Consider the following 57,671-nt stretch of genomic DNA (forward strand, 5'->3'; position numbering starts at 1 on the left):
TGTTGAGGCTCGCGATTGGCTTTATTCTTCAGCCCGACCAGGTCGAGCACTTCCATGACCCGCTTCTTCATAATCTTTCTCGGTGCTTCGATAACTTCCATGGCGAAGGCCACGTTCTCGTAAGCGGTCAGTTTCGGCAGCAGCCGGTAATCCTGGAAAATGACCCCGATATTGCGGCGAAGCAGCGGAATATTGCGCTGCTTCAGCTTGCCGAGGTTAAATCCGTTAACGGAAATCTGCCCTTTCGTCGGAACTTCTTCCCGATACATCAGCTTCATGAACGTCGACTTGCCCGCGCCCGACGGGCCGACGACGTATACGAACTCGCTACGGTCGATCTGGACCGTAACCCCTTTGAGCGCATGGGTTCCGTTCGGATATGTCTTCCACACATCCTGCATATCGATCACAGTATCACTTCCCGGTTTTTGATTTTGCAGCCAAGCGTATTCGCGTCCCCCGCACGCCTGTCGTTCCTCGGTACCGCCTGCATATCACGGCGTCTATATATTCATGCCCGGCCTTCATTCGTCAATCGGCCCGGACGCCTAAGCTCTTCTCTATGTATTCATTGTAACAAATTTGTTACTCCGTGAGTAGAGACCCGGATTTCTCATAATGCGTAGGGCCAAGGGGGAGGTTTTTCTTATTCTTCCCTCTTGCAAAAAAGCTCCGGGCACGCTAGCAAGCGGCTCCGAAGCTTACGGGGTGCTACCCCGGCACTGACATTATGATTCTATGCACTATTGATTCCCAGTATAACCGATGCCGAAGGCGGGCGTCCAGCGCCGCTTTTCCAGCGTTTAAGGAGTCGTCGCGCTTCCTGTGCCGTCGGCACTGCCGACCGAACCGTTCGTCGAATCTGCAGCCTGCGGCAGATAGCTCGCGGTAAACGTGACCGTCGCGTCCAGCAGCGAGCTTCCGAAATTGTAAGGCTTGTTGATCGTGAACTGTTCGACCGAAGTAAACCGTGGGAGATTTTGAAGTTCGGTCATCCATTTCTTGATCTGCGCGTAATTGCCTTGGATGTTCACGGTCACGTACATCGCATTGATTTGACCGGATGTCGCCGTATCCGTCGTTTGCGCGGTCGCGGTACCGGAATTCGGGTCCGTGCCGGCGAACGTGGCGTCGGACAATACGACGTCGCTTGCCAGGCCGACTTGGTACAAATCGGTTACGATTTGCTCCTGATTCGGATCGGCAGGCAGCTTCTTGGCAATTTCTTCTTCGCTCAGTTCGCTTGTTTCTCCGCTCTTGAGCTCATCGATTTTTCGTTGAAAAATATCGTTTTCCTGCTGCAACCGCGCGACTTCGCTTTGCTGCGTTTGAATCTTTTCCGTTTGCGGACGGATCATCAGCATGTAAGGCACCAGCAGCAGCAAAAACAGTACGGCCACGCCCAGTATGAGCGCCTGACGATTGTTATGGATTCGTTCCATCATTGACGCTCTCCTCCTGTGTCGAAAGATCCGACGATGCCGCACCCGGAGCGATCGCTTCGCCTACGGACTGCACCGATTGAGCCGCCGCATCGGACGACGGGGCCGCCGCTCCTTGCATCGAAACGCTGTACACGACCGCATACAGCCCTGTCGGCCCCTGCGCGTTTCCGTTACCGGTATCCGTTTCTTCGGCCATGCTCGCAATCGTGGCGTCCGAAGTGAACGACATGCTTTTGAGAACTGCCAAATAGCTTGCGGCATCATCGATTTTGCCCACGTCGACTTTCAGGTCGATCGTGCTGTTTTGCGAATAAGCGATATCCCGGATAACGGCGCGTTCCGGCAGCCCGCCGTCCAATTCTTCCAGCACGGCCACCGCGTCCATGCGGGACGCTTCGAGTCGGGCGACCAGCATGGCGGGCGAACCTCCGCTTCCCTGCAGTCCGGCAAGTTCAAGCTGCTTCACGCTGCTGTCCGCTTGGAGGCTTTCCGTTTGCCCTGTCAAAGCATCGAGTTCGCTTTGCTGCGTAACATACATCGTAGTCACGCCGGCAGCCGCTACGAGCCACACGACCATAAGCGCGGCTAACGCGTACGGCAGCACTTTCGCGTCCCTGTCTTCCTTGGGCAGCAGGTCGATCAGGCTGTTTTTGTCGTCGCGAAGCGCGGCTCCGATCGCGACCCGGTATATGTTCACGGAAACGTCTTCCGCTTTGCCTGGCGTCGCTTCCGGTCTGAGTTCTTCGATATCGATTTCCGCCAAAGCCAGCTTCAGTTCGCCGACGAGCTGACGACGGCTGACCTCCGGCCCGGTAACCACCAACTCCGTGATCCGCGCCGCTCCGTCATGAAGGCTGTACTGATAGAAATTGAGCATCCGAGAAATTTCAGCCGTGATCTCCAGCATTTGCTCCGACGACAAGCTTTCCTCGCCGAGCGCCGCTTTTTGGGCCAAATACGATTCGGATTGGAACAGCGGCGCTTCTTCCGCCAAATCCAATAAATTGATCGTCCGCATAAAGACCGGATGACCTTCGCGGAACATATAGACGTCAAGCTGCGAATGTTCCAGATGGACCAGCATCGTATCGGCGAAAGGTTTGCCCTGCGTAATTTCGGCAACGCGCGCCAGCGCCGTCGCCGACACTTCCACGCTGTCCGTTTTGATGCCGGCTTCGTCCAAAATCGCGATGTATTCGTTGATCAGGTTTCGCGGCGCGGCGAATACCAGAACGCGGGTCACTTCTTCTTCCGAACCGTCTTCCTGGAGCAGCTTTTCGCGGCCGACCGGGATGAAATCGTAAACGGGTTCTTCGAACGGAAGATGCAGCCCCGTCTCGACTTCGAGCGCGACCAACTGCTGCACCTGCTTCGGATTGACGGCGGAAATATTCATTTTGCGGATAATGACTTGCGAAGGCGGAACGGATAGGGCGACGCGACTGCCTTTTAGTCCTTCCTGCTCCACCCATTGACGAATGTGCGCACGAAGCTTTTCCGCGTCCGGAATCTGGTTTTCGATAATGGTTCCGGGTTCAAGCGGCAAAAAGGCCTGCTTTTCGATCTCCCACGTTTTGTTGTTTTTGAGTTGGATAAAGCGGACGCCGGTCTGTTCGATGGTCAATCCCGCTTTTTTGCTTCCGAGTCCCAGCATGCCTGGTGTGTCCTCCTAACCGATCAGCGAGAAATATCCGCCGATAATCTGCGTTCCGTAGAGATAAGCGATCATTGTGCCCAGCGCGAGCCACGGTCCGAACGGAACCGGCTGTTTGCGCTGCACGATTTTAAAAGCGATGAGCAGCATGCCGACGACGGTACCGAATGCGCAGGCCAGCATGAATGCGAGTACTGCGGGACCGATGCCGAGCACGATTCCGCACAGCGCGAACAATTTGACGTCCCCCATGCCCATGCCGCCTTTCGTAAGGAGAACGATGAGCAGAATCAATCCCCCGCCGAAAAGGCCGCCGAGCGCGTAATGCCACCACGGCGCCTCCATGAAAAGAAACCGGAGCGCGATTAGGATCGGCGCGAAAAACAGCAGCACTTTGTTCGGAATGAGCATATATTTCAAATCCGCGACCGTGACGATCACGCACAGGCTGGCTAGCACGATGCCGATTGCAGCCGCGCCCGTCAGGCCGAAACGGAGAAACATCCAAAGGAAAAGTAACCCGGTGGCCGCTTCGAACAGCGGGTATACAGGTGAAAACTTGACGCCGCAGTGCCGGCATCTGCCTTTTGAAAAAATGTAGCTGAATACGGGAACCATGTCTTTCGCGCCCAATCTCGCATTACAGCTTCCGCAGCGCGACGGCGGGTGAACGACCGATTCGCCTACAGGGACCCGGAGTCCGACGACGTTGAAGAAAGAGCCGAATAGAAGGCCGATGACGGTGATGTAGATGGCGATGAAAATAGTCATAGAGTGTGGAGGATCGGAATAATGCGCTTCAGTCTAAAAGGTTGTTCCAATCGCTGTTACCCTCCAATTTCTTGATTAGATTAGGCAAAAGGGGAAATTGGAGGGTAAAGGCGTCCGCTCCGCTTTTCCACAATCCTTTTAGCCGTTTACTGAGCTTCCAATCTTTGATTGGGGAAAGACAAAGATTAAAAAGAATGTGAAGATTAAGGGGTAAAGAGAAACCGGAAAAACGGGTGGGTTTTTCCGGTTTGTTTGTCAAAATGAGTTTTTTTACTCGGCCGTGCTACTGAGAATTTCCGCAGCAGTAAAGTTTTTAGTTCCATCTGTCGTGCCATCAGAGATAGTAACGGCTGTTCCAGAGGCTTTCAACTGCCCATTCTGATAAATTACACTGCCACTCGTAATTGCTTTCTTAGTACTTGGCAAATAAAGACCCTTTTCAAGGAACCCATCTGCTTGAAGAGAATTGGTAGTACTAGAAACATTGACAGTTACAGTAGGAGGTGTACCTGTACCTTGAAAATCACCGTTAAGTTTATCCGTTACGTAAAGACGGGATGCATCATATACTTGACGCGCTGTTGCCAAGTCTGCATTCGTACGAGAATTATTGATGATGTTACCAATCAACGGAATCGCGATAACCGCGATGATTGCGATAATAACCAATACTGCCAAGAGCTCGATCAGGGTGAAGCCTTTTTCGTCTTTACCCATTTTGGACCATACGCGCTGCATGAACGTCGACTTGCGGGATTCTTTCACTTCTACTTCATTGACTACTTCTGTTTCTTGATTCATGTGATATTCACTCCCGTGAGTTAATTTCCGGATTTCTCCGGTACTGCTATTCGACCTCTGAACAGAGATCAGATCGCGGCGCCGTACATATCCCGTTAATAAAACGGACACTTCATACAGAGCCACGTGCTTTTTAAGAAATACTACTGTACAACGAGAACATTGGAAGCATAATCGCCGCCATAATGATACCAACTACCGCTGCAAGAAACGTGATAAGGATTGGCTCCAACAGGGATTTCAAACGATCTACGGTGTTATCCACGTCCATTTCATAGAAGTCGGCAACTTTACCCAACATATCACCCAGCGCTCCGGTTTCTTCACCAATCGCGACCATCTGCGTGACTAAAGGCGGGAATACCCACGATTTCTCCAAAGGCTCCGACAACGAACGCCCTTGACGAAGCGACTCGCCCGCACTACGAATTACTTTGCCGATGACTTTATTTCCTGCTACATCTTCAACAATGTTCAACGACTGAAGAACCGGTACCGCACTTGCATACAATGAAGAAAAGGTGCGGGTAAACTGCGCGATCGAACTTTTCTGGTTCAGTTTGCCGAAGACTGGAACCTTTAACTTCATATAATCGATCCAGTAAGCTCCTCTCTCGGTTCTTTGAGCCAAGAAGAATCCCACGACTAGAATCAGAAGACCCAAGCCCCAAAAATACCAACCGTGTTGAATACTGTTACTGAGTGCCAACACCACTTTCGTAATCGCTGGCAATTCCGCGTCGAACGAATCGAACATCGTAATAAACTGCGGCACGATCGCCCAAAGCAGATACACCGTCGACACGATTGCCAGTACCGCCACCGTCGCCGGATAAGTCAGCGCCGACTTTACTTTCTCGCGCGTCGAGTGCTGCTTTTCGAAGAAAACGGCTAGACGGTCAAGCGTGCCTTCCAGATCTCCCGTCTCTTCCCCCGCCCGCACCATGCTCACGAACAGAGAAGGGAAAATCCGTTTGTGCTCCTGCACCGCTTGGGAGAAAGGAATCCCCTTCAGCAGGCTCGAAGCGACCTGCACCAGCGCGCCTTTCAACGCTTTGCTTTCCGTTTGCCCTGCCAGGATCGTCGTCGCGTCCACGATGGTTATGCCGGCGCGGATCAACGTGGCGAATTGACGGCAGTAGATAATGAAATGTATCGATTTAACGGGGTTGCCGATATAGATTTCTTTCGACAATACCGTGTTGTTTTTCTCGACCAACGAGAAGACTTTCAATCCGCGTTTGCGGAGTTCTTCCATCGCGGCGGCTTTGTCGCTGGCGTTCAGCTTGCCTTTGAGCTGCTTGCCGCTGCCGGTTCGCACCTGATATTCGAATTGCGCCATCAGGCGGTCACCTCCGTCATGTATTCTTTGGCCGCCGCCGGATCAACCTGTCCGCGCTGCAAGTGCTCGCGGATGTTCATCTCCAGCGTGTGCATGCCGTGAGCCCTGCCCGTCTGCATCACGCTGCGGATTTGGTGAATCTTCTCCGAACGGATCAAGTTGGCGACGGCCGGCGTGTTGATCAGCACTTCGGTCGCGCAGGTTCGTCCTTGACCGCCGCGGTTCGGGAGCAGCCTTTGCGAGATTACCGCGGTAAGCACCGACGCCAGCTGAGTACGGACTTGCGGCTGTTGATGGCCCGGGAAAGCGTCGATGATCCGGTCGATCGTTTTCGGAGCGTCCGTCGTATGCAGCGTCGCCAGTACAAGGTGACCGGTCTCCGCTGCGGTAATCGCCGCCGAGATCGTTTCCAGGTCCCGCATTTCCCCGACCAGAATGACGTCCGGGTCCTGCCGGAGCGCGGCTCGCAGACCGTCCGCGAAGCTTGCCGTATCCAACCCGACTTCGCGTTGATGAACCAGCGACTTGCGATGTTCGTGCATGAACTCGATCGGATCTTCCAGCGTCACGATATGCTTGCTCGTCTTGCTGTTGATGTCTTGAATCATTGCCGCCAGCGTGGACGACTTGCCGCTGCCTGTCGGCCCCGTGACCAGAATCAGTCCCTGCGGCCGATGCGCGAGCGTTGCCAGCGAATCCGGCAAACCCAGCTTATCCATCGTAGGGATCCGTTCCGGGATGGAACGGGCCGAGATCGCGGCGTAACCCTTCTGCCGGTATACGTTGATCCGGAAACGATCGGCTCCCGGCAGCGCGTAAGCGAAGTCCAATTCGCCCTCGGTACGGAATCGAATCGCCCGTTCCTCGCCAAGCAGCTCGTCGGCCATGCGCTCCGCTTCTATCGGGCTGACGATATCGCCGGCCAAAGCGGTCAGCGAACCGTGAATCCGCACGCTCGGCGGGGCACCGACCGCGATGTGCAGATCGGATGCGCCTTTGGCGTGCATCTCGCGCAGCAGCTCTTCGATTGTCCGTGTTTGTTCGTTCATCCTCAGCAGCTCCTCGCCGTTGTTCGAAGCCCTTCCGTTAATGGGCGACGGTTTCTTTCATGACTTCCTGCAAAGTCGTGATGCCCATCGCGACTTTGCGGAAGCCGTCTTCGAGCAGCGACTTCATGCCTTCATTCCTTGCTACGTCGCGCATGTCTTCGATACTTCCCGATTCGTTGACCAGACGGCGCATCGCGTCCGTCATCGGCAGTACTTCGTGGATCGCGACCCGGCCGCGGTATCCGGTACTGCTGCAATTGCCGCATCCTCTGCCTTTGTACAATTTATCGGCGAAAGCCCCGTTGCTTTGCATGAGAATTTTTTCCTGTTCGGACGGCGTGTACTCGCTTCTGCATTCCGGGCATATTTTCCTGACCAGACGTTGAGCCACGACCCCGATCAGAGAAGAAGCGATCAGATACGGTTCGATGCCCATGTCGCGCAGCCGCGTCACGCTGCTGACCGCGTCGTTCGTGTGCAGCGTCGACAGCACCAAGTGGCCCGTGAGCGAAGCGCGCACCGCAATCTCGGCCGTCTCCGTATCCCGAATTTCCCCGACCATCACGATATTCGGATCCTGACGGAGAATCGATCGCAGACCGGCCGCGAACGTTAAGCCGACCGCCGGATTCACGTGAACCTGGTTGATGCCTTCGATCTGGTACTCGACCGGATCTTCGACCGTGATGATATTGGCTTCTTCTGTATTCAAATGGTTGAGTGCCGAGTACAGCGTCGTCGTCTTGCCGCTGCCGGTAGGTCCCGTCAGCAGCATGATTCCGTAAGGACGTTCGATCATTTCCTTGAACACGGACGAATTGCGGTCATCGAAGCCCAGTTTGTCCATCGATTGCACGCCGGTCGTCAAGTCCAGCAGCCGGAGCACGATTTTCTCGCCGTGCACCGTCGGCAGCGAAGATACGCGGATATCGATCATGCGGTAATCCACCTGCATCTTGATGCGTCCGTCCTGCGGCAGGCGCCGCTCGGCGATGTTCAGCTTGGCCATGATTTTCAGGCGGGCCGTGATGAAGCCCTGCATCTGCTTCGGAATCATCCGTTCGGTCCGCAGCGATCCGTCGATCCGATAGCGAATCGCCAGATTGTTTTCGCCCGGATCGACATGAATATCGGACGCCCGCAGCTGAGCGGCCTGTTGGATCATCTGGTTGACCAGCTTCACGATCGGCGAGTCTTCGTCGGTGATCTCGGTTTCCTCGATCTCTTCCGCGCTCGGCAGCTCGCCCATCATCTGGTTCATCGAGTCGCGCAGGCCGTAATGGCGCGCGATCGCGCGTTGCAGTTCGTCGCGCGTACAGATCGCGGGTTCGATCCGGAACCCCGTGCTCATGCGCAGATCCTCGATCGCGAAGTAATCGAGCGGATCGGCCATGGCAACCATCAATTTACTTCCTTCTTTCATAAAAGGAAGCACCTGATAACGCTTGGCCATGCTTTCCGGGATGATCTGCGTAATCGCGGGATCAATCTGATATTTAAACAGGCTGACGTGAGGAATTCCGAGTTGGAACTCCAACACTTCGATCAGCTGCTGCTCCGTGATGGTGCCCTGCGCGATCAGATGGTCGCCGAGCTTACGCTTGGTCTCCCGCTGTTCGACGAGAGCTTGCTGCAGCTGTTCTTCGGAAATAATGCCGTTCTCGACGAGCAGGTCGCCGAGCCTTTTTTTAACAATTGCCATTCCCGCTTCATCTCCGCCTATATTTATTGAAATTTGAGATTCAAACTTTGCTCTTTACAACCGAAATAAAATAAGGATCGACAAGCGCCTGAGACGAAAGATACACCAAAATTGGGACCGACGACCCGAAGCGTCTTTTTATATATCGTAGAATCGGGAGGGTTTTTTTAGAGGGTTTGAGAAAAAAATATAAAAATCATTTACGTTCGCGATTCGGAGCAATTTATTTGAGCGGAATAAGTAATTAGTATTGAGAACCTAAGGCTTATGACCTAAAATGATTATATATCACAAGGTTTGATTTTTGACAATTATCTCGCGAAAACTTCTACTTCTTGGTTTTTATAGGTACAAGGAACTTGAAGTCGATCATTCGAAAATATTCAGCTTTCATAAAAACGGCAAACCGAGGAGGATTAGAAGTGAGGAAAAAACATGTGGGCATTTGGGCGGTCGTGCTGACTTTGATCGCGGTAAGCATTCCGTTCGGCGTTTGGAAAGCGATGGCCGATACCGAGCCTCCGTACCAGATTCGAATTTTGGAAGTCGTCGATAACGGCGCTTACGCGCTGAGCGATTCGTTGGCGGGAACGCCTAACGTTACCGTCGAAACGATGCGCATGAAAACGTTCATCGCGATGCGCGACGAACTTGACGGAAAGTACGACGCCGTTTATTTCGGAAAGGGCACGTACAGCAACGCGCAGCCGCAGGCTTTTACGTCCGGTCCTTCCGATACGCAGCGCGCAGCGCATAATACGACGGCCATTATGAACGACATCACCAGTCTTAAAGCCAAAGAAATCGAAAACAATTATATTCTTAAAGGTCTTCCGGTCATCTTCCACAGATCGATCGCTTCGCAAAATCCGCAAGGAAACCTGTACGCGCTTTACGACAAGTATTACAATTCCGCCACTCGTCCCGGCAATGTCCTGCTCGTCGGCGACAGCGGTTTGATCACTCGGGTTTCTCAAGCGATCAAAGACGGAAACGCGCTTTACAAGCAGCGTCCGCGCGTGGAAATCACGTCCAAACCGCAAGACTTTCTCGGCGGCTCTTCCACCGTGTACACGACGGGCAATACGCTGACTTTCACGTTCAACGCCAACAACGTAAAGGACTTCAACACGCCGGTCAACGCAAAACTCTATGCCAGCGTCGACAAAGTGCTGCCTTTGTCGGACGAAAACATCGTGGCCACCTCGACACTGACCGCCCGCCAAGGCAAATTGACCTACAAACTGCCGCAGACGTTTTCCGGACCGGTGTATTGGAAACTGGAGTTGACGGCGAACGGTTTGAGCGATTACGCGGAAGGCGCGTTCCGCGTCCGCGACAAACAAACGGTGATCCGCGTGCTTCAGGTCATGCCGAGCAATGACGCGAGCAGTTTGCTCAAAGACACCAACATGAACCCGACTTATCTCAAAACCAACGATTACGACATTCAGATCACTCCGGTGCTTTTCAGCGCGTTCAATACGGCAAGCAACGTCAATTCGTACGCCAACCTGAACGGCAGGTATGACATGATCATTTTCGGCTTTGTCGATAACTATAATTCCCAAACGTCCAGCGGTCTAAGCGACGCGGCAGCCGCTGGCGTGAATGCTTTTATCAAAACCGGGCAGGCCGTCATGTTTACGCACGACACGATGATCGGCGACAAGTGGAACCCTTGGATCAAAAACTTCCAGGCTACCACGGGACAAACCGGATTATATACCAACATGGGCCTCGGCGCGCCGAATCCATCCACGCGCACCAAGGTTGTCAACAACGGCATGCTGACGCAATTCCCGTTCGACCTTTCGCTCAAGCCCGGCAATACCAACGGTTACGTCGGCCAAATCGCACTGACGCACGACCAATACTACATGCTCGATCTCGAAGATCCGACGATCGTGCCGTGGTACAACATCGTCAGCGAAAGTAACGATAACGCGGCTTACAAACGCGACAGCGACGATAGTTACGACCATTACTATACGTACTCCAAAGGCAATGTCACCTATTCCGGCACGGGCCACACCAATACCCGATTCCCGGAATGGGAACAAAAGTTGTTCGTGAACACGATGTTCCGCGCGTTCATCGGCTCTAACCACGCGCCTAGCGTAACCGTCATTTCGCCGACCGCGGCCGAAACGACGAAGCCTTCTTACCTAAAGGATCTCGTGTTCAGCTACCAAGTGGACGATCTCGATTTGAACGATCTGAACGTGTATTCGTCAGTCAAATTCAAGGTCAACGGCCAGTACATGGACAATATGTCGATCGCGGAGAAAAACGTGCCGAAAGGCACGGTCATCACGCAAAAATTCGCGAACCCTCTTCTGCTGAAAGAAGGCACGATCCAGATCGAAATCACAGCTCGCGACAAACAAGGAGCGACGGCCGTCAAAACGATCGATCTGACCCTGCAAAAAGTATCGGCGAATCTGCTGACGGAACGTACGCTGGATACGATCCCGTCGAACTACGAGTTCTTGACCGGAAGCACGGTAGGCATGACTTATAAAGTAACGCCGCAGTCGATTCCGGCCGCCGATATCCGCACGGGCGAAAACGGCCTGCAAACGCTGGAAATCTCCAACGTGGCGTACGCGGAAAAACTTCCGGCAGGTCTCGAAATATCCGGAACGCTTCCGACGGGCATGACCAAAACGGGAACGCTGAGCACCGGTTACACGCTGAACAAAACGTTCGATAAAATCACGTATACGCTGAGCGGAAATTCGTACGTGCCGAATGCGGGCAGCGCGTTCTCGTTCCACTTGGATACGATTCCTACGCAGAAAGGAACGTATAACCTGAATCAGGCGCGATTGTCTTATGAAGACGTTCATGCCGCGCCGGATGCCGCCGCCGCTTCCTCGAATGCGATCACGCTGATGAACGGCTACAGTTTGATCACGCTCGGTCCTGACGCCACCACGATCACGGGCGGCTCGATCAAAGGCCGCGCCTTATTCAACGGTCCGGTTTCGTTAAGCAGTTTCGATATCGGCAACGGATTGTCGGCTTACGACGCTTCCTTCCCTAGCGTGTCCACGAACGGAAACCTGTCCATCAACGGGGGCTCCGTCAATAAAGGACCGATCTTGTCGGGAGGTTCCTTCACTTCGACCGCCTTCGGTATCGCCGATACCACGATCATGGCGGCCGGAGACATCAAATTGAACGGCAACAACGGGTTAAGCAATTCTTCCGTTTGGACGGCCGGAAATCTGATCATGGACAATTATTACGTGGATAACGGATTGAAGCTGCGTGCCGTCGGCAATTTCACCATGACGGGCAACAGCGGATTCAACGGCGGAAACGTGACGTACGGCGGCGCTTCCAACTTTACGAGTCCGTACGTGACTCCGGCGACGCCGGCCAGCATCAAATCTCAATTCGATACGACAAAAAGCGCGACCAACGCGAAAGGCGTTGCCGACTTCGCCGCGGTCAAGCAGCAGCTGATCAATCTTTCCAATTCGTACGGCGCCCTGACGACAAACGGAGCGCGGGATACAGCGGATACAAGCGGCATCGTATACAAAGGAACGGATCCCAAGATCAACGTGTTCAAAGTAGACGGCACCCAGCTTTCCAACTTGAACAATCTCAAGCTTCAAGCTCCTGCCGGATCTACGGTCGTGCTGAACGTCGCGGGCGGGAACGTCACCTTCTCGGGCGGCTTCGACCTGACGGGCGTATCCGCCGACAAAGTCATCGTCAACTATACGGGCACCGGTTCCGTGACGCTGACTTCGGTCGGCTTAAAAGGAACGCTGCTCGCGCCGCAAGCGACGGTGAACTTCAACGGCGGCGACATTTACGGCACCATCGTGGCAGGCAGCTATAAAACGACCGGTTGGACGTCTATCGGCAACGGCGCGTTCGGCGGTTCTTCTCCGTCGACCGCGACCGCAGCGCCGGGAGAAATCCGCACCATTCAATTCCCGGACGTCTACTTCAACGCGATCGTGAAAACGAAAAGTATCTCTTTGACGAATCAATCGCTGTGGGTAGGCGATTCCACGGTTCTCGTTCCGTCTGTTCTAATGACGGACGGAACAACGGACCTGACGCCGCTTCTCACCTGGACCAGCAGCGACCCTGCAGTGGCGAACATTGCTTATCCTCTCGGAACGACCGGAGGGAAGTCGGCCAGCGTCAGCGTGACCGGCGTGAAAGCCGGTACCGCCGTCATTACCGCCGTCGCTTCGGACGGAAGCGGAGTAAAAGGCACCGCGACCGTGACTGTCGAAGCTCCGGCACTGTCGATCGACGGCAGCACGTCCGTCAATGTCGGACAGACGATCAAAGATATCAAAGCGGTAGTCAACGCATCGAATCTTCGGATCGACAATGTGACCTGGACAATCGTTAATACGAACGCGGACAACCTGAAGTTGAGTCCGCAAACCGATCCGACTTCGCTTTATGTCACGGGAGCGAAAAGCGGAACCGTTACGGTAAAAGCAACCGCGACGATAACCAACACGAGAACCAACACCGTACGCACGTTGACCGCAACCAAAGACATCAGCATCGTCGACAACTTGAGCAGCGTCGTCGTTAACGGTCCGGACACCGTCAAAAAAGGCGGCAGCATCAATCTTAGCACCGTCATTCTGCCGGAGGCGGCCAATATCGGCAGCATCGGTTGGACGATAAAAGACGGTAACGGCAACGCGACATTGGTACCGGGAAGCCCGGCTCCCGCCAAAACGGCGACCCTGCAAGGCGTCGCACCGGGACCGGTCACGGTCAGCGTGACGGTCAAAACGGCCGGCGATAACCCGATTGAACGTACCGTAACCAAGACGGTCTGGGTCCTCGATTTCGATATGACGGGGCCGGACACGGTATATGTAGGCGATTCGATCAACTTCACGTCCGCCCTGCTGCCTGCTAATTATCCGGGTGCCCAAGGTACCGTGAAATGGACCGTGTCCGACATAAGCGGCACCGGCGTCTCGACCGGCAATTACGCGCAGCTCGGCACGGCGACCAATAACGGCAGCACGGTTGCTTTGACCGGTTCGCAACCCGGCCAAGTCAAAGTGACCGCGACTCTGAACACGCCGGCCGGCGATTTCGTCGTCGAACGCGTCGTAACGATCAAACCGGTGGTTACGGCTCTTCTTCTGCCTCCGACGGTCAAAGTCGAAAAAGGCGTTCCGTTCGATCTGATCGCCGGAGCTCCTTTGAGAGTAAACCCGATCTCGATTGTCGTACCGGACATTCAAAGCCAATTGGTATGGAGCAGCGCCGACGCTTCGGGCGTCAGCGTCACTCCGAACGGCGTGGTCACAGGTCTCAAAGAAGGCAGCGAAGTCGTCGTCACCGTTTCGTATCAACGAACGCCGACCTCGCCGGCGATTACCGCAAATACCCGGGTCATCGTTGCCAAAGCTGTTGATCCTCAAGCACCGACAGACGGCGATCGTTACTAAGGTTAATTTGTACGAGGAAGGCTTGAACTGCTTGTAGAGCACTCGTATTTTTGCGATTTGTCGATAAGCGAAAAAGCCGCTGCCCTCTCGGGCAGCGGCTTTTTATCGTTCCATGCAAGTTAATCCCACCCCAAGAGACCCAGTTGTCGAAATATTCGGAGTTCGAAGTTTATAATCGGAACGACAAAAAAGCTACCGGCTGTTCGGATCGCAGCCGGTAGCAGAAACAGGTTACGTAACGGAGGACTTGCGCAAGACTATCGGGATTGATCCCCTTGCCGCTGGTTTGCCTTACTTCATTTGGACGGGATTTGCGATTCCTGAATCAATTCGATCTTTTCCGCCTTGACACTGATTTGATCGACGCGAGGCAGCGCAAGCCCCTGATTGTTAAAGACCTGATCGTTATAATCGACTTTGAAACGGCTGGTTTTCGATATCGTCTGATCGTCGAACACGATGTTTTGCCGGCTTGCGTCTTCGACCGAATTGCCGACTACCGCATTGACGGTCAGGTTGCCTTTGGCGAAAAAGCCGCCCTGAAGATCGAAGTTGGAGCCTACGCCGTAAAGTTCGGCTGCCGCATCGGTGTAGAAAAACCCTCGCAGCGTCTGCGCGACGTTGGCTTGACTGAAAGCATCGACCCGGTTCAGCAGAATCGGACCTTTGGAAATCAGCACGATCTCTTTGACGCTGCCCGATTTCGAAACTCCGGTAATGGTCGCGTCTTGAATTTTGGTATTGCCGAGCGTCAGCAGCGTCGAATCTACCGTGATCTTGCCGCCCAAATTTACCGCTCCGGTCACGAGGATGCTGCTGTCTATATTGAGCGGCGTGTTGTCGAGCGTGTTGTTCACGGTCAGATTTCCGTTGACGATCAGCCATGAAGAGGCACTTTTGGCCGTCTGCATCAAGCCTTTGAGCCAATCTCCGTCCACGTTCAGATCTCCGTTGAATACGACGGTACTTTTCATTGTCGTAAGTGCGGTAGTCAGATCGCTCAATTCCTTTTGATATTTCGGAAGTTGGACTTGGATGTAATCCGTGTACGCTTTTTCATAAGCATCCAACTCTTTTTTATATTGATCCTGAATGGTCTTGTCCGTCGAAAGAGGATCGACGGGTCTTACCGGAGGAACCGGCTTGACCGGCATCTTCAAGGCGTTCGGATAGCCGTTCAAGTACGAAGCGTAATCCGCGATCTCGACGGATTCGCTCAGACCGAGGGCTTGGATGAACTTGTCGCGGAACGACTGATCGACGTCAACCTTCACGAACTGCTCGTTTTTGCGGATTCGCACTTGGCTCAAATCGATATCCAACGCTTTGCGAACGTTCGCGATCGTCAATTCTCCGCTCAGCGCGGCTCCGTCCGCTCCCCGATTCACCGCTCTGGGCGCATAACCGTTTTCCGAAAGCGTGAAATCCTCCAAAGATTGGATGAACGCCAACGGTTGCGAACCGTCCGCACGGTTTTGCATCCGCGGGAACAAGCTGGTTTTTTGCAAGTTTTGTCCTCTGTAGGCGTAATTGGCCACATTGTTTACGCGAAGCGTTTTGCCTGCGTAGATATTGCCTTTGATCGTCGGCGAACCGTTCAGGATCAAGTCCTGTTCCGAACCGAACGCGTAATTCAAAAAGTCCGGATACAAGCTGACTTTCACGTCCTGCTTCAGCGTGCGCTTCACGCCGTTGATTTCGCTTTGCGCGATCAAAGTTACGGTGTACGAAGATTCCTTTTTCAATGCATTTCCCGCAAAATCGTCGCTGGCCTTGGCCGACAGCAAACGGGTCGAAGCGAGAGCAAGTTCCGTTTTCACGCCTTCGCCCGTTGCGGCGTTGCTCGCTTGCAAAGCCGGAATCCCGGTCAATACATTTTGCAGCGTCGATCCCAAAACATTAGCTTTCAGCTTTTCCCCGTCCAGCTTCTCCGCGATGTAAGCGACGGATTCGTCCAGCGTTTTTTGCGTAAGCTGCAAGCTTTGAATATCGTTTTCTCTCGTTAGCGTCCGCCTTGCTCCTCCGACCGCTGCGCTCAGTACCGCAACGCCGAGCAGCGTGAGGATCAACATCATGAACATGACCATGACCAAGGCCGAGCCTTTCTCTTCGCGGAAACGTCTCATGCAAGCCTGTTCCCCTTTCCTTCTGTTATCGTTCAGAAACCGAATCGGCTTTCCAATTGAAGCTGCGACTGTCCGGAATCGGAGCCCAATCGCAAAGCCAGTTTGATATTGATCAATCCGGTCGTGTAGTAATCGAATCCTCCGGCCGTTTCGCCTTCGACGGTGATCGAGGATAATCCGCTTACGATACTGCCGTTGCTTATTCTCGTGGCTTGATACGGGTCGACGGGCGGATTTTCAGCGTTCAACACATTTGCTTTTTGAATTTCCAACTGGCCTTGCGGAGAGATCACGATCGTGACTTTGTCCCCAGCCTGTTGAGTACCCAGTTCATCGACATGGTACATTTCGAAACCTGTTCCGTTCGGCAGCGCATAGACCCGATCCGGAGCGAAAGCATACAGTTCCGTAATGATGGAAGACATCAACACATCGCCTTCTTCGCGAATCCGATTCTCGACCGCAACTTGGTCGTAACTGCGAAAGCCGAAAAAAATCGTGGTCGAAATGACGCCGAGAATGATGCCCATAAGCGACAATACCGCCAAAAGTTCGATCAGCGTGACGCCTTCCTCGCGTTTCCAACGTTTAACGAATCGATTGCGCATTCACGTATCCCTCCACTGTTACGCCGTCCACTCCCGGTCCGGCCGCTCCCGCCGACACCGTCGTTACGGTAGCGCTGATCGGCAGCAGCAAGTCGCCTCCCGTATCGCCTGAGCGATTCAAACTTTGCTGATATTCGATCACGACCCTGTACTGGATGCCGTTGACGGTCGGTTGAAGTACGGCCATTACCGGCTGAAGATTCCCGTTCTCGAACATGTTCCGGAACGCGCAAGCTCCCGTCGTCGCGTTTGTGCAGGTTCCGAAAGTCTCCGGCGTAATGCCCACGCGCTGCGCGTTTAATCCGTTGCCTGCCTTGACGACGGTCGCGCTGCCCGAGCCGAAATATTCTTTAAGCCGAACAAAATCCTGCTTTTGCATATACACAAGCGCATTACGAGCCAGGTTCGACATGATCGTCTGATTCTGATTAGACTTCGCGAACGTCAGCGCATTGCTAAAATAAGCCGTGAAAGCCAGCGCTACGATCGATACAATCAACATCGCCGCGAGCACTTCAATCAGCGTAAATCCTTCTTCCTTTTTAAAACGCTCCAGCAAAAAAACTCCTCCTTCCGGCGCGTCTGCGAAACTCCTGAAAATCACGTTCCGAAGAGACGGCATTCGCTTATATATCGGTCTTTTTTCCTTCTTTCATTATATGGTCGGGCTTGAAGCGGGGCAATGATTATTTAGGTCTTTCGGCCCTGATCCTAATGACTTGCGACAATCGCATGAAGGTCGACAAAAGTGGTATGATAAACAAGTCGAATAAAGCGTTTTCTTCAACTATCATCGATTGGATCTTGCATCTCGTATCATGCATTCAAGGGACTTATACTGAAGGAGGAAATTTACTTATGGCATTATTGTCCTGCAACTTTTATTCCGAATCGCTCGGTCTCAGCACGTCGATGAACGTCATTCTGCCCCAGCAGACCCGTTCGCAGATCGGCTTGGCAAACGTCAAACGTCCCGGGCCGCATAAAACGCTGTACTTGCTGCACGGATTGTCCGACGATGACACGATCTGGGTACGCCGGACGTCGATCGAACGATACGCCGCCGCTTACGGAATCGCGATCGTCATGCCGCAGGTACACCGGAGTTTCTATACGGATATGGCTTACGGGGAAAAATATTGGGAGTTTATCAGCGAAGAGCTGCCGGAGCTGGCCCGTTCCTTCTTCCCGCTGTCGGCCGAACGCGAAGACAACTTCGCGGCCGGGCTGTCGATGGGCGGATACGGAGCGTTCAAGCTGGCTTTGCGCAGACCTGATCTGTTCGCGGCAGGAGCCAGTCTCTCCGGAGCGCTGGATATCGCCTCCATGACCGAAAATCCCGACAATCCCCGCTCCGGCCTACTGCGTACCGTTTTCGGCGAGGAAAAAGTACGCGGCAGCGAAAACGATCTGCTGTACCTGTTGGACCGCGTATCGAAATCGAGCATGCCGCAGCCGAAGCTGTACCAGTGCTGCGGCACCGAAGATTTCCTGTACAAAGACAACCAGACTTTCAAAAAAGCGGCCGAAGGCAGCGGGCTGGACTTTACGTACGAAGAAGGTCCCGGCGAGCACGAATGGGGCTACTGGGATAAAATGATCCAAAACGTGCTGGAGTGGCTCCCTCTCGGCGAACCGGGCAAGTAAACAGCGTTCGTCGGCTTTGTTCGTATGCATTGCTGGCGCAAAAGACTGCGAAATAACGAACGGCTGCTGTTAAACGCGAATGCGAATAAGCCATGTCTCGATAACGATGAGACATGGCTTATTCGGCGTTGAAGCTCGGCTAACACTTTTTAAGAGACTATTTGGAGGTCGCATCGGTTCGCCCGGCGGACGATGCGGCTTCGTCGGAGCGCCCTAATTCGTTGCTCGCTTTGCAGATCCGATTGCGCCCGCTTTCCTTCGCGCGGTACAAAGCATCGTCAACGCGGCGGAACAAGGTTCTGGGGGCTCCCGCGTACGACAAGCCGTAACCGAGCGAGACCGTCAACTCCAGACGGGTTCCGTCATCCAATACGAAAGCATGCCCCTCTACGACCGATCGTATCCGTTCCGCGACGCGCACGACCGACTCTTCTTCGTGACGGTCGATCACGATCGCGAACTCTTCGCCTCCGTTACGGGCCGCATAACTGTCCACAGGCGAACACGAGGTCAGAATTTTGCCGAGCTGCCTGAGCACGATATCCCCGGCCGGATGTCCGTGCGTGTCGTTTACGCGCTTGAAGTGATCGATATCGAGCAGGATCAGGCCGAACTCTTCTCCGTGCTTCTGGGCACGCTTCACGCGTCGATCGTACAGCATATGAAAAGCTCTCGGATTATGCAGGCCTGTCAGGAAGTCGCGATGCGCGGCGTCTTCCATAAAAGCGAAAAGTTCGTTGGAATTTTTGAGATGGCGCAGCATGAGGAAGGTAAAGACGGCGGTTCCCGCGATGATCACGGAATAGACCGGGATGATGCTGACGAAACTCGGGCCGATCATGATATAAAAACTTGCCAGCAGCACAACGACTTGAACGGCGAAAGCCAAAGCCCATCTTTTAGGTTCCAGCTGCCCTTTTTTCAATACCAAAATGACGAGCAGGAACGTGACGAGCGCGTTGGACGCACCGACGTACGAAGACAAACCGAAATCGCCGAACAAGAAAAAGCGGAATACCGCGATGATCACGCTCGCCGCAAAACCGCCGGGAATTCCCGCGACGTAAACGCCGATAATGATCGCCGTTTGACGAAGGTCAATGACCGAATTTTCTCCGATCGGAAAAGAGAATTCCATCATGAGGATGCCCGCGACGCCCAAAGCGGCTCCGGTGAACCAGGGCAGCCAAGAACCGGAACGCGCAGCCAGCGAGGATTTACGAAAACGATTTAAAAAAACATTACCGAAAAACAACAACGTCGCCAGGATCGTAAAGTTGATAAATAACTCTTTGAACATAATTAAGATTGCGCCTCGCAGTCTGCAACAATGCGAATTAAGCGGCCGACAGATTAGCCGGCCGCTTTTTCTACATTTTACCCGATTCCCGAGTTTCTGCAAACAAACTTTGCTTTTTTCAAAATAAAGGAAAATGCAAAAAACGCCTTCGCGGAGGAAGACGTTTTTGCTTTCGCAAAGGCTCGATGAAGCGAAAGAGCATAAATACTGCCAAAAAAATCATTCCAGTACCTTGTCAACGCTATCGGAAACGTGCCGATTACGATAATTGCTTACAGTCGGGTGCTCAGCCACTCGGTCGTGTGCTCAAGCGTTGCCGTCGCGCGTTCGATAGCCGCTTCGACTTGAGGCTTGGCCGTGCCGCCGTAGACGTTGCGGGCATTGACCACGTTCTCCGGCTGAAGCACGTCGTAGATTTTGTCGTCGAACAGATCGGAGAAGGTCTTGAATTCTTCGAGCGTGAGGTCAAGCAGATACTTGCCGTTCTCGATACAGTACAGGACCGTTTTGCCGATGACTTCGTGCGCGTCGCGGAACGGAAGGCCTTTGCCGACCAAGAAATCCGCAATGTCGGTCGCGTTCGAGAAGTCTTTGTTGACCGCTTCGCGCATGCGGCCCGTGCGAACCTGCATCGTCGCGATCATCGGAGCGAACAAACGCAGCGCCCCGTCAAGCGTCGCTACCGTGTCGAACATACCTTCTTTGTCTTCCTGCATGTCTTTGTTGTAGGCGAGCGGAAGCGACTTCAGTACCGTCAGCAGACCCATCAGGTTGCCGTAGACGCGGCCCGTTTTGCCGCGAACCAGTTCGGCCACGTCCGGATTTTTCTTCTGCGGCATGATGCTGCTGCCCGTGCAGAATGCGTCATCCAGCTCGACGAAGCCGAATTCCGTACTGCTCCACAGCACCAGTTCTTCGCAAAGGCGGGACATATGCATCATGAGGATCGACGCGCCGGACAGGAACTCCAAAATGAAGTCGCGGTCGCTGACCGCGTCCAGGCTGTTCTCGTACACGCCGTCGAAGCCGAGCTGCTCGGCCACGAAATGGCGGTCGATCGGGAATGTCGTGCCCGCAAGCGCGCCCGCGCCCAGCGGCAGTACGTTGATGCGCTTATAGCTGTCCATCAGTCGCTCCGCATCGCGTTGGAACATGGAGACGTAAGCGAGCAGGTGATGCGCGAACAGGATCGGCTGCGCTCTTTGCAAATGCGTGTAGCCCGGGATGATCGTGTCGGTGTGCTGCTTGGCTTGGTCAATTAGCGCTTGTTGTACCGCTTGCACCAGACCTGTCAGTTCGACGACGCGGCTGCGCAGATACAAGTGCATGTCGGTCGCGACCTGGTCGTTGCGGCTGCGGCCGGTATGCAGCTTGCCACCGACCGGGCCGACTTCCTGGATCAGGTGCTTTTCGATATTCATGTGAATGTCTTCGTCGGAAACGGAAAATTCGACTTCGCCGGCTTCGATCTTGTGCAGGACTTTGATCAGGCCTTCGGCGATCGTGTCCGCGTCTTTTTGCGGAATGATCCCGCATTTGCCCAGCATGGCGACATGTGCCAGGCTGCCTTGAATGTCTTCTTCGGCCAGTGCTTTATCGAAATTGATGGAGGCGGTATATTCCTCGACCAGACGGTCGGTCGGCTTGGTAAAACGGCCTCCCCATAGTTTATTCATAAACGTTCCTCTTCCCCCTCATGGCGTCCCCTCCCAAACCCTCCCCGAGGGAGGGCCCCAAAGGGCGACTGCCCTCTGGACACCTGTAAAGGGCAGAGATTGCGGTCGGCTTCGGGCGTGAGGTTTGCTTTAGTGTAGTGGTGGTGCTGGCGGTACATGCCGCCGCGCTTGCCCTGCCTTCGGCGGGCCGCGGCTGAATGCGGGCGCGGGAGCGGGTTGCGGGCAGCGGTTTGCTGCCTGGTGCGACGCGCGCGTGGGACTTCAAGACGGGCCGGAGGCGGAGCGCTGCGCAGCTCCTGTCCGGCCAAGAGCGGGGTCGAAGGCGGGCCGCTTCGCGTGGCCCTGTTCGACCGGAAGAGCCGAAGCCGGAAGCGGGCAGCTAAGCTTGCCCTGTCCGGCTAAGACCCGGGGCTGGATGCAGGCGGCTGCGCCAGCCTTGTCCAGCCAAGGGCCGGGGCCGGAGGCGGAACACTTCGTGGTTCCTGTCCGGCCAGGTTCCCGTTCGGGGAACCTCTGCTTTTGGCTTCGCAAGGTCAAGATCAAGAGCTTGTCCGGCTTCTTATACAAGCCGGACGCCTTTTACTTTCCCTATAAAAAAGGCGAATAGCGTGGGTGGAGGGGGAGTTTCAGTGAAGAAGCGTCAGCGTTCGCCTTTGCAATTGGGAAGCCTCCTTGTTAATTCAATCCAGCTTCCCAATTGCAACACGCGATCTAAAGTCTTTCGAAGAAAGACACGTCGTAAGCATAAGCTACGAAACTCCCCCGGAACCCACTTTTTTCCCTCACTAACGATTACTTGCTTTGATTTTGCTCTACGCCTTTACCCACTTTCAATCTCAAAGCGTTGAGGCTGATAAAGCCCGTCGCGTCATTCTGGTCGTAAGCTTGGCTCGGGTCGGCTTCCATCGTCGCGATGTCCGGGTTGTACAGGCTGACCGGGCTTTTGACGCCGGCGCCGATGACGTTGCCTTTGTACAGCTTCACGCGTACCGTACCGCTCACGTTCTTCTGGCTTTCCGTGACCAGCGCTTGCAGCGCGAGGCGCTCCGGCGCGAACCAGAAGCCGTTGTACACGAGCGTGCTGTAACGAGTGAGCAGGGAATCGCGCAGGTTCATGACTTCGCGGTCCATGGTCAGCGATTCCATTTTGCGATGAGCGGTGAACAGGATGGTGCCGCCCGGAGTTTCGTACACGCCGCGGCTCTTCATGCCGACAAAGCGGTTTTCGACCATATCGACGCGACCGATGCCGTGTTTGCCGCCGAGTTCGTTCAGTTTGTCCATGACTTGCAGCGGGCTCAGCTTTTCGCCGTTCAGCGCGATCGCATTGCCTTTTTCGAATTCGATTTCCAGCATTTCCGGCTCGTCCGGCGCATCCTGAGGGTCGGCGCTGAGCAGGAACATTTCTTTGTTTTCCGGAGCGCTCGGGTCGAACCAAGGGTCTTCCAGCACGCCGCTTTCATAGCTGATATGCAGCAGGTTGCGGTCGGTGGAGTACGGTTTCGCGGCGGATGCCGTAACCGGGATCCCGTGTTTTTCGGCGTAAGCGATCATCTCGGCGCGGCCCGGGAACGTGTCGCGGAACGTGTCGAGTCTCCAAGGAGCGACGACTTTGATATCGGGAGCGAGCGCCGCGACGCCGAGTTCGAAACGAACCTGATCGTTGCCTTTGCCCGTCGCTCCGTGAGCGATCATCGTGGCGCCTTCGGCACGGGCGATTTCGACCATGCGTTTCGCGATCAGCGGGCGCGCGATGCTGGTACCCAGCAGGTATTGGCCTTCGTACAGCGCGCCGGATTGGAACATCGGGTAGATAAAGTCAGAAGCGAATTCGGCTTGCAGGTCGTCAATGTAGACTTTCGAAGCGCCCGTAGCCAGTGCTTTCTCTTCAAGTCCGTCCAATTCTTCTTTTTGACCGATATCCGCCGTAAAGGCGATGATTTCCGCGTCATACGTTTCTTTCAGCCATTTCAAAATGATCGAAGTATCCAGTCCGCCGGAATACGCGAGTACGATTTTTTCTTTTGCCATGATTTTTCATTCCTCCGCTCTGAACGCTGCCGTTCAATATCTGGTGTGATCGTCTTTCCTTTTTCGTCGCAAGAGCGGCGTTCTCCTGCTTGTTCAGGAGCGCCGCTCTTTTTCTATCCGGTAAAAAAACTTACGCCATCAATGTCGCCATGACCGCTTTTTGCGCGTGCAGGCGGTTTTCCGCTTCGTCGAAGATTACGCTGTTTTTGCCGTCGATCACGCCTGCGCTCACTTCTTCGCCGCGGTGTGCCGGGAGGCAGTGCAGGAACAGATAGTCGCTCTTTGCGTGCCGTACCAACTCTTCATTGACCTGATAATCTTTGAACGCCAGCTCGCGGACTTTCTGCTCTTCTTCAAAGCCCATGCTCGCCCATACGTCCGTGTACACGGCATCGGCGTTTTCGACCGCTTCGCGCGCGTCGCGCACGATGGCGATTTTCGAACCGGTTTGATTCGCGATCTCCTGTGCTTGACGCACGATATCCGAATCCGACTCATAGCCTTCCGGGCTCGCGATGCTCACGTCCATGCCCATCTTCGCGCCGCCGAGCAGCAGCGAATGCGCCATGTTGTTGCCGTCGCCGATATACGCCAGTTTTTTGCCGCGCAGCGATCCTTTGTGCTCCTGAATCGTTTGCAGATCGGCAAGTACCTGACACGGATGGCCGAGATCGCTCAGCGCGTTGATAACCGGGATATCCGCGTATTTCGCCAGCTCCGTCACGTTTTCGTGGCCGAAGGTGCGGATCATGATGCCGTCCAGGTAACGCGACAACACGCCTGCCGTATCGGGAATGGCTTCGCCGCGTCCGAGTTGGATATCGTTTTTGCTGAGGAAAAGGGCATGCCCGCCGAGTTGGAACATGCCGACTTCGAACGATACGCGGGTACGCGTCGAGGACTTTTCGAAAATCATGCCGAGCGTTTTGCCTTCGAGCGGACGGAACGTTTCTCCCGCTTTCTGCTTGCGTTTGAGTTCGATCGCCAGGTCCAGCAGGTATTGAATTTCTTCGGTCGTGTAATCGGTCAGTTCGACGAGATCGCGTCCTTTGAGGGCGATGCCGTGCGCTTGTTGGGTCAGGTCCATGAGGTTGCCTCCTTGAATTCGGTTATTTTAAAAAAAGAAGCGTCCGCGAGCCGGAAGTCACTGTCCGGTTCGCCGAACGCTCTATGGCCGCCTGAGACGACTCTTCCTTAAGATTTAAGCACTGGGTGTCGGTACTTTCTCTTCGATAATCGAAGCGACGATGTCGACAGCCTGGTTCACTTCTTCCTCGGTCACGTACAGGTTCGGCAGCAAACGGATTACGTTCGGGCCGGCGGAAACGAACAGCAGGCCGCGTTTTTGTCCGGCCGCGACCAGATCTGCCACCGGTTCCGCGCATTCGATGCCGATCAGCAAGCCGAGTCCGCGCACTTCCTTCACGAACGGATTGCCATTCAGACGCTCGCGCAGTTGGTTCATCAGCTTGTCGCCGATCTCTGCGGCTCTAGCCGGAAGATTGTCTTCCTGCATCGTCTCGATTGTGGCAATGATCGCGGACGATGCCAGCGGCGTGCCGCCGAACGTCGTGGCGTGGCTGCCTGCGGTGAACGCTTCTTTGAGATACTCGCGTCCGATCATGGCACCTGCCGGGAAGCCGGAAGCGATACCTTTGGCTACCGTGAAAATATCCGGCTTGATGCCGTAGCGATGATGCGCGAACCAAGCACCCGTGCGGCCCATGCCCGTTTGCACTTCGTCGACGATCAGCAGGATGCCTTTGTCGCGGCAAAGCTGCTCGATTTGCTGCGCGTATTCCTGCTCCAACGGATATACGCCGCCTTCGGCCTGCACCATCTCGATCATGACCGCGGCGGTGCGCTCGTTGATCGCGTCTTCGATGGCTTGGATATCATGCGGAGGCACGGTCACGAATCCGGCGGGAAGCGGCAGGAAGCCTTCTTTCACTTTATCCTGTCCGGTCGCGGTCAGCGTCGCCAACGTGCGGCCGTGGAACGATTTGCCGAGCGTGATGATCTCGTAGCGCTCTTCGCCTTTCACTTTTTGGAAATAACGGCGGGCCAGCTTGATCGCGGCTTCGTTCGACTCCGCTCCGCTGTTGCAGAAAAACACGGCGTCGGCCTGTGCGACTTCGGCGACTTTTTTGGCGGCTTCTTCCTGTTTCGGGATCACGAACAGGTTGGAGGTGTGCCATAGGGTGTCGATCTGTTCTTTGAGCTTCTCGGATACTTTCTTCGGCGCGTGGCCGAGGTTGGTGACGGCAAGTCCGCTCATGAAGTCGAGGTATTTGTTGCCCTGGTCGTCCCAGAGCCAGCTGCCTTCGCCTTTGACGAGGGCTAACGGGTTTCTGGCGTACGTTTGGAAAAGTGAACTCTCTTCTTGCGGCATGATGGGTATGCTCCTTCCTGGGGTGGGTGGGAGGCTGCGGGAGAAGTGCGTTTCGGTCGCTTGTTGAACTCGGGGAAATTGAATTAGATTTAAAAGGTAATTCCCCGAGTTCAAAGGCGAACGCTTACGCTCCTTCACTGCACTTCTCCCTCCGCTCGGTACGCTTGGTCGTTCACGGGCTTTTAGAGCAGGGATACAGAATCGATTTTGGATATCGATTCTTTCTTAGGTAAGACTTCAAGTGGATTCATGGATGTCGGGATAAATCAGACGGTATTCGAGAGTGTATCGAAGTCGAGTCTGTATCCGGATTACAGATTCGACGACGGTAAAACACTCGAGAACACGATGAATTGGAGCAGTTTTCGTTCGAATGCGAAACGGTCTTTCAATCATCATTTCAACACTCAGTCTTCGAAAACCGCCCGTCGAAACTCATCGTCGAATGACCGTTCCGATCTGCTCGCCGGACAGAAGGCGGGGCAGGACGCGGGGTTCGCTGCCGTCTACGATGACGACTTCCTGGACCTCGCCGTGAATGCATTTCATGGCGGCGCGGACTTTGGGGATCATGCCGCCGTAGATTTCGCCGCTTGCGATCATGTCTTCGATCTCCGCGAAGGAAACGGAAGGCAGAGGCGTTTTGACGCCGTCGATCGTTTTGAGAATGCCCGGCACGTCGGTGACGACGATCATGCGGGATGCGCCGATGAACGACGCGACGGCTCCGGCCGCGGTGTCGGCGTTGATGTTGTAGCGTTGTCCGCTGCCGTCGACGCCGAGAGGCGCGATCACGGGCATGTAGCCGAGATTGAGGATGCCGTCGACGATGCTCGCTTCAACATGGGTCACGTCGCCTACGAGGCCGACTTCGGCCGCGTTCGGGACAGGTTCGGCTTGGATCAGCGAACCGTCGGAACCGGAAAGGCCGAGAGCTTTGCCGCCTGCGGATTGGATGCGGCGAACGATCAGTTTGTTGATCGTGCCGGCCAAGACCATTTCCACGACGTCGAGCACGTCTTCGGTGGTGCGCCGCAGTCCGTTGACGAACTCCGTCGGAATGCCGAGCTTCTCCAAATTTTCGGAGATCGCCGGACCGCCGCCGTGTACGATGACGGGTTTAACGCCGCTTTTTTGCAGCTCGGCCAGATCCGTGAAAAAGGCTTCCGGCAGCGCACCCAAGGTACTGCCGCCGCATTTCATGACGAAAGATGCTTTGGCGCTTCCGGCTTGCGAAGCGGAAGATCCGCCGACTTCGTTTGTGCCTGCTTGAGTCATTCGTGTCTTCCCCTTTCGTTAAGTCCGGTATGCCGCGTTGATCCGTACATAGTCATAGGTCAGGTCGCAGCCCCACGCGGTTGCTTTTTCCGAACCCATATTCAACTCGACCGTAATCAACACGTCATCGCCTTTCAAATATTCCAAAGCGATATCTTCGTCGAATTTGACCGGCTGGGAAGCCGTCAGCACGACGATATCGCCGAGTTTGATATCCACGGTGTATGGATTAACAGGGACGCCCGCACGGCCTACCGCCGCGATGATCCGTCCCCAGTTGGCGTCCGCTCCGTACACGGCCGTTTTCACCAAGCTCGAACCGATGACGGTCTTCGCGATCGCGCGAGCGGAGTCCGTGCTGTCCGCGCCGGTAACGGTCACTTCGACCAGCTTCGTCGCGCCTTCGCCGTCGCGGGAGATCGCTTTGGCCAGATGTTCGCACACGGCGGCGAACGCCTCCGCAAACGCCGTCCAGTCCTTATGCTGCTCGTTCAGTTCTTTTTTCTGATCCGACAAACCGCTTGCCATCGCGACCAGCATATCGTTGGTGCTCGTATCGCCGTCGACGGTGATCATATTGAACGTGTCGTCGGTCGTCCGCCGAAGCAGCTTATGTAACGACTCGCTGCCGATCTTGGCATCCGTGGTCACGAAGGCCAGCATGGTTGCCATGTTCGGATGGATCATGCCCGATCCTTTGGCAGCGCCCGCGATCACGACCGGCTTGCCGTCGATCTGTACCGTGACGCATAGTTCTTTTTTCACCAGGTCGGTCGTGAGGATCGATTGGCTGAACTGCTCGCCGCCGTCGGCATCGCTGCGCAAAGCGCCGGACAGTCGGGCAATGCCGTCGCGCACCCGATCCATTTTCAGGTTTTCGCCGATAACGCCCGTCGAAGCCACGGCTACGTCGTCTGCGTCGACGCCGAAGCTCTCAGCCGCAAGCGCGCGCATCTCGTAAGCGTCGGCGTCGCCTTGTTTGCCCGTGCACGCGTTCGCGTTCCCGCTGTTGACAATAACTGCGCGCAGCACGCCGTTCGCCAAGCTTTCGCGCGTCGTTTGCAGCGGAGCCGCTTGGAAAATATTCGTCGTGTACACCGCGGCCGCAGCCGCAGGCACCTCGCACACAATAGCGCCGATATCGTTTCTTTCCGTTTTTTTCAGCCCGCAATGCAGACCTGCCGCTTGGAAACCGCGCGGGGTGATGATCGAACCGCCTTCGACGACGGTATAAGAAGGAACTGCCATGAGACGCTTCCGCCTTTCGCTATATAATCGCTATATTTTCGAATATCAAGGATACATCGGAATAAAGTTCAAACCGGTCGCCTCGTCCCAGCCCATCGCCAAGTTGAGGTTTTGAATCGCTTGTCCGGCTGCGCCTTTGACCATGTTATCGATTGCCGACACGACGGTTACGCGCCCCGTCCGCTCATCCGCGGAAAAACCGATATCGCAATAGTTCGAGCCCGAGACTTCTTTGGTCGCCGGCAGAATGCCGTTTTCCCGGATACGCACGAACGGTCTGTCTTTATAGAAGCTTCGATACAAATCGATAAAGTCCTGCGTGCTTTTCGATCCGTTTACCGATGCATACATCGTACTGAGGATGCCGCGCGTCATCGGGATCAAGTGGGTAGTAAACGTAACGACGACCTCGCTGCCTGCCGTTTCGCTCAGCACCTGCTCGATTTCCGGAATATGCTGATGCGCGTTCACTTTGTAAGCTTTCACGCTCTCGTTGACTTCGCTGTAATGCGTGCCGAGCCCGACTCCGCGTCCCGCGCCGGACACGCCGGTTTTGGCATCGATGATCAATGTTGCCGGATCGATCCACCCTTCCTTCACCGCCGGAATCAAGCCCAGCAGCGTCGCCGTCGGGAAGCAGCCCGGATTGGAGATGACCGACTGCCCGGCTACGGAATCCCCGTACACGTCGCTCAGTCCGTAAACGGCTTTTTCCAAAATGTCCGGCGACGCCGGGGCGCGCTTGTACCACTTCTCGTAAACGGCTCCGTCCTTCAGACGAAGATCGCCCGATAAGTCGATGACTTTCAAGCCCTGCTCCAGCAGCTTCGGTGTCAGTTCGGAGCTGACTCCGGCCGGGGTGGCGAGGAAGACGACATCGGCCTTCTCCTTGATTACCGCAGGTTCGATAGCCGTGAGCTCCAGTTCGATAATGTCCGTCAAATGAGGGAAACTTGCGCTCAAAGGCGTACCGCTATTCGATGAAGATAACACGCAGCTAACCTCCACTTGAGGATGCGCTTGAAGCAAACGAATCAGTTCTGCTCCTCCATAGCCGGTCGCGCCGACGATTGCTGCTTTGATTGTCCCGTTGTCCATGCTTCCTAACCTCCATCCGCACCGTTTTTTTCGTATGATTCCGTGCATGTTTTCAAAATAATATGTATTATTATACGTTCGACATCATATAAATACAACCTCTCCGGGAAAAGTTCACATTCTGTGTGATAGGTCCATTTAATCTTTAACCCCTCCGGGCAAAAAGATTAAATGAACCCGCGCTAAGCGACAATCTTTTCTCTATATTTTTGATTTTAAAACAGGAACAAACGTTCCTTTTTATATTCATAAAGCTTATACTACTTATATAAGGAAAAGACACGGCGCACATCCGACTTAGGCGCGATCTTCTATCGAACATCTAATTATAGAAAGGAAGATCGAGACATGCCACCAGATCGAAAAAATGAATTTCACCATCCCTACGATAAAGCTTACAAAACATTGCTATCTAATCGGGCAATGTTCGCAACTTTACTTCATCATTTTGTTCCGGGAGATTGGACGAAAAAATTGGGTACTGACGACTTAATCAGGGTCGACAAGTCCTATGTTTTGAGCGATTATAAAGAAAAAGAAGCTGACCTCGTTTATAAAGCGCAATTGAACGGACAAGAGTTTTACTTTTATGTACTGCTGGAGTTTCAATCCAGGGTCGATTTCCAAATGCCGCATCGGTTATTAACGTATATGACGGAGATTTGGCGGGATGTACAGAACAACACGCTACAGTCGGAGAAGCGCCGAAAAAACCATAAACTTCCTGCCGTTGTTCCGATCGTTTTATATAATGGCAACGCAAAATGGACAGCGGTTCGTTCTTTTCGGGAAATGATGGAGGGCGAACACCATTTTGGTGCAGAATTGCTCAATTTTCGTTATGTGCTCCTGGATGTGAAAAGACTGGATGCGCAACAGTTGGAGGAAATGGGCAATTTAATCGGGCTGATTTTTCTCGTTGAGCAAAACCCGGGAGCGGTGCCTTTTACCAATCGGTTGAGGAAGTCGAGCCAAATGTTGAAAAACCTGAACCCTGAACTATTTCAACTGTTCAAGTCCTGGTTCAAAATGACGAATCCCAAAGAAACAGAAAAAATCGGTCATATTCTCGACGAATACGAAGATCCGAAAGGAGTAGATACCATGATTTCGAATCTGACAAAAGCACTTCGCGATGAGTATTATGAAATGCGGCGAAAAGGTCTGGAAGACGGGATGGCGGAAGGGCTCGCTGAAGGACGTGTTGAAGGACGCCTTGAAGGAGAAGCTGCCGCTAGTTTGAAAATCGCGCGTAATCTGCTGAAAGAAGGTATGAGCACCGTGCAAATCGCGCGCTTAACGGGCTTGAGTCTGAGTGACGTGGAAGGATTACAGAACGAGAACCCGTCTTGATTGACGCTGCACTTTTTTCATGATCAAAAAAGCCGCTTTTCAGATCTAACGACCTGAAAAGCGGCTTTCTTTTTTTACGAAAGATCACATCTGAATCTTAAACCCTTTGCCCAACACTTCCTGCGCGTTGCTGATCACGACAAAAGCCTCGGGATCGACGGAGCGAACCAACGTTTTCAACCGACTCGTTTCGCTCTGCCCGATGACGACCATCAAGACAGGGCGAGATTCGCCCGTATAGCCGCCTTTGCCCGTCAACTCGGTCAGACCGCGGTCGAGATCTTTGAGAATGACCTGCGTGAGCTCTTCGCGCTTATCCGTAATGATATAGGCCACTTTCGTATAACCGAGACCCATTTCTACGGCGTCGATCACTTTTCCGGTAACATAAAGGCCGATCAACGCGTACAGCGCATTTTCTAGCGACAGGGTAAAGCCTGCCAGCATGATGACCGAACCGTCGACCAGCATAACGCAGAGCGATAAGCCAAGCCCGCTGAATTTTTGCAGCAGCTGCGCCACGATGGACAATCCTCCCGTTGATCCGCGCCCGCGAAAGACAAGTCCAAGACCCAATCCGACCCCGATACCGCCGTATAGCGCTCCGAGCAGCGGATTCGTGGTCGAGATCGGCCAATCGCGCGTGACGTAGATGAACAAAGGTAAACAAATGGTGCCGATCAATGTGCGCGCCCCGTATTTTTTGCCCAAAAAAATGACGCCTGCAACAAACAACGGAATATTGAATATCCATTGGGTAAAAGCCGGCTCGAAGCCGAACCATTCTTTGATAATGATCGACAAGCCCGACACGCCGCCCGACGCGATCTGGTTAGGCAATAGGAATAGATTAAACGCGATTGCCGTGATAAAAGCCCCTGCGATAATAAGCGCGGCATCCAACGCGTTGCGTTTGGCACCGTCGATCGGGACCAGCGGCTTTCTGCCGCCTTTACTTGTTTTCATGGTTCGCGTTTACTCCGTTTCGATCTTCAGTTGGCTGCGCAGATAAGCATCGACGAATCCGTCCAGATCGCCGTCCATCACCGCGCCGATATTGCCGGTTTCATGCGCTGTACGATGGTCTTTGACCATGTTGTACGGGTGGAACACGTACGAACGGATTTGGCTGCCCCAACCGATCTCGGACTGCTCGCCGCGAATCTCGGCCAGTTCCTGCTTTTGCTCTTCGATCTTGCGCTCATACAGCTTGGAACGCAGCATGGTCATGGCTTGCGCGCGGTTTTTGATCTGCGAGCGTTCGTTCTGACAGGTAACCACGATTCCGGTCGGAAGGTGGGTAATCCGGATCGCCGAGTCGGTCGTATTGATATGCTGACCGCCGGCGCCGCTTGCGCGGTACGTGTCGATCTTCAGGTCTTCCGTGCGAATATCGATCTCGATCGTATCGTCGATTTCCGGCACGACGTCGCAAGACACGAACGACGTATGCCGTCTGCCCGAAGAATCGAACGGCGAGATGCGAACCAGACGGTGTACGCCTTTTTCCGCTTTGAGATAGCCGTAGGCGTTGTATCCTTTGATCAGCAGCGTAACGCTTTTGATGCCCGCTTCGTCGCCCGGCAGATAATCGAGCGTTTCCACCTTGAAGCCGCGTTTTTCCGCCCACCGTCTATACATGCGAAACAGCATTTCTCCCCAGTCCTGCGACTCGGTACCGCCTGCGCCCGGGTGCAGCTCCAGGATCGCGTTAAGTTTATCGTAAGGTTCGCTGAGCAGCAGCTGCAGTTCGAATTCGCCGACCCGTTTAACGAGATCTTCGATGCTTCCCGCGACTTCGTTAGCCATATCCTGGTCTTCTTCCTCATCGGCCAGTTCGGCCATCAGCGCGGCATCGTCGTAATCCTGCTGCAGCTTCGCATATTGGTCGACCGATCCTTTGACGGCGTTCATCTCTGCGATCACGGCTTGCGCTTTATCGTTATCGTCCCAGAAATCCGGCGCGGACATTTTCTCTTCGAAGTTGGAGATCAGTTCTTGCTTCAGATCTAAGTCAAAGAGACCCCCTAAGGTTGGTTAATTTCTGCGCCATTTCGCGCAGATCCTGCTTCACTGACGGATCGATCATGTATCGTCACCTCTTCTATAGTATGGGAAAACGTAAATCGTCTTCCTTTTTAGCGTCTTAGACAGCCCTGCGGCCCGATCCCGGAAGTCGCCTCCTGGAACCGGGCCGTTGCTTGACTATCTTCGAAATCCGTTTACCGCAATGTTAACGTTGAGCGCGGCGCTCTTTGCGGGAAGCTTTTTTATCCGGCGTCGGGCTGTTCGTGCTGATCTTCTTCTCGTCGATAACCGCTTCGCGCTGCTGGTTGGATTCGACGCGTGCTTTCATGATATACGTCGCAACCTCTTCCTGAATGCTGGCGATCATCTGGTTGAACATTTCATAACCTTCGAATTGGTACTCGCGCAGAGGGTCCGTACCGCCGTAAGCGCGCAGGTGGATACCTTGACGCAGTTGATCCATCGCATCGATGTGGTCCATCCATTTGCGGTCAACCGCGCGCAGCGCGATAACTTTCTCGAATTCGCGAACCATGGCTTCGCCAAGCGAAGCTTCGCGCTCGTCGTAACGCTGTTGAACTTTATCGTACAGATATTCCGTGATTTCGGAAGCTTCTTTGCCCCACAGTTCGTCGCGGGTGATCTCGCCTTCTTCAAGCAGCTTGGCGTTAATGTAGTCCGCCACTTCTTGAAGCTCCCAGTTTTCCGGGATATCGTCGCCCGTATGCGCTTCGACGATCCGTTCGATGGTGCCGCGGATCATATCGAGCACGATCTGCTTCACGTTGTCGGCTTCAAGCAGCTCCATACGCTGTTTGTAGATGACGCCGCGCTGTTGGTTCATCACGTCATCGTATTGGAGAACAACTTTGCGCGTATCGAAGTTGTTGCCTTCGACGCGCTTTTGCGCCGATTCGACGGCACGCGTGATCATGCGGCTTTCGATCGGTTGGTCTTCTTCGAAGCCCAGACGCTCCATCATGTTCAGCACGTTGTCCGCGCCGAAACGCTTCATCAACTCGTCGCCGAGCGACAGGTAAAACTGCGTGGAACCCGGATCGCCTTGACGTCCGGCACGGCCGCGCAGCTGGTTATCGATCCGGCGCGATTCGTGACGCTCGGTACCGATGATATGCAGGCCGCCGACGTCATGCACGCCTTCGCCCAATACGATGTCGGTACCGCGTCCCGCCATGTTGGTCGCGATCGTGACGGAACCGGCTTGCCCGGCGCTCGAAATGATCTCGGCTTCTTCGGCGTGATACTTGGCGTTCAACACCTGGTGACGAATGCCTTTTTTCTTGAGCATTTCCGACAGCACTTCGGAGTTCTCGATCGATACCGTACCGACCAGGATCGGTTGGTTTTTGGCATGACGTTCTTCGATCTCGGCCACGACGGCGCGGAATTTGCTGGCTACGCTCTTATACACAACGTCCGGCGCATCGATGCGTTGGTTCGGACGGTTTGTCGGAACTTGAAGAACTTCAAGTCCGTAGATCTTTTTGAATTCTTCTTCCTCCGTCTTTGCCGTACCGGTCATGCCGGCCAGCTTGCGGTACATGCGGAAGTAGTTTTGGAACGTGATCGTCGCAAGCGTCATGCTTTCGTTTTGAACCGTGATGCCTTCCTTCGCTTCGATCGCTTGGTGCAGACCGTCGCTGTAGCGGCGTCCCGCCATCAGGCGGCCCGTGAATTCGTCGACGATGACGACTTCGTCTTCAACGACCACATAGTCGACGTCGCGGCGCATGATGACGTTGGCTTTCAGCGCTTGAACGATGTGGTGATTGAGCATGACATGCTTCTGGTCGTACAGGTTGTCGATGCCGAAATCGCGTTCCGCTTTCGCGGCGCCTTTATCGGACAGCGATACGGATTTGACCTTGATATCGACCGTGTAATCCTCTTCCGCCTGCAGACGCTTCACGAAGCGGTCCGCGAGGAAATACAGTTCCGTCGATTTTTGCGCTTGCCCGGAGATGATCAGCGGCGTACGCGCTTCGTCGACGAGAATGGAGTCTACTTCGTCGATGATGCAGAAATAGAGCGGACGTTGAACCATCTGCTCTTTGTACAACACCATGTTGTCGCGCAGATAGTCGAAGCCGTACTCGTTGTTCGTTCCGTACGTGATGTCGCAGCCGTAAGCTTCTTGCTTTTGCGCATGCTCCATGCCGCTCAGGTTCAGACCTACGGTCATCCCCAGGAAGTTATAGACTTGAGCCATCTCTTCGCTGTCGCGCTGAGCCAGGTAATCGTTGACGGTAACGACGTGCACGCCTTGGCCCGCGAGTGCATTCAAATAAACCGGAAGGGTTCCGACCAGCGTCTTGCCTTCGCCGGTTTTCATTTCCGCGATTCGGCCGTTATGCAGAGCGATGCCGCCGACCAACTGAACGTCGTAATGGCGTTTGCCGAGCGTTCGCTTGGACGCTTCGCGCGTCGTTGCGAAAGCTTCCGGCAACAGGCTGTCAATCGATTCTCCCTTGGCTAAACGCTCGCGGAATTCGACCGTTTTATTTTTAAGCTGCTCGTCCGTGAGTTTTTCGAAATCGGGTTCCATTTTATTGATGATGTCGACGGTACGCATGAACTTTTTGACGTCACGTTCGTTCATATCCCCGAAGATTTTTTTGACAAGTCCTAACATGTTGTGCCCCTTTCGTGCAAAACGGATGGTTTGCCTAAATTGTACCAGCTTGAGCGGACACGGGCAACCGCGTAAGAGCCCGCCCAGCAAGGATCCGTAAAACTTCTCAACATATTATATACGCAGAAAGAGCCTTATCCGGTGCGGATAAGACTCTTTTTCTTCAAAATTCATGATTTTTTTGTGAAAGCGAGTCCTTATTCCTGCTCGATCAGGCCGTATTTGCCGTCGTTGCGACGATATACGACGTTAACCGTTTCGGATTCGATGTTCGAAAATACGAAGAAGTTGTGGCCGATCATGTTCATTTGCAGGATCGCTTCTTCGACGTCCATCGGTTTCAGCAGGAAACGCTTGTTGCGCACGACTTGGAGTTCGTCCTCTTCCTCATCCGTGGATGGAGAAACGGAAGCATTGGCGCCTTCGTCCACGAAAAGTCCCTTAAGGCTTTCGTCTTGACGGAATCTGCGGTTCATTTTGGTTTTGTGCTTACGAATTTGGCGCTCCAGCTTCGAAAGTACCGAGTCGATCGACGTATACATATCGTCGCTCCGATCTTCCGCGCGAAGGAACACGCCTCCCGGAAGAGGGATCGTCACCTCGACCTTGTGAATACCTCGAGTCACGCTCAGCGTGACGTTACCCTCCGTAGCCGGGGGAATATCGAAATACTTTTCAAGTCGGCTGAGTCTCTTGTCGATATAATCTTTCAGAGCGTCAGTAACCTCAATGTGTTGTCCTCGAATCGCAAAATCCATAGGGCACTCCTCCTTATGTCACCATTATAACACAGCGTTAACGCCGAGTAAAAACGGTGTTAACGTTTTGTGTAAAACGATTTTTCCGGGCGCGGATCGCCTGGCCGAAAATCGTTGTTAGATTCAATTAACCGAAAAGGAAGAAGGGCAAACGCCTATTGTTAAATAACTGGCTTTCTTGAAGGGTCGATTACCCTCAAACGGTTCAAAACAAGCTTCGGGCTTCTGATTGTTCGTCAGGCTCCGATACGAACGGAATCGATTCGCGAACTTTCTTTTCCGTCAGGCCGGGCGGCGATGACGATTCGTGCGTTCCGACTTCGGCACAGCGTTTTGAAGGTGTTCGATAAAGAAAAAACCTTGCTTTCGATCCGGAATCGGAATCCAAAGCAAGGTCGGGAATTCATGAGGTTTTAACGATTTTTCATCGAAGCTCTGCGTCTGAGTACCAAACCGAACAAGATAAGTCCGATTCCGGCAAACAGATAAGGCAGTTTGCTTTCTTCGCCCGTCTGAGGCAGCATAGGAACGTCTTGCGGAACGTCGGCCTCGTTATTCGGCACTACCGTTCCCGGAACCACCGTTCCCGGCACGACGGGAGGCGTGCCTTGCGGAACGTCGCCGTCCGGCACGTAGAATTCCGGTTCGCCCGGAACGACGGGCGGAACGCCCTGCGGGATCGGATCGACCGGTACCGGCACTTCGGGATTTTCCGAAGGCGTCGCGGGCTGTTCCGGCGAAACCGGTTGAGCCGGCACTTCAGGCGGCCCCTGCGGCGTGTTTTCGTCCGGAACTTCGATTCCCGGTTCGGTCGGCTGAGGCTGCTGCGGCGTATTGTCCGTCGGCGGTACCGTCGGCGTAACAGGCTGAGTCGGCGGCTCGGTCGGTCCTTGCGGAATGTTTTCATCAGGCACTTGCACGACAGGCGGCTCCGTCGGCGGCGGCGTTAGCGTACCCGGCTCTGTCGGTGGTGTCGTTGGCGTACCTGGCTCCGTCGGCGGTGTCGTTGGCGTACCCGGTTCCGTCGGCGGTGTCGTCGGCGTACCCGGCTCTGTCGGCGGCGTTGTCGGAACGTTCGGAAGCTTTTCGTTCTCAACAGTCGTTTTTACGCGTCCGTTGTTTTCCGCAAGCGTCTTGGTTCCGATCACGATCGTCGCCGGACCTTCGTCGCCGAGTTTATACCCTTCCGGCGCTTTCGTTTCCGTCAAAGTGTACGAACCGTACAGCAGGTTACCGAATACGATTTGTCCTTTTTCGTCCGTCGTACGGGTGATCGGGGCTCTGCGGCCTGCCGAATCCTGCAGAACGAATACGGCTCCCGGAAGTTTGATTGCGGCGTCGGCCGCATCGGTTTTCGTCACTTCGAGCGCTCCCGTCACGCCGCCTCCCGTACCCGAACCGGAAGTGGTGCGCACGATGATTTCACGGGTGGAGTCGACGGTTCCTTTTTTCACGCCGTCTCCTTCGAAACGAACGCTGTTGGACAATTTTTCGCGGTCATTCGCGCGAATAACGGTCTGGTACTCCAGCTCGTAAGCCGATTCGATCGGCTTCGCGAATTTCAATTCGAATTGTTCGCTGTCGCCGGACATGATATCCAGCGTGTAATCGACATCGCGCTTCAGTTCTTCGCCCCGGGTCGATTTCCCGTCGGACGAAGAAACAAGGCGGTACAGACGGAACGTCTGATCGTCCAGGAACTGGCTGCCCGAATGCGTATCGACGATTCGCGCATTTTCCACGTACGATTGACCTTGATTCAATTTGATCGTCCAAAGAATGCGGTCGGCCTGCTGCACGCCTTCTTTGGCCGCGTAGGTGCCGCCGCCGGGAATGTTCACGCTGGCGTCCCACGTGTTCACGGTTTGACCGTTACCGGTCAATACCGCTTGGTTGGTCACGTTCGTCCCTTCGATCACGCTGCCTTTGAGCGTCGTTTTGAACGTGATCCAATAAGCGGATTCGATGCCGTTCGGGAACGCGATCTTCAACTCGTTCCCGTTGTCTGCGTCAGGATAAGAAGCAGAGTAACGCGAAGGATCGACGGAAGCACCTTTGCGGGCTCCCAACCATGTTCCGGTCAGGTTCATGTCGTTGACTTCCAACGAACCTTCCACGTAACGCTGGCCTTGCGTCAAGCGATCGACGATCGCGGCATCGTCGACGCGTTTTTGATTGTAGTTGGCTTTGATCGTCCACGTGATTTCTTTGGTGGACGGATCGTAAACGCCGCTTTTCGCGCCGTTCGCCACCGTCAGGTCATCCGGCCAAAAACGGGCGCTGGACGTTTTGACGCGCGGTTTGCCTTCATGCGTAAAGTCGAGCTGCGAGCTGTTCAAAAAACTTTTTTCTTTTTGATTCTTTTTCCAATCCACTTCGTAACGCGTGTCGTACGTGATCACGTAACGCTGCGTAACGGCGTTGGTGAACTTGATTTCGAATCCGGAACGGATTCCGTTATCGGTCGTCAGCGTGTAATCGACATCGCGCACAAGCGCGGATCCGTTTTCCCGTTTGATGACCAGCGTGCTTTCCTGGAATTCAAGGCCGCCTTCCGGGAACGTGTCTTTCATCATCACATCGCGCATATCGAAACGGTCGGTGTTGATCGCGATCTGCCACGAAGTCACGCGTTTTTTGAAATCGGCGCCTTTATTCGTTTTCACGAATAGATTGCGCTCCAGTACCTGCGAAGCCGACGCTTTGATCCCGCCGCTCGTCACGGTGTTGGTGATCCGGTCTTTCGCGTATACCGCAATAGCGGCCTTGGTGCTGTACTTGATATTATGCTCCGCGTTCACATCCTGCAGGAATTGAAGATTAAAGCCTCTCAGTCCGCCGGATTCCGGCACGATCTTCAGGGTATAATCCCGATCGCGAACAAGCAGTTCGGACCCTTTGTAGACTTGGAACGTGTTTTCGATCAGGCTTTGCCCGCTCGTGAAGCGGTCTTCGAGAAGAGCTTGATCGGCGGGAATCAAAATGGCATCGCCGTAGTTATAGCGAATTTCCCAATCGATCGTCTGATTTTTGTCATCGTAAGCGGCGACCTTTTTGTCCATCTGCAAGCCGCGCTGAACGGTGACCGTAGCGGAAGCGGAAGCATCCTGACGGCTTTGCGCGGACAATACGGCCGTGTTTTTGAACGACGTCGCCTTTCCGGCTTGAAGCTTGGTCGAATAGTCGACGCGGTAGGCTCCGGTCAGCTCGCCGGAACCGAAGTCAAGCTCTAGTTCGCCGGAAGCGGTATTGAGCGTGTAGCTTGCCGGATCGGCAGCCTCGCCTTTTTCGAACATTCCGTCCGCGGCTTTCGTCAATTTGGTTACCGTGATGGATTCCGCTTCGAGCGCAAGACCGTCGGGAATCGCGTCTTTCAATTTGACTCCGCGCAGCGTTTGTTCCGACGTATTGAGATCGACGGACCAACGAATGACGCCTGCGGCATTATCGGCGGTTCCTTTTTTGGAAAGGGTCAATCCCGCTTCCGGTTTGAGATATAGGACGAAAGCCTGTTCTCCGCTCGTGATCGGGAACGTCAGTTTGACCTGCGTGCTGTCTTGTACCACTTCGCGCGTCAATTCGGTACGAATCGTCAGCGTTCCGGCAACGTCGGAGTGCGATTCGATAAACTCGCTGAACGTGACCGTAACATGACCGTCGGTCGTGACCGAGAACGATCCGGCGGACTCCCCGCTGCCGTCTTCTCCGCTCACGATCAACGGCGCATCGGAAATCGGCGTATAAATGCGGAACTGCGACGGAACATCGAATTCGAACACGGAACCTGCCGTGTACGGATGGCCGTTTTCGAGCGCCCACGCGTAGTTCAGGCTGATCGCGTTTTCTCCGTTAAAGAAACGATCCGGGTCGTCCGAAACGATCGGCTGTCCGGCATCGTCGGTCAACGTGACCGCGTTTAAAATGTTTTCCGATACAGGCACGGGTGCTTGGGCCGCCTGTTCGGTTTCCTCGGCGTCGGCTTTCTCTGCTGCTTCAAGGTCGGCTTCCGAATCAACCGTTTCGGTTGCTTCGTCCGGCGAAGCCGACTCTTCCTGCGTTTGGACTTCGGTCGATTCGTCTGCCTGCTCTTGCGCCGGCTGCGTGTCTTCGGAAGCCGGAACCTCGTCAGACGAGCTTGGCGAAGGCACCGGATTTGCATTGCTTTCCGCATCGGCGTTTGTTACGGAAGGTTGGCCGGAATCGGCAGAAGCGGCTGAATCCGAGCTCGTAGACTCATTTTGGACGGGTGCATTATCGGACTGGGCTTGCGCGCCGTCCGACGATTGCCCACTAGACGCAGGCGTTGCTTCGGCCGCGTAAGTTGAAGCTATGAATCCCCCGAAAAAAGTATGTACCGTAAGCAAAATAGCCATGATAAGTATAAAGCCCTTACCCATTCTGTTGTTTCGCACTAGATGTTCCCCTCTCCGAATCATTCCTCAAAAAGCATATCTTGCAGACTGTCCGTCGATACACTGGGCTAAAAGGCTCATAAAATACACTACTTTGTGCTTAAACGTTTCGAAAACGAATGAACCTTGTATTTAATATAATATATTACTTTATATGGTTATAAAGGGTATGAGACTATTGTTCATGTACTACTTATTCAGCTTGACATCCATCTTTTGCGCATAGAAAAAGACCTCACTCAGAGTGAGGTCTTCCGGCTGAGGCATGTGTAGTCTCCAACCATCATAAATCATTAAAGCTAATCATCTATGTAGGTCAGGTATACGGCTGCGACGGCTTACAGAGGAGTAACGTTGGAAGCTTGCGGTCCGCGAGCGCCTTCAACGATATCAAACTCAACGGATTGTCCTTCTTCCAGCGTTTTGAATCCTTCGATTTGAATCGCCGAGAAGTGAACGAAAACGTCGCCGCCTTCTTCCGTTTCGATGAAACCGTAACCTTTTTCTGCGTTAAACCATTTTACTTTACCTTGCATGCACGAACATTCCCTTCATTATCAGATAAAAATGTGTGGTCCACTACTCGAATATACCGCCGTTTTTCTTCGATGTCAATTGGAATATAAAATGATTACATTCAATTATATTCCAAAATAATAACGAAAAAATTCAGGAACGGAATTAAGAGATTATAGACCTAAATTACATTTAACCGACTTTTGAAAAACCGAAACAATAAATTTCGGGCTTAAGGTTCAAGTGTTTTCGATGCTCTTTTTACAACCTATCTAAATACTCTTTCATGATTCCCAAAAATCTTTCCATATCTTTTTTAGTGATAGCTCCGATGTTCGCAATACGGAATGAAGCGGTTTTTCCTATCTTTCCAGGATAAATTGTGATGCCACGCTCATAAAGAAAATCGTGCATTTCTTCAAAATCATAATTTTCATGTTCAGGTTCTTTAATCGCCGTTATAATTTTGGAATGATATTCGAGCGGCACAAGACATTCCAAGTTCAACTCTTTCAAACCGTCGATCAAGGTTTGCCAAGACTCCGAGTATCGGCGATATCGTTGTTCGATTCCTTCGATCTGGGTTTCGATAATTGCTTGTTCCAGCGCATAAAGCGTTTGAACCGGCGGCGTGAAGCGAAGTTGATGCGTTCTTTTCAAATACTCGTATTGTTTGTACAGATCCAGGTAATACGATCTAGGTTTATGATTTTGAAGCGCCAGAAGCTTTTCTCGTTCGGCTATTACGAACCCGATCCCTGCCATTCCTTGCAGGTTCTTATTCGAACTTGCAATCACATAAGAAATGCCGCTTGCTTGCATATCGATCGGAATCGCGCCGTATGAGCTCATCGCATCGACGATTAGATCCACCTTATACGTTTCGCACAATTCGGCAACTGCTTGGATATCATTTAGGATTCCGCTTGTGGTCTCATTGTGCACGACGGCAACATGAGTGATTTTACTTTTACTGCTTCGAATGGCGTCTTCTATTGATTCTATAGATAAAGGACTTATGGGCGGACTTGTCAAAACTTCATGGTCGACTTCATATACATTTGCAATCTCTGCCATACGTTCTCCATAAGCCCCATTGCTAATGATTAAAAGCTTGCCTTCGCCAACAACAGAAGTAATGACAGATTCGACCGCGGCTGTACCTGATCCCCCGAACAGAACCGTCTCATACCGATCCTTTGGCGCCACAAAAAGCGTAAGCTGTTCCGAAATCCATTCCATCAATTTCCCGAACGAGCGCTCCCGTGGACAAATATCCGGGACGACCTGCGCCCATTTCACGCTATCCGTCGTCGTGGCAGGACCCGGATTCAGCAAAATATTGCGTTCAACAGAAAGTTTTGCTGTGATTTGCTTACCCTCGATACGGGGATAAATGTGTTCTTCCGCGCGTCGCAAATGCTCTTCGGTATCAATTTCGCACCAAGCAAGCCGTTCGATTTTTTTAACAGGAATAGCCTTTCGTTTTCCCGCTGCCACGATTGCGTATTCATAATCCCACTTCGGTGTGTTTTTCATTTCGGCTTCGGCCAAACTGCACATCATTTGATACGTATCTAACGAAATTTTGCAAATCCCGACTAATTCGGCATCCAAACTATGAAGTTCTTGCGCTTTCTTGGACATATTTTGCACAAAACCTTTATTGTTCGATTCGATATAAACCTCGTCGCCCGAATCGGTTTTTCCGCTGCCTAGAATGATATCCGGTCTCGGATCCGCGATTAAATTGCCCAAGCAAGCCGGATCATAAAGCAGGTCCGATTCTAATAGCAAAAAATCTTCTTTCAGCTCATGCTTAAGCCTATATAAAGTTTCCATGCTTCCGCTATCCGCGTAACGATCATTGAGAACGCAAACGAGCTCTTTATATCGTTTTGCCAGATCGTCATATGCCTCATGTCGATAACCGGTTCCGATCACGATACGTTCGACGCCGCTTTCTATAAGCTGCCGAACCGATCGTTCGACGATCGGAACTCCTCCGATTTCCACAAAGCCTTTAGGCTTGTCGACAGTGCGTTCTTTCAACCTGCTACCTAGCCCCGCCGCTAATATAACCGCTGTTTTCACCATTTTTCGATCACCACATTAAATCGGAATTTGTTGTTGCCATAATTTTCGATCTGTTGGTCGAATACCCGTATCGTTGCATTTTTGCCTTTCAACACATCGGAAACAAAATCCCGATCGTAAAAAAGATGATCCAGCCCTGAATACTTTTTTTCGTATTCTCCATCCGAAAGCGCCCCTTTTCGAATTCGCAAAGCTTCTTCGGCGTAACGGATATCGTTCAAGTCAAGCAAAGCTACGATTCGCTCCGATTTCCGATACATATCCAAAATTACTTCAGCCGCGTATTCGTACGAAGGAAAATATTGAAAAACGCTATTGGCCACAACGACATCAAAAGATGGTTCCGGTGTTAATCCGATCGCTTCTTGAACTTGAAAGTCCATGCCCGGCATAACGAAATCGGCTAATTCGATCAGAGAAGGCGAATAATCGATTCCTCCGACACGATGTCCTTTTCGATAGAAATCATACAGAAAAGCTCCGCTTCCGCTACCGACTTCGAATAAAGCATCTTTTGGACGGATGTCAGCAATTTCGGATATATGCGCCGTATAGTTCTTCCAAGCCGAGATCCCGATCTTGCCCGCGCCCGAGTTGAAGCCGTCCGCTTCAATCAGAAATTCAAGATCAGGTTTCTCTTCCGGAATCGTACGCTGGCGCGACCAAATTTCTTTCCAGTCAGCCATTAATAAAGACCATCAAGCGTTCTTTGACTTCGCGGGGTTTGACCTTTGGACGGCTCAGGTCTTCTTTGGCGCCTTTCAATATCGGCAGATAAACAAAGGTTAGCTTCGGATCAGAATGCCACTGCTTCAGAGCCTTCTTGAATTGCGCCGCGTCGAATACGCATTGAACGCGCTCGTATCCGCAAGCTGCGGCCACAGTCGCAAAATCAACGCCCGCAGAAACGGTTCCCTGCCCTCCTGTGGAATCATGTACATGATTATCTAAAAGGATATGAAGCAAATTCGTCGGACCGTACTGCCCCGTTGTTGCCAGATTCCCCATTCGCATCAAAAGCGCGCCGTCTCCGTCGATCGCAACGACTTTCTTTTCCGGACAGCTTAACGATACCCCCAGACCCAAAGGACTGATGCATCCCATTGATCCGACCATATAAAGATTTTGCTCCGAGTCTTCGACTTCATACAATTCTCTTCCGGTAAATCCGGTTGTCGCCAAATGAACCGTTCGCGAATCTTTGTTAGCGTTCAAAATACCTAACGCTTCATAGCGGGTAAGCCGCGATTGTTCGTTGTTTTCGTTGCGTTCTACTTCAACCCGGTTCGGACGTAACGGCACTTCGCTGCTTCGCAAAGCTTCTTTATTGAATGTTCCTTTTTTTACAACGAAAAAGAAAGGACGATCCGAGGCAATGACTTGATCGGCTTGTTCGAGTTGGATTTCGGCCTGCTCGATATCATCGGACAAAAAAGCCCATTCCACTTGCATCAACTCAAGCAATTGCGTCGTAATTTGCCCCATCAATTCATGCTGCGGCTCATCCGAAAGCCCGGGTTCTCCGCGTAAACTAACAAAGCCGAGCACAGGCAATTTGAAGCAATAATTCAAAGAAGTTAGCGGCGATACAGCGTTGGTCAATCCGGAATTCTGCATCAGCACGACAGATTTCCTGCCTCCAAGCTGAGCGCCTCCCGCGATGGCTACCGCATCTCCCTCATTAACTGCACCGACATAATCGCACTCGTTAATCGCGTAGTTGATTAAGTCTTTCAAAAAAGAACAAGGTACTCCCGTATAAAAATCAAACCCTCGTTCCTTCATCGCGTTACCGAAAGCTCGCGTATCGATCACAATAATTCACCCGCTTTTTGCAAATCGACGATGGAATCGACATCAAGCCAATCGCCTTTGACAAATTTGACCGCGATTGTTTCCGTTTTTGCCAACTCGTTGAACAGGTCAACGAGCGTAAACGTATCAAATCCGGCCTCCTGGGCCAATGTTTCCAAAGCCTTTTGCACCGAAACGGCTCCCTCTTGCGAAACTTTCCATAATCCAACGAATTCGCCATTGGCAGGTTGGCCGTCTTTGATATTTCTTGCGCTAAGGAGCTTGGCGGTATTGGAGTATAGGTTACGCGAATAAGGCTTGTCCGTAACCACGATATCGGGCGCAGCTTCGCTCATTTCGGAATCGGCATCCACAATGATCGTAATATTGTTATTATCGTTAAGAAGATCATTTAAAATATAGTTTTTGTAGACGATATCTCCGTAACTAATAACCGTCGTGCCTTTTCCCAATTGATCTTTGGCAAGATACAACGAACTTAGTTCTTTGGTGGAAGCGAAAAGCTCATTATCGATAGGCCGTATATTGCCAAGATCGATACGATCTTTCGCAAATCCTCGCACGACCGAAATATTTTTGATACCGACTTTATTCAAATCGTCCACTTGCATGCTTAAAAGCGGTTTGCCGTTGATTTTAAGCATGGTTTTAGGAATGTCCCGCGTGAGTTCGCCGAGGTTGCCTTGGCTGGCCGCTAAAATGATTGCGTTAACCTGTTTTCCCGAAGTCGGCAGATAACGCTTTTCCGCTTCTTTAAGTTCGTCCGCTCCTTGCAATCTAAAAATTTCGGACACAGTCGTTACTTTTCCTTCGACGTTGATCAACGATTGGTCTTTGTAAATCTGTTGAACCGTCTGCTGCATCGATTGAATCGCTGAGCGCATCGTATGATTCGCCCAAATGACCATGTTAATGCCCATTTCCCGGAAACGATCCGTGGGGGTGGAATAGTACTTAGTCGGCACAATCACTACCGGGTGCCGATTCCCCCATTCTTTCATGAATGCTTCAATATCCGAGCTGTCGGCTTTTTTGCTATGAACAAGAATGGCATCGGCGCCGGCTTTGCGGTAAGCTTCGCCTCGGCGAAGCGCTTCGTCTAAGCCCCAACCGGCGATGAACGATTCCAGCCTGGCGACTACGCAAAAATCTTCGTCGCTCTGCGTTTCTTTGGCCGCTTGGATTTTGCCGCAAAATTCGTCGATATCCGCTAACGGCTGCGTTTCGCCGGAGATGAACGAGTTTGTTTTCGGGAAAAGCTTATCCTCGATACAAACGCCCGCAACGCCGCGCTGTTCAAGCTTTTTCACCAATCTGCGCATGTTGTTGAAGTTTCCGTACCCGGTATCGCCGTCCAGCAAAATAGGAAGACTGCTGGCGTCGCTCATATATTCCATGACGTCCAACACCTGCGTCCACGAGGCTTCGTTGTTGTCGCGTACGCCGAGGGAGGCGGAGATGGTTAGACCGCTACCCCAAATCCCTTGAAAGCCCGTTTCCTCCACAATCTTGGCCGATATTCCGTTATGGGCTTCCATGATGAAATCGAGTTCCGGGCTGGTAAGCATTTGTTTGAGTTTTTGTGTTTTTTTCATGTTTAGTAATCAAACCCTTTCATCGTTTAAAATCAATCTATTTTGATATGAGATTTGATATGATTCCAGATGTATTCTTCATAATAATTAGATTTCTCTAAGAACTGCTCTGTTTCGTCTTTATTGCTGTTGATATTTATTAACTTGGTCGTGTAATCGTTAATATTGATTAGACCGTTAGTCGATAAATTTTCCTTATTCTCGAAATGGAAAATATGATTCTTGTCTGTGATAGCCGCTTTATAGGTTTGGCCTGGGTGAATAGCTTCAGTAAATGCAAAATTTCTTTCTTCCGGCCCGCCAAATTTCTTAGGAAGACGTCCTTGAATTGCAGAAGGGATTTCGATACCTGCTTCATGCAAAAGTATCGGAAGCAAGTCGATCAGTTCGATAAATTCCTCGGTTTCTCCGGAAACGCCGGATGCACCTCGGATCATCAAAGGCACTCGACGCCGACTTTCGCTCAACAAAAAAGATGTTTCTTCCAAAAAAGATTGACCATGATCCGAATTCAACACGATTAAAACTTCGTCCTCACTATACTGTTCGTCCAAATAATCGTAAAGACTTCTCAAGTGGAAGTCGATTCTCTTTATCTCTTCTAAATATCTCTTATGCTTATGCTCATCATAACCAGTCAAAACCGTAGTTGTCCCTTTAGTCGTTTGGTTGGCTCGTTCAGCGATAGGAATTTGAGCTTGAACAATAGGATTCAATTCGACTTCGTCCGGCACATGATGGACATCAGCAATCGAGATCCATAACATTTGATTTTTTCCTTTAAATAGTTCGAGGTGCTCAAGCGTCTCGGAAATAATTTTACTACCGTCTGCGATTCCTCCGCCAAAATTCTGATACAAAATCCTGTCGAATCCTTTGTAATAACCATGCTCCGGCGTGACTCTCCAATCTCCGCCTATTTGAGCAGTAAAGTATCCGGCTTCTTTAAAATACTCCTGCATCATTTTGTTCCGCTCCGCGAAAGGATGGATAAGTTCGGGATGAAATACTCCATGTCGTATCGTGTAGTTCCCCGTATACATGCTTGCGACACTAGGAAACGTCCATTCGCTGGTTGCGTAACAATTTGTAGCGATGATCCCTTTAGAAAAATAAGAGTGCGTATACGGCATGAAAGATTCCCATTCATTTTTTTGCAGAAAATCAAAAGATAAACCATCTATGAAAATATTTAAAATCAGTCGTTTAGCTTTAGGTGCATCTTTCAAATAAATAGGATTTCCTATAAAAACAGGTTTATTGGAATTGATTTTCAATCTTCCTGAATTGTTGAACTTCAAATAATGATAACGCTGGAAAGGTAATTCTTTTTGAGAAAAAGAATAAGATTTCTCATTCTCCTTCAGACGAAAAGTTGTTTCTTTTTCTAATAAAGATACAGGAATTACAGCCGAATCTTTTAAGTTGAATACGGTTTGTCCGCTAATCTCTTGACCTTTCAAAGTCTCGGTCATTGCCAAATACCTTGTTGAATCATCTACGTTTTCTAACAATACACACTTATATAAATTTGTCATATGCTCTTCCGAAGTTCCTTTTTGCCGCACTTGACGAATCAAACTTTTTTTATTTTTATCCATCGGAAAGTAACGCTCGTCCTGCTCGCTCATGATTCGATTTGCTTTAGCTATTATCTTCGAGTGCTTCATCGAATTGCCTTTATACAATTCCGCCAGCTCTCCAACCATTCGATTTATGTAACTTTCTGCTAACCTTTTGTTAGACTCGCCAGAGTACTTCAAAGCTTTTAAGTAACTGTACAAAGCTTTATCTTTTTCTCCAAGCATTTCTTGTGTTAAGCCTAAATTAAACTGGAGATCAAAGCTAAAAGGATATTTCAATATTCCTTCTTCCAATACTGATTTCGCCGTTACGTATTGTTGTTTTTGAAAAAAAATATTACTCCAAAAAGAAACTAAAGTGACGTCTTCGTTCAATTTTTTATAATCTTCTACTAAAGATTCGATTAAAGTTATATCCATGCTTTTCTGAAAAGATTCTTGAATTTTTTGGTTAACTTTGTGTAGTTCCTCATATTTGTTACGAATAAATCCGCTGCTTTGCATGCTTACATCTCCTACTTTTAAGTTAAATAATCCTTTTTCTAATATCGGAATATAGAGGTGTTAATATTAATAGTAAATTCATACGAAAATTTCATATAAACAAGAAAAAGAACTGCATAGAAATATTTTGAAAACATTTTCTAAACAGTCCTTTTATATTTTTTCAATTCACATTTCATTTATGGCTTCTTTGATGCATGTCACGACATAGTCTATATCTTGTTCTGTCATTTTAGGAAAAAGGGGCAGAGTCAAGCAGTTTTCGTAGTAGCTCTCAGCATGGGGACATAATCCTCTATGATATCCAAGATTTTTGTAATAGGGTTGTAAGTATACCGGCATATAATGAACATTGACGCCGATGTTCATGTCCCGAAGTTTTTGAAAAACATTCTTTCGATCAGGAATATTCAACTTGGAGTCAAGTTGAATAATATACAGATGCCAACTTGAAGAAGCATCTGCATGTTGAGAAGGCAATATAACGCCTGGAGTATCCGCTAATTTAGCAGAGTACAAGTCAGCTAAAATCTTTCTTTTCTCAATAAAAGCATCTAATTTATTCATTTGAGATGTACCCAAAGCAGCTTGAATATCTGTCATACGATAATTATAGCCAAGCGACTGCATTTCGTAATACCACGGACCTTCATTTGATATCAATTCTTGTGGGTCCCGTGTCATACCATGATTTCGAAACTGTAGCAAGCGGCGATAAAAGCGTTCGTTATCAGTCACGATTATTCCGCCTTCGCCTGTCGTTACATGCTTGACCGGGTGAAAACTGAACATGGTCATATCTGCCCATGTTCCGACCTTGCGTCCCTGATATTGCGCACCGATAGAATGTGCTGCATCTTCGATTACGATCAAGTTATGCAATCGTGCGATTTCCTGGATACGGTCCATTTCAGCCGGTTGTCCGCTGAAGTCGACAGGAATGACGGCTTTGGTATATGGCGTCAATTTCAATTCAATTTCGTGCGGATCGATATTATAGGTTACGGGATTGATGTCCGCGAATACCGGGGTTCCGCCCTGATACAGAATGCAGTTACTGCTCGCCAAAAATGTAAGCGGAGTAGTAATAACTTCATCGTTTGGACCGATTTCGGCTGCGAAGCATGCAGCGTGTAGCGCTGCCGTACCATTCGCGAAAGCCACTCCGTAACGAGTACCTGCATAATCGGAGACTTTTCGCTCGAATGCTTCAATAGCAGGACCTTGCGTGATGAAATCACCTTTCAACACTTGTACCACAGCCTCAATATCTTCTTCATCCAGCCATTGTTGGCCGTAAGGCAACATTTTTTCTCTTTTAATAGACATTTTCGGTCGGTCCTCCTCCTATTTTACGAGAACTACGCTTCCGCAAAGATCGTTAATCGGCACATATCTGATCTTATTGACTTTACAATAACTTCTTACCGCTTCTTTCACTCCAAAAAAACGGCTATTGTTATAGTCGTGAATAAAAATGTATCCGCCCTCTTGTAGGCGAGGATAAAAATATTTAAGTCCTTCCAAAATAGGCTGATACAGATCCACATCGATGCTTACGAATGAGAATTTTTCTTCGAGATTCTCCGCGGTTTCGGGAAAATATCCTTTTCGCACGATGCAGTTTTGCGAAAAAGGCATGCGCTTTAAAACAGACTCTACATCGGTATCCTGAAATTCTCCTACTTGGGCATTAGAGAAATGGTGTTTCACATCATACGACGTATCCTTTTCGCTGAATCCTTCGAACGTGTCGAATAAATAAAAGGGGCGGTCCGGAAATACAGCATTGATGTATGCCGCAAAATCTCCTTTATACACCCCTAGCTCCGCTATTGCTCCCTTCACTTCGAATTCCTTGATTTCGTCCGCCACTTGTCGAAGCATAGCGATTCTGGAATCGAACATCATATTGTGGTAAGCATCTATAATTTTATGAGGGGGTACTCCGCTTTCCTCTACCAATTGTTTGGATACCTGATCTCCGTAAATATTGCTAATGACGACATAATCATAATCCCATTCTTTGATTTGTACGGGAGAAAGAACCGGTTTATTTAGAAAAGATTTCCCTTGTTTTGTGGTATCATTATCTACAAAAGCTATGATTTCAAAACCGTTTGTCAAAGCAGATTTCGCGCGAAGTCCTCCGTCACCTGCACCAAAAAGAATAACTTTTTTCATCGCAATCATTCCTTTCATTAGCAAGTTATTGACTATTTTATTCAAATTGAACGTAAAACTAAGCAAGTCCTCCGTGCTTAATCCACTGTCGCGTGCGCCGTATGCCTTCTTCCAACGAAACTTCTGCCTCCCAATCCAACAAACGTTTGGCTTTAGCAGAATTACAAAGCAACTTTTGAATCTCGCTTTGAGGATGAATATGTTTGACGTGTTGGATACGATCTTTGTCGCTTGCGATCAGCAGTGCTAACTCGTTTACGGATATATCCTTACCCACACCCGCATTAACGATTTCTCCGTTCACTTCATTATTAAATCCGGCAGCGACAACAAACCGCGCGCAATCTTCTACGTAAAGAAGATCTCGCGTCTGAGTTCCTTCTCCATAAATATTAAGCAGGTTGCCCTCTAAATCGTTTTTAATGAAAATAGCTACGACTCCGCCTTCTCCGCCCGTTTTTTGAAAAGGACCATACGTGTTAAACGGACGAATGACCACGGCAGGCAAATCGTAGGCGTAATAATAAGAAAGCACCATATTCTCCGCGCTGATTTTGGCCCCCGCATACGGGGAAGCTGGCTTGATAGGATGAAGTTCATCAATTCCGCCTTCGTTGATGCAACGATCGTATACCATGCATGTACTCATGAATACAATCTTGGTGTTATGCTTTTTGCATTGCTCTAAAATATAAAAAGTCCCCACCGTATCATTGTTAAACGTAGTACGCGGATCATCGATCGAATCCTGAACGTTGATCGACGCTCCCAGATGGTAACATAGATCAAAAGCATGCTGAGTAAATAATTTTTTCAAAAGATTCTCGTCCAAAATCGTACCTTGAATAAAAGCTTTCAAATTAGCATGATTTTTAAATTCATCAATATTGCTTTCGCGTCCATTGGATAAGTCGTCCAAAATCCAAACATTGTGTCCTTCATTCAATAATTCTTTAGCTACCCAACGGCCAATAAACCCGGCGCCGCCCGTAAGCAAAATGTTTTTGTTCATTTCAAATAACCTCCCAAGTCAACGGCGTGCCTTTGATAACGTCTTTCGAAACGGTACGTCCGAGCAATTCATCCAGATATTTGGTAGGCAAACCCATACCAGGACGAATGGCCTTAATATTTTCTTTAGTCAATACGTCGCCTTTTTTCAAATCTTTTGAAATATATAATGAACGTCGATGCTTAAGCGATTCACGCTCTCGGTCAGTAACGCCGTAAGTAATGCTGCCCAATGCTTTCCAAGCACGTTCCGTCTCGACCACGAGTGCCTTCAATTCCTCCGGCTCGAGCGAAAACGCAGAATCGACTCCTCCGTCAGCTCTCCGAAGGGTAAAATGCTTTTCGATAACTACCGCTCCCAGAGCCACTGCGGCTACGGAAACTCCGACCCCCATCGTATGATCCGACATGCCTACTGTACAATTAAACAACTGTTCCAAATGAGGTAATGTTGAAATATTCGTATTTTCCGGCGTTGCCGGATACGTGCTTGTGCACTTCAACAAAACTAAATTTTCACAACCGGCCGCTCTTGCCGCCCGAACCGATTCATCAAGCTCGGCAACCGAGGCCATGCCCGTAGAAATAATAAGCGGCTTTCCCGTAGCCGCTACTTTGCGGATCAGTTGAATATCCGTGTTTTCGAATGACGCAATTTTATAAGCAGGCACGTTTAATTCTTCTAAGAAGTCTACGGCCGTTTCGTCGAACGGCGTGCTAAACGCCAACATCCCCAGTTCACTCGCCCGATCAAAGATAGGTTTATGCCATTCCCAAGGCGTATAGGCTTCCAAATAGAGATTGTATAATGAGTTTCCCTGCCAAAGACTATTGCTGTCTTGAATGAAGAAATCTCCCTCATGGATGTCAAGCGTCATCGTTTCTGCCGTATATGTTTGGAGCTTCAAGGCGTCCGCACCCGATTTTGCGGCTTCTTCAACGATTTGTAGCGCTCGCTCTAACGAATGATTATGGTTTCCCGACATTTCGGCAATAACAAACGGTTTATGATTTTTCCCGACCCAACGATTTCCGATTTTAAATTCCAATCATAGCGCCTCCCTCATTATTGTAACTACAGGATGTTCTTCGTTTTGATATAACGGCTGCATGATTTTAAAGCAATTTTCACTCATTCGAGCATTTTTATCCGGATGTTTCAATCGTTCGCGTAAAAATTGCAACAACGTCTCTTGCGAAACCTCATGACTTAGACCCAGATTCCAAATCACTTCTTTGCGCGCGGCTTCTTTGACAGCTTCGATCTGATTTTCGGCCACGATAATTACTCCCGCGGGAACTCCCATGAAACAACGCTCCCACATTGTAATGCCGCCTGCGCCTATTGCAAGATCGATAGAACCCAGTAATTTTTCCATTTCTATGTGAGCGAAATAAACGGCATTCTCCAGCTGTTCGCACCGATGGCGAATTTCCTTTTCTCTCAGGTTGGAGGGGCCGCCTATAATGTAAAAAAAGAATTCTTTCAATTCATCATTATGTCTGGACAACATCTCTAATACTTTGGTAATTTCGTCAGTCGGATCACTTCCTCCGAAATTTACCATGACCTTTTTGATTTCGCGTCTGACTGTCGGAATTTCTTGGCGATAAAACTCGGGCTTTAAAAGCAGATAGGCAGGCCCCAAAAGGGCTCGACTTGCATAGGGAATCAGTCCTTCATACCGACTTTCCAGATTCGGATACAGGTTTTGATCGAGCAACACATCACAATCATGCAAGCGATCCGCCAAATCGTCAATTACCAATATGAATCCTACATAAGAACGCACCTTTTTCTCCCAAGACGATCCGATTTGATAATGATCGATTACCAACCATTTCGGATGCAGGTCTTCCAATAAAGCTGCCACTTCTTCCGCATCTTTTTTGACGTGAAAAACGGATCCGCCTTCGCTTTTCAATAAACTCAAAAAGAATCCTTCGCGTAAAATCATATCCGACAGTTGTTCGGGAAAGTCGTAATTGCACAAGAAATGAATATGGGCGTAAAATGGTTTCAGCATACGTCCTAAAGTAAAACATCGCATGAAATGCCCGATCCCCATAAGAGGAGAAGCACTGACGCGGAAAACAATACGTTCCATATCAGAATCCCTCCTCCCACTGTCGAATCACCTCAAAGATCTCGGTCAGCTTTTCAATCGAAACCTCTGCTTGATGAGTATCGAAAAAAGGCAAATCGTAAAAGGCGCCTTGGCGAATTTGAATAGTCCGGATTCCTAAAGGTTTTATTCCCACAAAATCTTTATTGGGGTTGTCTCCCACGTAAACCATTTGCGAATATGGTACTTGTTCCGCTTCGGCGATTTTCAAAAAGCAATAAGGAGACGGTTTAGAATGGATACGTCCATAACGATAAGTAATGTACGATTTTTTCACTTTCCGATCTAAGTCCAGCGCACGAATCTTATTCGCTTGAACGACTTTATTTCCGTCCGTCACGATATATACAGAATCGTTTTTCAATTTCTCCAAAACTTCTTCGGCTTCTTTAGACAAGTGTATATCCGGGCTGTGCAAGCGATAAATCGATATGCATTTCCGGACGTTTTTCGAAGAGAAAATTCGATATTCCTTGAGCAACTTATTAAAAACGGCGCCTCTGCCTTCTTTCTCAAGTACATGTAACATAAAAGCGTAAGCCTCTTCCGAATTTACGTTGTACATTTCGGATAAGTAAGCTGCTACGGAACGAAACCCGCTTTTCACGAATTGTAATTCGTCATACAAGGTATCATCCAAATCAAATATAAAAACTTTCATAAAATTAAGTCCTCCGCATAACGGATCATCTTCTTCTCTTGACCGGATCGTTCAAAAAGAAACTTCTCTACAGATTCGTTTGCTGATTCCATAATAAACCACCGAAAACTATCCAGACCCATTGCGATGCTCAACGTTGAAGCGCCTCCGAAACGACAATTGCACTCGATCAAATGGACCTGATTATGGTGATCGACTATAGCTTGGAAAATTACGTGTCCCCTTAAATTCAAGACTTCGGCTGCCTTCATGCATAGCTGTTCCAATACAGGGTGAGCTTTTGACGACGTGATTTGAGATTCTCCGTGCACCACTTTGTCACGTCTTCGAACCGATGCCCCTACAGCCTCGCATTGCGAACTCATATACACGTCAATACTATATTCATCTCCTGAAATCATGGGTTGAAAAATAGGATCTTTCATATAAAGGGCATGTTCGACCGCGGCGGCCGGAGTCAATCGCAATCCGATACCCGCGGAAGCGGCACCGTACCGTTCTTTAACGACCCACTCCGAAACGGATTCAGGCTGCCGCACGTCCAAATACGTAGGGATTGTAGGCAGGCCTTTATCGAAGAGCGTTTCGTGAAAAATTAATTTATCAATGCATGCGCGTACGCCTTCAGGCTTCGAAATCATCACCGAAATATTGTTTTTTTTGAATTCTTCATAAGCATTCGCAAAAAATAGCAGTTCGCCGTCGCGGCTGGGGAAAATGACGGAAATATTTTCTCTTTTGCAAAAAGCGATTAAATCTTCAGATTGCATTTCAGAAAAATCAGGAGATTTCCAAAAACGGTCCACGAAGTACATGGCCACGCAATCATCAGACAAATCAGCCCCGTATAATAAAGCGGGAGAACCTATTCGTTCGATCGCTGATCTCACTGCCTTAATCATAGGAACTTTTTTGGAAATGCTTGTAACCAATATGTTCGTTTTCAACACCTCCTGCATGATGATTTCGCGCTACTCTCCTAGTTTTTTTTGCTGGACTTCGGCATTGATCAGCGGCCATTCGGGATTTTCTTGCAACACTCGATAAACGTCTTCCCAATAGAAAATTTCGCCTTTGTATAAAACTTCATATATTTTACGAATAAGCTCCCAATCTTGAGGAGTATCCAATGTCAAACGAAAACGCGATTCGTCCTTCTGATTGGAATAAGTCCGGAATGTAAAAATTTCGGGGTGTTGATAAATATAAGGCGTTACATGCTCCCGCTCATATTCAACCGTCGCTTCGCGATGCGATTTTTCCAACGCCGCAAAAGTAAAGATTTCCGTATCTAACCCTCTAGGAAACGTATTGCTCAGCCCACTGCTGGAATAATCGCAAATTTCGGCCAAAAAATCTTGGATTACAGCTTCTGAAATCAGTGGATCCAATAACGGACAGTCCGATGTAATCCTTAAGATCAAATCCGCCTCCATTTCTTTGGCAGCGTAATAATACCGATCCAATACGTTGCGTTGACTTCCCCGATAATGTGACACACCGTATTTTTCCGCTTCGATACAAATCGCATCGTCTTCACCCAACGTTGATGTGGCAACTATTACATGAGTGACCGATTCGATAGCCTGACATCGCATAATGACGTGCCCCAATACGGTTCGATCTCCCAAAGTCTTCATTACTTTCCCAGGCAACCGCGTTGAACCCATTCTTGCCTGAATGATTGCCACGATTCTCATGGATATGCTCCTTTGGCTTATACTAATTTCTCGCTTTTAACCCATTCTTTGATCAGATCTTTCGAAATGGGATTCATCTCGATCGGACTGACTTGCACTGCTTCCGCAGCCTGTTGTTTTTTCTTAAACATAGCCGGTATGATATACATATTAGCCCGTTCCTCCGCAAGTAAGCGTTCGTCGTCAGTCATCAATTCTTCGTATCGTTTCTCGCCGGGTCTGAGGCCCATAGAATGGACGTCTACTTTTTTTTGAAGCCTGTATTTTTCATTGACCAGCTCAATCAAAATTTCCGCCAAATCCCCGACCCGAATTACCGGCATTTTCAGTACAAACACTTCGCCGCCTTGGGCCAGGATGTTGGCTTCCAAAATCAGCGCAATTGCCTGGGAGGGCGTCATCATATACCTGAGCATGTCGGGGTCAGTAACCGTAATTTTAGCATTCTCGATAATCTGCTTTTTGAACAGCGGAATAACCGAACCTCTCGATCCCATCACATTGCCAAATCGTACGGAGGAAAAAATAGTCGCTTTTGAACCCTTCTGATATTCGGCTGCCGAAATCAACCGCTCGGCCGTGAGTTTTGTAGCTCCGTACGTATTCGTCGGTGAAATTGCTTTGTCCGTACTTGTAAACAGCACTTTTTTTACATTGTTTTCGATTGCGGCCTGAATGACATTTTGTGTTCCAATCACATTGGTCTGCACGGCCTCGAAAGGGTTATACTCGCAAGAAGGCACGTGTTTCATGGCAGCCAAATGGAATACGTAATCGATATCTTCCATCGCCCGCCCTAATCGCTGTTGATCCCTCACATCTCCGATCAAAAAGCGCAACTGGTCTGCATGATCAGAGAATTCGATCGCCATTTCGTACTGCTTATGCTCATCCCTGCTAAATATGCGAATGACTTGAGGTTCTTCCTTAAGAAGTCTTTTAACCAGATGGCACCCTATCGTCCCGGTTCCGCCCACGACCAGAATTTTTTTGTCCTTGTATATGGAATTCAAAATTCGGCCTCCTTAGATTCGGCATGCTTGATGCGTAA

At 51.0% G+C, this 57,671-nt stretch carries 43 protein-coding genes (2 of these 43 cut by a window edge); 3 read left to right on the forward strand and 40 right to left on the reverse strand.

Features of this window, described 5'->3' with window-relative positions; genetic code table 11:
- The 8 genes from ftsE to gspE all read right to left on the reverse strand — a co-directional run.
- Window positions 1-410, reverse strand: the 5' portion of a protein-coding gene (ftsE, locus tag HRQ63_RS23875; protein ID WP_172247661.1) for a cell division ATP-binding protein FtsE. The gene continues 277 nt to the left of window position 1, outside the view; only the first 410 of its 687 coding nucleotides appear in the window; the start codon lies at window positions 408-410; the stop codon falls past the left edge of the window.
- A 393-nt stretch (window positions 411-803) separates the two neighbouring features.
- A complete protein-coding gene (gene gspM, locus HRQ63_RS23880) occupies window positions 804-1,445 on the reverse strand; it encodes a type II secretion system protein GspM (protein ID WP_172247662.1) in 642 nt (213 codons plus the stop codon).
- A complete protein-coding gene (pilM, locus tag HRQ63_RS23885) occupies window positions 1,426-3,099 on the reverse strand; it encodes a pilus assembly protein PilM (RefSeq protein WP_172247663.1) in 1,674 nt (557 codons plus the stop codon). Before pilM ends, gspM begins: the two co-directional genes overlap by 20 nt.
- A 15-nt stretch (window positions 3,100-3,114) precedes the next feature.
- Window positions 3,115-3,870, reverse strand: coding sequence for a prepilin peptidase (locus HRQ63_RS23890; protein ID WP_172247664.1), 756 nt, complete (start codon window positions 3,868-3,870; stop codon window positions 3,115-3,117).
- Window positions 3,871-4,140: 270 nt separating this feature from the next.
- Entirely contained in the window at window positions 4,141-4,608 is a 468-nt protein-coding gene (locus tag HRQ63_RS23895) for a prepilin-type N-terminal cleavage/methylation domain-containing protein (protein ID WP_172247705.1), read from the reverse strand.
- Window positions 4,609-4,804: 196 nt separating this feature from the next.
- Complete coding sequence (locus tag HRQ63_RS23900) at window positions 4,805-6,013, reverse strand: type II secretion system F family protein (RefSeq protein ID WP_172247665.1); 1,209 nt, start codon at window positions 6,011-6,013, stop codon at window positions 4,805-4,807.
- The gene (locus HRQ63_RS23905) at window positions 6,013-7,062 is read right to left on the reverse strand and encodes a type IV pilus twitching motility protein PilT (protein WP_172247666.1); all 1,050 of its coding nucleotides are present in this window, start codon (window positions 7,060-7,062) and stop codon (window positions 6,013-6,015) included. Before HRQ63_RS23905 ends, HRQ63_RS23900 begins: the two co-directional genes overlap by 1 nt.
- Window positions 7,063-7,099: 37 nt before the next feature.
- The gene (gene gspE, locus HRQ63_RS23910) at window positions 7,100-8,764 is read right to left on the reverse strand and encodes a type II secretion system ATPase GspE (RefSeq protein ID WP_172247667.1); all 1,665 of its coding nucleotides are present in this window, start codon (window positions 8,762-8,764) and stop codon (window positions 7,100-7,102) included.
- A 422-nt stretch (window positions 8,765-9,186) separates the two neighbouring features.
- Between gspE and HRQ63_RS23915 the strand changes: the two genes are divergently transcribed.
- Window positions 9,187-14,220: a DUF5057 domain-containing protein gene (locus HRQ63_RS23915; protein ID WP_172247668.1), complete on the forward strand. Its 5,034-nt coding sequence runs from the start codon at window positions 9,187-9,189 to the stop codon at window positions 14,218-14,220.
- A gap of 296 nt (window positions 14,221-14,516) precedes the next feature.
- On the opposite strand, the gene HRQ63_RS23920 is transcribed toward HRQ63_RS23915, so the two are convergent.
- The 3 genes from HRQ63_RS23920 to HRQ63_RS23930 are packed head-to-tail and all read right to left on the reverse strand — an operon-like array spanning window position 14,517 to window position 17,513.
- Window positions 14,517-16,346, reverse strand: coding sequence for a hypothetical protein (locus HRQ63_RS23920; RefSeq protein WP_172247669.1), 1,830 nt, complete (start codon window positions 16,344-16,346; stop codon window positions 14,517-14,519).
- A 32-nt stretch (window positions 16,347-16,378) separates the two neighbouring features.
- The gene (locus HRQ63_RS23925) at window positions 16,379-16,954 is read right to left on the reverse strand and encodes a pilus assembly FimT family protein (protein ID WP_172247670.1); all 576 of its coding nucleotides are present in this window, start codon (window positions 16,952-16,954) and stop codon (window positions 16,379-16,381) included.
- Entirely contained in the window at window positions 16,935-17,513 is a 579-nt protein-coding gene (locus HRQ63_RS23930) for a prepilin-type N-terminal cleavage/methylation domain-containing protein (protein WP_172247671.1), read from the reverse strand. The genes HRQ63_RS23925 and HRQ63_RS23930 overlap by 20 nt, the downstream gene beginning before the upstream one ends.
- Before the next feature lie 299 nt (window positions 17,514-17,812).
- Between HRQ63_RS23930 and HRQ63_RS23935 the strand changes: the two genes are divergently transcribed.
- Window positions 17,813-18,601, forward strand: a complete 789-nt coding sequence (locus HRQ63_RS23935) for an alpha/beta hydrolase (protein WP_172247672.1) — start codon at window positions 17,813-17,815, stop codon at window positions 18,599-18,601.
- Window positions 18,602-18,758: 157 nt separating this feature from the next.
- On the opposite strand, the gene HRQ63_RS23940 is transcribed toward HRQ63_RS23935, so the two are convergent.
- The 8 genes from HRQ63_RS23940 to argC form a co-directional block, all read right to left on the reverse strand.
- A complete protein-coding gene (locus HRQ63_RS23940) occupies window positions 18,759-19,901 on the reverse strand; it encodes a GGDEF domain-containing protein (RefSeq protein ID WP_172247673.1) in 1,143 nt (380 codons plus the stop codon).
- 272 nt (window positions 19,902-20,173) lie between these two features.
- On the reverse strand, window positions 20,174-21,577 hold the full coding sequence (argH, locus tag HRQ63_RS23945) for an argininosuccinate lyase (protein ID WP_037287290.1): 1,404 nt from the start codon (window positions 21,575-21,577) through the stop codon (window positions 20,174-20,176).
- A gap of 792 nt (window positions 21,578-22,369) precedes the next feature.
- Window positions 22,370-23,608, reverse strand: coding sequence for an argininosuccinate synthase (locus tag HRQ63_RS23950; protein WP_172247674.1), 1,239 nt, complete (start codon window positions 23,606-23,608; stop codon window positions 22,370-22,372).
- A gap of 130 nt (window positions 23,609-23,738) precedes the next feature.
- Window positions 23,739-24,695 carry an ornithine carbamoyltransferase gene (gene argF, locus HRQ63_RS23955; protein ID WP_172247675.1) on the reverse strand — a complete coding sequence of 319 codons (957 nt, stop codon included), beginning with the start codon at window positions 24,693-24,695 and terminating at the stop codon, window positions 23,739-23,741.
- Between the two features lie 114 nt (window positions 24,696-24,809).
- A complete protein-coding gene (locus tag HRQ63_RS23960) occupies window positions 24,810-26,000 on the reverse strand; it encodes an aspartate aminotransferase family protein (protein ID WP_172247676.1) in 1,191 nt (396 codons plus the stop codon).
- Window positions 26,001-26,435: 435 nt separating this feature from the next.
- On the reverse strand, window positions 26,436-27,278 hold the full coding sequence (gene argB, locus HRQ63_RS23965; RefSeq protein WP_172247677.1) for an acetylglutamate kinase: 843 nt from the start codon (window positions 27,276-27,278) through the stop codon (window positions 26,436-26,438).
- Window positions 27,279-27,296: 18 nt separating this feature from the next.
- Window positions 27,297-28,526, reverse strand: a complete 1,230-nt coding sequence (argJ, locus tag HRQ63_RS23970; protein ID WP_172247678.1) for a bifunctional ornithine acetyltransferase/N-acetylglutamate synthase — start codon at window positions 28,524-28,526, stop codon at window positions 27,297-27,299.
- 45 nt (window positions 28,527-28,571) lie between these two features.
- A complete protein-coding gene (gene argC, locus HRQ63_RS23975; RefSeq protein WP_216674064.1) occupies window positions 28,572-29,624 on the reverse strand; it encodes an N-acetyl-gamma-glutamyl-phosphate reductase in 1,053 nt (350 codons plus the stop codon).
- A 348-nt stretch (window positions 29,625-29,972) separates the two neighbouring features.
- On the opposite strand from argC, the gene HRQ63_RS25770 reads away from it, so the two are divergent.
- On the forward strand, window positions 29,973-30,977 hold the full coding sequence (locus HRQ63_RS25770; protein WP_188525559.1) for an Rpn family recombination-promoting nuclease/putative transposase: 1,005 nt from the start codon (window positions 29,973-29,975) through the stop codon (window positions 30,975-30,977).
- Between the two features lie 84 nt (window positions 30,978-31,061).
- Here HRQ63_RS25770 and HRQ63_RS23985 read toward each other — a convergent pair whose 3' ends face one another.
- The 21 genes from HRQ63_RS23985 to HRQ63_RS24085 form a co-directional block, all read right to left on the reverse strand.
- Window positions 31,062-31,943 (reverse strand): YitT family protein, encoded by an 882-nt coding sequence (locus HRQ63_RS23985; RefSeq protein ID WP_172247679.1) that lies wholly within the window; start codon window positions 31,941-31,943, stop codon window positions 31,062-31,064.
- 9 nt (window positions 31,944-31,952) lie between these two features.
- Window positions 31,953-33,066, reverse strand: a protein-coding gene (prfB, locus tag HRQ63_RS23990) for a peptide chain release factor 2 (RefSeq protein WP_172247680.1) whose coding sequence is annotated in 2 segments (ribosomal slippage) — window positions 31,953-32,993 and window positions 32,995-33,066 — 1,113 coding nt in all. Because the reading frame shifts where the segments join, the coding sequence is not laid out codon by codon here.
- Between the two features lie 144 nt (window positions 33,067-33,210).
- Window positions 33,211-35,658: a preprotein translocase subunit SecA gene (gene secA / locus HRQ63_RS23995; RefSeq protein ID WP_172247681.1), complete on the reverse strand. Its 2,448-nt coding sequence runs from the start codon at window positions 35,656-35,658 to the stop codon at window positions 33,211-33,213.
- A gap of 197 nt (window positions 35,659-35,855) precedes the next feature.
- Entirely contained in the window at window positions 35,856-36,416 is a 561-nt protein-coding gene (gene hpf, locus HRQ63_RS24000; RefSeq protein WP_172247682.1) for a ribosome hibernation-promoting factor, HPF/YfiA family, read from the reverse strand.
- Window positions 36,417-36,829: 413 nt separating this feature from the next.
- On the reverse strand, window positions 36,830-40,828 hold the full coding sequence (locus tag HRQ63_RS24005) for a collagen binding domain-containing protein (RefSeq protein ID WP_172247683.1): 3,999 nt from the start codon (window positions 40,826-40,828) through the stop codon (window positions 36,830-36,832).
- 338 nt (window positions 40,829-41,166) lie between these two features.
- A complete protein-coding gene (locus HRQ63_RS24010; protein WP_037287260.1) occupies window positions 41,167-41,364 on the reverse strand; it encodes a cold-shock protein in 198 nt (65 codons plus the stop codon).
- Window positions 41,365-41,605: 241 nt separating this feature from the next.
- Complete coding sequence (locus HRQ63_RS24015) at window positions 41,606-43,441, reverse strand: 2-aminoethylphosphonate aminotransferase (RefSeq protein WP_172247684.1); 1,836 nt, start codon at window positions 43,439-43,441, stop codon at window positions 41,606-41,608.
- Window positions 43,435-44,127 (reverse strand): methyltransferase domain-containing protein, encoded by a 693-nt coding sequence (locus HRQ63_RS24020; protein WP_172247685.1) that lies wholly within the window; start codon window positions 44,125-44,127, stop codon window positions 43,435-43,437. The genes HRQ63_RS24015 and HRQ63_RS24020 overlap by 7 nt, the downstream gene beginning before the upstream one ends.
- Complete coding sequence (aepY, locus tag HRQ63_RS24025; RefSeq protein ID WP_172247707.1) at window positions 44,120-45,226, reverse strand: phosphonopyruvate decarboxylase; 1,107 nt, start codon at window positions 45,224-45,226, stop codon at window positions 44,120-44,122. Before aepY ends, HRQ63_RS24020 begins: the two co-directional genes overlap by 8 nt.
- A gap of 26 nt (window positions 45,227-45,252) precedes the next feature.
- Window positions 45,253-46,851 carry a phosphoenolpyruvate mutase gene (gene aepX, locus HRQ63_RS24030; RefSeq protein ID WP_172247686.1) on the reverse strand — a complete coding sequence of 533 codons (1,599 nt, stop codon included), beginning with the start codon at window positions 46,849-46,851 and terminating at the stop codon, window positions 45,253-45,255.
- A 32-nt stretch (window positions 46,852-46,883) separates the two neighbouring features.
- On the reverse strand, window positions 46,884-48,938 hold the full coding sequence (locus tag HRQ63_RS24035; protein WP_172247687.1) for a sulfatase-like hydrolase/transferase: 2,055 nt from the start codon (window positions 48,936-48,938) through the stop codon (window positions 46,884-46,886).
- 168 nt (window positions 48,939-49,106) lie between these two features.
- Complete coding sequence (gene pseC / locus HRQ63_RS24040) at window positions 49,107-50,267, reverse strand: UDP-4-amino-4,6-dideoxy-N-acetyl-beta-L-altrosamine transaminase (protein ID WP_172247688.1); 1,161 nt, start codon at window positions 50,265-50,267, stop codon at window positions 49,107-49,109.
- Window positions 50,268-50,285: 18 nt separating this feature from the next.
- Window positions 50,286-51,122 carry a TylF/MycF/NovP-related O-methyltransferase gene (locus HRQ63_RS24045; protein WP_172247689.1) on the reverse strand — a complete coding sequence of 279 codons (837 nt, stop codon included), beginning with the start codon at window positions 51,120-51,122 and terminating at the stop codon, window positions 50,286-50,288.
- Between the two features lie 58 nt (window positions 51,123-51,180).
- Complete coding sequence (locus HRQ63_RS24050) at window positions 51,181-52,134, reverse strand: dTDP-glucose 4,6-dehydratase (RefSeq protein WP_172247690.1); 954 nt, start codon at window positions 52,132-52,134, stop codon at window positions 51,181-51,183.
- Window position 52,135: 1 nt separating this feature from the next.
- Window positions 52,136-53,182: a pseudaminic acid synthase gene (gene pseI / locus HRQ63_RS24055; protein WP_172247691.1), complete on the reverse strand. Its 1,047-nt coding sequence runs from the start codon at window positions 53,180-53,182 to the stop codon at window positions 52,136-52,138.
- Window positions 53,183-54,241: a UDP-2,4-diacetamido-2,4,6-trideoxy-beta-L-altropyranose hydrolase gene (pseG, locus tag HRQ63_RS24060; RefSeq protein WP_172247692.1), complete on the reverse strand. Its 1,059-nt coding sequence runs from the start codon at window positions 54,239-54,241 to the stop codon at window positions 53,183-53,185.
- Window position 54,242: 1 nt separating this feature from the next.
- The gene (locus tag HRQ63_RS24065) at window positions 54,243-54,920 is read right to left on the reverse strand and encodes an HAD family hydrolase (RefSeq protein ID WP_172247693.1); all 678 of its coding nucleotides are present in this window, start codon (window positions 54,918-54,920) and stop codon (window positions 54,243-54,245) included.
- Window positions 54,917-55,867: an ATP-grasp domain-containing protein gene (locus tag HRQ63_RS24070; protein WP_229714337.1), complete on the reverse strand. Its 951-nt coding sequence runs from the start codon at window positions 55,865-55,867 to the stop codon at window positions 54,917-54,919. The genes HRQ63_RS24065 and HRQ63_RS24070 overlap by 4 nt, the downstream gene beginning before the upstream one ends.
- Window positions 55,868-55,891: 24 nt before the next feature.
- Window positions 55,892-56,620, reverse strand: a complete 729-nt coding sequence (locus HRQ63_RS24075) for a cytidylyltransferase domain-containing protein (protein WP_172247695.1) — start codon at window positions 56,618-56,620, stop codon at window positions 55,892-55,894.
- 17 nt (window positions 56,621-56,637) lie between these two features.
- Complete coding sequence (locus tag HRQ63_RS24080; RefSeq protein WP_172247708.1) at window positions 56,638-57,636, reverse strand: SDR family NAD(P)-dependent oxidoreductase; 999 nt, start codon at window positions 57,634-57,636, stop codon at window positions 56,638-56,640.
- Window positions 57,630-57,671 carry the final stretch of a motility associated factor glycosyltransferase family protein gene (locus HRQ63_RS24085; protein WP_172247696.1) on the reverse strand. The gene runs 1,752 nt beyond the window's last position, so only the last 42 of its 1,794 coding nucleotides appear in the window; its start codon lies beyond the right edge, outside the window — the gene reads right to left on this strand; it ends in the stop codon at window positions 57,630-57,632. The genes HRQ63_RS24080 and HRQ63_RS24085 overlap by 7 nt, the downstream gene beginning before the upstream one ends.

This window comes from Saccharibacillus endophyticus (assembly GCF_013185185.1).
GTDB classification, from domain to species: Bacteria; Bacillota; Bacilli; order Paenibacillales; family Paenibacillaceae; genus Saccharibacillus; species Saccharibacillus endophyticus.

Coding starts and splice junctions, on each gene's coding strand:
- gspM (WP_172247662.1), bottom strand. CDS start 1,445: ATGATGGAACGAATCCATAACAATCGTCAGGCGCTCATACTGGGCGTG.
- pilM (WP_172247663.1), bottom strand. CDS start 3,099: ATGCTGGGACTCGGAAGCAAAAAAGCGGGATTGACCATCGAACAGACC.
- HRQ63_RS23890 (WP_172247664.1), bottom strand. CDS start 3,870: ATGACTATTTTCATCGCCATCTACATCACCGTCATCGGCCTTCTATTC.
- HRQ63_RS23895 (WP_172247705.1), bottom strand. CDS start 4,608: ATGCAGCGCGTATGGTCCAAAATGGGTAAAGACGAAAAAGGCTTCACC.
- HRQ63_RS23900 (WP_172247665.1), bottom strand. CDS start 6,013: ATGGCGCAATTCGAATATCAGGTGCGAACCGGCAGCGGCAAGCAGCTC.
- HRQ63_RS23905 (WP_172247666.1), bottom strand. CDS start 7,062: ATGAACGAACAAACACGGACAATCGAAGAGCTGCTGCGCGAGATGCAC.
- gspE (WP_172247667.1), bottom strand. CDS start 8,764: ATGGCAATTGTTAAAAAAAGGCTCGGCGACCTGCTCGTCGAGAACGGC.
- HRQ63_RS23920 (WP_172247669.1), bottom strand. CDS start 16,346: ATGAGACGTTTCCGCGAAGAGAAAGGCTCGGCCTTGGTCATGGTCATG.
- HRQ63_RS23925 (WP_172247670.1), bottom strand. CDS start 16,954: ATGCGCAATCGATTCGTTAAACGTTGGAAACGCGAGGAAGGCGTCACG.
- HRQ63_RS23935 (WP_172247672.1), top strand. CDS start 17,813: ATGGCATTATTGTCCTGCAACTTTTATTCCGAATCGCTCGGTCTCAGC.
- HRQ63_RS23940 (WP_172247673.1), bottom strand. CDS start 19,901: ATGTTCAAAGAGTTATTTATCAACTTTACGATCCTGGCGACGTTGTTG.
- argH (WP_037287290.1), bottom strand. CDS start 21,577: ATGAATAAACTATGGGGAGGCCGTTTTACCAAGCCGACCGACCGTCTG.
- HRQ63_RS23950 (WP_172247674.1), bottom strand. CDS start 23,608: ATGGCAAAAGAAAAAATCGTACTCGCGTATTCCGGCGGACTGGATACT.
- argF (WP_172247675.1), bottom strand. CDS start 24,695: ATGGACCTGACCCAACAAGCGCACGGCATCGCCCTCAAAGGACGCGAT.
- HRQ63_RS23960 (WP_172247676.1), bottom strand. CDS start 26,000: ATGCCGCAAGAAGAGAGTTCACTTTTCCAAACGTACGCCAGAAACCCG.
- argB (WP_172247677.1), bottom strand. CDS start 27,278: ATGACTCAAGCAGGCACAAACGAAGTCGGCGGATCTTCCGCTTCGCAA.
- argJ (WP_172247678.1), bottom strand. CDS start 28,526: ATGGCAGTTCCTTCTTATACCGTCGTCGAAGGCGGTTCGATCATCACC.
- argC (WP_216674064.1), bottom strand. CDS start 29,624: ATGGACAACGGGACAATCAAAGCAGCAATCGTCGGCGCGACCGGCTAT.
- HRQ63_RS25770 (WP_188525559.1), top strand. CDS start 29,973: ATGCCACCAGATCGAAAAAATGAATTTCACCATCCCTACGATAAAGCT.
- HRQ63_RS23985 (WP_172247679.1), bottom strand. CDS start 31,943: ATGAAAACAAGTAAAGGCGGCAGAAAGCCGCTGGTCCCGATCGACGGT.
- secA (WP_172247681.1), bottom strand. CDS start 35,658: ATGTTAGGACTTGTCAAAAAAATCTTCGGGGATATGAACGAACGTGAC.
- hpf (WP_172247682.1), bottom strand. CDS start 36,416: ATGGATTTTGCGATTCGAGGACAACACATTGAGGTTACTGACGCTCTG.
- HRQ63_RS24010 (WP_037287260.1), bottom strand. CDS start 41,364: ATGCAAGGTAAAGTAAAATGGTTTAACGCAGAAAAAGGTTACGGTTTC.
- HRQ63_RS24015 (WP_172247684.1), bottom strand. CDS start 43,441: ATGGTGAAAACAGCGGTTATATTAGCGGCGGGGCTAGGTAGCAGGTTG.
- HRQ63_RS24020 (WP_172247685.1), bottom strand. CDS start 44,127: ATGGCTGACTGGAAAGAAATTTGGTCGCGCCAGCGTACGATTCCGGAA.
- aepY (WP_172247707.1), bottom strand. CDS start 45,226: ATGAAGGAACGAGGGTTTGATTTTTATACGGGAGTACCTTGTTCTTTT.
- aepX (WP_172247686.1), bottom strand. CDS start 46,851: ATGAAAAAAACACAAAAACTCAAACAAATGCTTACCAGCCCGGAACTC.
- HRQ63_RS24035 (WP_172247687.1), bottom strand. CDS start 48,938: ATGCAAAGCAGCGGATTTATTCGTAACAAATATGAGGAACTACACAAA.
- pseC (WP_172247688.1), bottom strand. CDS start 50,267: ATGTCTATTAAAAGAGAAAAAATGTTGCCTTACGGCCAACAATGGCTG.
- HRQ63_RS24045 (WP_172247689.1), bottom strand. CDS start 51,122: ATGAAAAAAGTTATTCTTTTTGGTGCAGGTGACGGAGGACTTCGCGCG.
- HRQ63_RS24050 (WP_172247690.1), bottom strand. CDS start 52,134: ATGAACAAAAACATTTTGCTTACGGGCGGCGCCGGGTTTATTGGCCGT.
- pseG (WP_172247692.1), bottom strand. CDS start 54,241: ATGGAACGTATTGTTTTCCGCGTCAGTGCTTCTCCTCTTATGGGGATC.
- HRQ63_RS24065 (WP_172247693.1), bottom strand. CDS start 54,920: ATGAAAGTTTTTATATTTGATTTGGATGATACCTTGTATGACGAATTA.
- HRQ63_RS24075 (WP_172247695.1), bottom strand. CDS start 56,620: ATGAGAATCGTGGCAATCATTCAGGCAAGAATGGGTTCAACGCGGTTG.